Origin of the sequence: Streptomyces sp. CBMA291 (assembly GCF_014596525.1) — a bacterium.
GTDB lineage: Bacteria > Actinomycetota > Actinomycetes > Streptomycetales > Streptomycetaceae > Streptomyces.
Genome location: NZ_MSJP01000091.1, coordinates 1 through 56,141 on the forward strand (window position 1 = coordinate 1; position 56,141 = coordinate 56,141).

The following is a 56,141-nucleotide window of genomic DNA, read 5'->3' on the forward strand; positions in this document are numbered from 1 at the left end:
GGCGGGCCGGTGCGGCGCCGGGCGCGAGCCGCACCCGGCCGAGGTCGGCGCGGGCGGCGGCCACCTCCCGGAAGGCGGCGAGCGCGGCGGTCTCGCCGGGGAGTTCGGCGTCCTCCGCCGGAGGAACGGCCGGGGTGCGGGCCTCGTCGAGGGCCTCGGAGAGACGCACGGCCTGGGCCCGCTCGTGTGCACCCGCGGTGCCGACCGGCTCGCCCCGGAGCAGCCGCTCCGCGGCCTCCCGGTCGAGCCACTGATACCGCTCGTCGGCCATCACATGTCCTTCTGCGTACACGCACGTGATTGCGTCACACCGCCGGGCGTCATGACCTCCGGTGGACGGCCGCGCTGCGGAGGGACTCCGTCCAGCGGGACGACGGACCCGCCGGCGCCGTCGGGACCGGCCGACTCCCCTTCGACGCCGAGGAGTTCGGCGAGCTTCTTGAGCCCCCGGTGGGCGGCGGTGCGTACGGCGCCGGGGCGCTTGCCCAGGGTGTCGGCGGCGCTCTTGGCGTCCAGACCGACGACGACGCGCAGCACGACGGCCTCGGCCTGGTCCTGCGGCAGCTGGGCGATCAGATGCATGGTGTGGCCGGTGGCCAGCGCCTCCAAGGCCTCGCCCGCCGTGTCGGACGCGGCGGGTTTCTCGGTGAGTTCGGTCTCGTCGGCGCCGACGGCGGGGCGCCTGCCGCGCATCCGGACGTGGTCGAGGGCGCGATTGCGCGCGATCCGGGCGGCCCAGCCGCGGAAGCGGTCGGCGTCGCCGTCGAAGCGGTCGAGGTCACGGGCGATCTGGAGCCAGGACTCCGAGGCGACGTCCTCGGCGTCGGCGTCGCCGACCAGTGTGCGTATGTAGCCGAGCAGCCGTGGATGCACGGCGCGGTACACAGTACGGAAGGCGTCCTCGTCCCCGTTCTGCGCAGCGAGCACCGCGGCCGTCAGCTCCGCGTCGTCCCCCAGCACTCCCCAAACCCTGTTCGTCGGTCGCGTCGTCGGCTGCGTGAACGGCTGGTCATCGCCGCCACGCCACCTCGCGCTTCAGAACGCTACGTCGTGCCGAGGCGCCGCGTCCACGCGATCCGCGCACTTGTACAACTTGCAACCTTCAGGCCCGGCCGGACGGTGTGACAGAAACCGCGGCCCCGGCGCTGATAGGAGTACGGAGTCGCGGCGCGGCTCCGCGGACGACGACCGAGGCCTCTCCTGTGGGGGGTGGTGGCCTCGGTCGTCTTCCCTTTTCTACGCCCCTGACCTGGGGTGATACCCAGCTTCCCGCATCGTGGCACGGTCCCGCGCGACCGACGCGCCGGAGCCTTCCCCTCCCCTTCGCCCCCTCCCCCCGAAGGGGCGCGTCCCGTCACGGGAACCCATGCGAACAGGCTGGCGACGGGGTACCCGCCCCCGCGCCCGGGACGACGCGGCGGCCTCGGCGGTGTCCGGTTCCCGCCCCCACTGTCAACCGAAGGTTGACACCCCTTAGGTGTCAACCTAGGGTTGCACTCATGACGAATCCAGTCGGTCCGAACGTCCCCATCCGTCTCGACGAACTCATCGAAGCGATCAAGAAGGTCCACCCCGACGCGCTGGATCAGCTCTCCGGCGCCGTCATCGCGGCGGACCACCTCGGCGACGTCGCCGACCACCTCATCGGCCACTTCGTGGACCAGGCCCGGCGCTCCGGTGCCTCCTGGACCGACATCGGCCGGAGCATGGGCGTCACCCGGCAGGCCGCCCAGAAGCGCTTCGTGCCCAAGGGTCCGGACGCGGAGAAGACGGACCCGAACGCGGGCTTCGGACGCTTCACCCCGCGGGCCCGGAACGTGGTCATGGCCTCCCAGAACGAGGCCACCGCCGCCGGAAACGCCGAGATCACCCCCGCCCATCTGGCCCTCGGGCTGCTCGCCGAGCCCGAGGGGCTCGCGATGCACTGGATCGGTACCCGGGGCGTGACCCCGGAGCGGCTCCGCGAGACGCTCGCCGCGACCCTGCCCCCGGCCGCCGCCGAACCGCCCACGCTCGTCCCGTACGACGCGGCGGCGAAGAAGGTCCTCGAACTGACCGTCCGCGAGGCCCTGCGCCTCGGCCACCCCTTCGTCGGCACCGAGCACATCCTGCTCGCCCTCCTGGAGCACGAGGACGGCACGGGCACCCTGACCGGACTCGGCCTCGACAAGGCGACGGCCGAGCGGGAGATCGCCGAACTGCTCGCGGCCGTGACGATCGAGACGCCACCGGAGGCGTAGGGGGCCGACGGGGGCGGGGAGGGCGGTTCCCGGAGGCGGCTCCGGGGCTCGGCTCCCGGGCGGTCCCAGGACTCGGCTCCGGAACCGGTCCCGGGGCGGTCCCGGGGCGGTCCCGGGGGCGATCCCGGGGGCGGTCCGGGGGCGGTCCCGGGGGCGCGCACGCCTAGGGTCGGACGGTCCGCGGGGGGACTTTTCGGCCCAGGCGCGCGCGGCCCGAGCCGCGTTCAGGACCCGCCTCCCCCAGGCTCCCCCGCCGGCCCGCCGCTCAGGCCGTGCGGGCCCGGCGGGAGACCACCGCGCGCAGGACCCGGCCGCCTTCGGCCGAGAGTTCGCGGGCGCGGCGCAGACCGGTGGGGCCGTGGGCGGCGGATTCGAGGACCGTGCGCTGACGGCGGAGTTCCCCGGCCAGCAGCGGGCCCGCGCCCTCCGCGTCCCCGGCCCGGCAGCGCTCGGCCAGTCCCTCGGGGCCGTCACCCGCGTCGTACCGCCCGTGCAGGACGAGGGCGGTGACGGAGCAGGCGTCGGCCCAGGCGCGCAGGGCGCCGGGGGTCCACGCCTCGGGGGCGGCGGCCAGCATTCCGCGTACGGCCTCGGCGTCCGTGGTGGCGGGTCCGTCCTGCGCCGCGTCCGCCGGGGCGGCGGGTGCGTCCAGCTCGGTCCGGGCCTTGGCGACGGCCTCGGCCCAGGCCCGGCCGTCACCCCGGGCGACGGCCGCCCACACCGGGCGCAGGACGTCGGCCCGGTCGGCGGCGAACAGCGGAAGGCAGCGGTCGAGGCAGGCGAGACCGGCCGCGGCCAGGCCCCGCTCGTCGGCCGCGTCGATCAGTTCCCGCAGATTCCGGCCCGTCACCGACACCACCGACGTCATGGACGCCTCCTTGCCACCCGATCCGGACGCGGTGCGTCCCCGCCTACGCTGCCGGGGGATGTTTTTTCGTCACCGCGCGGCCGGAATCATGCCAGTGGCCTTGGCGTGCTGCATAGAGGTCAGACGGCGCACGAGCAGAATCGCGAGCCCGGCGGCCACGATGCCCGCCGCGTCACCGGCGACGAGCCAGGAGGTGGCGTCGACGAGTTCCCCGGCACCCACGGAGCGGTCGAACTGGCCGGAACCGATCCGGTTCAGTGCCAGATGACAGGCGAAGCAGACCCACCAGCCGTTGAGCAGCGTCAGCTCACGGGGGCCGTCGGGCGCGGACGGATCGGGGCGGCTCGCCCGCCAGATGTCGGCGGCGACCGCGCGCGGGATCCAGAAGTTGGCGAGCGGGACGAACCAGCCGCCGATCGCCCAGCCGGGCGTACGGCTCATCAGGTCCCCGGCCCAGACCTCGGCGTTGAGCCGCAGCCGGTGGAACCAGACGATGAAGACGACCGTGGTCGCCAGGAACAGCAGGAACTGCGCGCTCCAGGCGAGCGTGAGCGCGGTGGTGGAGTCCGACACCAGGGCGGCGGGGTCCTCCTGGATGTCGACGAGACGCGACCGGAGGTCCAGGTCGCCGATCAGGCTGAGCGTGTCGACGACGGCGGTGACGCCGAGCAGCGACACCACGGCATACGAAAGTCCGTTCGGATTGCGGAGCATGGTGGTGCGATTCCCCCCAGGGGCGTACGGCGCCCCTCCCCGAGGCGCCGAGGCGGCCACACGGCCGCCGCCGGAGGAACGTACGCGGAAACCCCCTGCCACGTCCACGACAAAAAACCAGGTCAGCCCCGGACCTTCGTCGCGAGGGCCCGGAACTGGTCCCAGCCGAGCGTCGGCTTCCCCGGGTCCCAGACCTTCTGGGAGAGGGCCGCCAGCGGCATCCGGATGCCGTCCGCCACCTGCGCCTGCGTCTGCGCGCCGGAGAGGTCGCACCAGACGGCGAAGCGGGCGCCGAGGATCCGGTCCTCGTACCGGGCGGGGACGGGGGCGGTGCCCCGGAGCACGCGCGGGGTCCACTGCTCGTAGATACGGCGGCCGGTCGGGTACGTGAAGCCGTTGGGCTGGCCGAGTACGTAGTAGAGGTACTCGTCGTTGAGGTTGACCAGCTCGCGGCCCGCGCTCAGATACGCGGCCGGGTCGCGGGCGCCGTACTCCTTGCCCGTCCAGTACTCGACCTCGATGTCCTCGGCCGCCTGGACGACCCCGCCGCCGAAGAAGCCGTCGTTCCACGCCTTGAGGGTCTTGCCGGTGGGCCGGACGGTGGCCGCCCGGTCGTTCAGCCAGCCGGTGGCCAGGTCCTTCACCCGGGCGTCGGGGCCGTACCTGGCGCGGGCGGCGCGGGCCAGACCCGGATAGGTGGCCTCGGGGTCCTTCGCCATGAGGGCGACGTACTCGTCGGCGCCCAGATGCCAGTACGCCCCGGGGAAGAGCTGGGCGTACTCGCGCAGCAGCTCGTCGACGATCCTCGCGGCGGCCGGGTTCGCGATGTCCACGGCGCCGCGCGGGGCCCGGCCGGTCACGCTGCGGAGCTGGAGTCCGGGGTGGGCGGCGATGACGGCGCCGAGGTGCCCGGGGGAGTCGATCTCGGGGACGACGGTGACGTGCCGCTCGGCGGCGAGCGCCAGGATCCGGCGGACCTCGGCCTTGGTGAGGTGCCGGGCCGAGACGATCTCGGGGTGACTGTCGGAGGCGATGCGGAAGCCCTGGTCGTCGGAGAAGTGCAGCCCGAGCTGGTTGAGCTTGAGATCGCCCATCTCGCGGACGCGGTCCTCGATCCAGCCCGCCGTGAAGGGCTTGCGGGCGATGTCGAGGTTGAGCCCGCGCTGCGGCTTCGCCGGCCGGTCGGTGACGGTCCCCTCGGGTATCGCGCCGGTGGCCTTGACCGACTGCTTGAGGGTGCGGGTGCCGTAGAAGACGCCCGCCTCGTCGGGCCCGCTGATCCGGACCCGCCCGTCGCGCACGACCAGGGTGTACGACTCGGGGGCGCCGCCCGGATCCCCCAGGGCCAGCTCCACGTCGCCGGGTCCGGCGGGGACGGCGCCCCGGTAGGCGATGCCGAGTTCCCCGGCGATCAGCTTCCCCTCGTCGGCGAGGCCCTCGGCGTTCCCCGCGAGGACGACCCCGGCGCCGGAGGCGGGCTTCCAGCCGGGCCCCCGGGCGGGCTCGTGCGCACGGACGGCGGGCACGGTGCGGGGGGCGCTGGAGAGGGGGTAGGCCCGGCTGGGCGTCGGGGTGGGGGTGGGAGTGGGAGTGGTGGGCGCTTCGGCGGGGGCGGTGGGGGTGGCCCGGGTCCCGTCGGGGCCGGTGGGGGCGGGGGCCGCGGGAGACGGCGACCCGGTCGGGGATCCGTTCGAGCAGGCCGCCACGGCGACCAGTGTCACCGCGGTCGCCAGAAGCGCGGGGCCCTTGTGGGGCCCTCGTATGGAGTACCGCATCACCGGAATCCTCCCGTACGGAGCACGAGCGGGCCAATCGGACATCGATCCGGGGCCTCGCGAACGGCGGACGCCGGGGCCGCGCGAACGGCGGACGCCGAGGTCTCGCGAACGGCTGGCACCGAGGTCTCGCGAGAGAAACACGCCGGGGCCGCGCGGAGGGGACGTTTCCGCCCTCCGGGTCGTTCGACGGGGGAACGGCCCCGGCGAGGGGGTGGCGGCTCGCGGAGCCCGCCGTGGCCTCCGACCGGAACCCCCGCGTCCATCACCGGTTCTGAAACTCGCCTTTCCGGGTGAAATTCGCGCATCCGTCGGACACCTCCCCCGCCCCGTCGATAACGTTGCGTCACATCCACCCCACACACCCCATCCGTCCCGGAGTACCGGAGTCCACGCTGACCAGCGACGCCCCTGTCCCCTGCCGGAACCCGGGCCCCGCCGGCGCGCCCGTCACCTCCGCCATACCCACGCAGCACCGGGGGCTCCCCTCGTACGGGCTGACCGGTTTCAACGGTGCCGCCCCCGCCGAGGCCAGGGCCCTGCTGCTCTCCTGCTGCCGAAGCCGCCGCTGGGCCGAACGGGTCGCGGCGCACCGTCCGTACCCGACCGTGGACGCCCTCCTCGCCGCCGCCGACGAGGCCGGGTACGACCTCTCCCGGGCCGATCTCGACGAAGCCCTGGCCGCCGAGACCCCGCTGCCGCCGCGCCCCGACGCGCCGCCCGCGGCCAGGACCGCGCTGCGGGCGGCCCACGCCGCCTACGCCAGCAGATTCGGACACGCGTTCGTTATCAGCCTGGACGGAGTGCGCCCCGGGCTGCGTCTCGACCGGGTGCTCGCCGGAATCCGGTCACGTCTCGGCAACGAAGCGGAGGAGGAGAGGGCCGTCTCGGCCGAGGAACTGCGCCGACTCGCCAGGGGTCGGCTGGCCTTCCGGCTCGCCGAACGGCCCGTATCCCGGCACCCCGCGTAGCGATTAGCCCGAAAGGCGGCGTTTTCGCCGCTCACAGTAGCCCTTCCGTGCCTGATTGATCACACCTATGGACCCCGCGCGAGCGAACCGACAAGTCGTCGCTACGATGACCGGGGCCGGTGGACCGTACCCGGCCGGGCCAGACCGACAGAAAGCCGGCCGGCCCCGATCCCCGCTCCCGGAGGGTTTTTCCGTGCCGGCTGGAACGCTGTACCGCGGCCGGGAAGGAATGTGGTCCTGGGTGGCTCATCGAGTCACCGGCGTCCTCATCTTCTTCTTCCTGTTCGTACACGTGCTGGACACCGCTCTCGTCCGCGTCTCTCCCGAGGCGTACGACGAGGTCGTCGCGACCTACAAGACGCCGATCGTCGCTCTTCTTGAGTACGGCCTCGTCGCAGCCATCCTCTTCCACGCGCTGAACGGTCTCCGTGTCATCGCCGTGGACTTCTGGTCCAAGGGCCCGCGCTACCAGAAGCAGATGCTCTGGACCGTCGTGGGCATCTGGGTCGTGCTGATGGCGGGCTCCCTGTACCCCGTCCTCGGCCACGCCGCACGTGAACTGTTCGGGAGCTGACGCCAGACATGTCCGCTGACACCACCTCCGCCGCGATCGGCCCCGTCGAGGGCGCCGCCTACGACGTGGACAACCCCGCGCCGTACATCGAGGCCCCCCGCAAGCGCACCGGCAAGACCCCGCGCGCGACCCGAGGCAACTTCGAGATGGCCGCGTGGCTCTTCATGCGCCTCTCCGGTGTCGTCCTCGTCGTGCTGGTCCTCGGCCACCTGCTGATCCAGCTCTTCCTGGACGGCGGCGTCTCCAAGATCGGCTTCGCCTTCGTGGCCGGCCGCTGGGCGTCCCCGTTCTGGCAGGTCTGGGACCTGCTGATGCTGTGGCTCGCCATGCTGCACGGCGCCAACGGCCTCCGCACCGTCATCAACGACTACGCGGAGCGGGCCAACACGCGCCTGTGGCTCAAGGGCCTGCTGTACACCGCCACGGTGTTCACCATCCTTCTGGGCACGCTGGTGATCTTCACCTTCGACCCGAACATCCGCTAGGCACGGGGCTGAGGTAACCAACGTCATGAAGATCCACAAGTACGACACCGTCATCGTCGGCGCCGGTGGCGCGGGCATGCGCGCGGCCATCGAGTCGACGAAGCGCAGCCGCACCGCCGTCCTGACGAAGCTCTACCCCACCCGCTCCCACACGGGCGCCGCGCAGGGCGGCATGGCCGCCGCGCTGGCGAACGTGGAGGAGGACAACTGGGAGTGGCACACCTTCGACACGGTCAAGGGCGGTGACTACCTGGTCGACCAGGACGCCGCCGAGATCCTGGCGAAGGAGGCCATCGACGCCGTCCTCGACCTGGAGAAGATGGGCCTGCCGTTCAACCGCACCCCGAACGGCACCATCGACCAGCGCCGCTTCGGCGGCCACTCGCGCAACCACGGCGAGGCCCCGGTCCGCCGGTCCTGCTACGCCGCGGACCGCACCGGCCACATGATCCTCCAGACGCTGTACCAGAACTGCGTCAAGGAGGGCGTGGAGTTCTTCAACGAGTTCTACGTCCTGGACCAGCTGATCACCGAGGTCGACGGGGTCAAGCACTCCGCCGGCGTCGTCGCCTACGAGCTGGCCACCGGCGAGATCCACATCTTCCAGGCCAAGGCCGTCATCTACGCCTCCGGCGGCACCGGCAAGTTCTTCAAGGTGACCTCCAACGCCCACACCCTCACCGGTGACGGCCAGGCCGCCTGCTTCCGCCGCGGTCTGCCCCTGGAGGACATGGAGTTCTTCCAGTTCCACCCGACGGGCATCTGGCGCATGGGCATCCTGCTCACGGAGGGCGCCCGCGGCGAGGGCGGCATCCTGCGCAACAAGGACGGCGAGCGCTTCATGGAGAAGTACGCGCCCGTCATGAAGGACCTGGCCTCCCGTGACGTCGTCTCCCGCTCCATCTACACGGAGATCCGCGAGGGCCGCGGCTGCGGTCCCGAGGGCGACCACGTCTACCTGGACCTGACGCACCTTCCGCCGGAGCAGCTGGACGCCAAGCTCCCGGACATCACCGAGTTCGCCCGTACGTACCTCGGCATCGAGCCGTACACGGACCCGATCCCGATCCAGCCCACCGCGCACTACGCCATGGGCGGCATCCCGACCAACGTCGAGGGTGAGGTCCTCTCGGACAACACCACCGTCGTCCCGGGTCTGTACGCGGCCGGCGAGGTCGCCTGTGTCTCCGTGCACGGCGCCAACCGTCTCGGCACCAACTCGCTGCTCGACATCAACGTCTTCGGCAAGCGCTCCGGCATCGCCGCCGCCGAGTACTCCGCCAAGAGCGACTTCGTCGAGCTGCCGGAGAACCCGGAGTCCCTCGTCGTCGCGCAGATCGAGAAGCTGCGCAACGCCACGGGCAGCGAGCGGGTCGCCGACCTGCGCCGCGAGCTCCAGGAGACGATGGACGCCAACGTGATGGTCTTCCGTACGGAGCAGACCATCAAGACGGCCGTCGACAAGATCGCCGAGCTGCGCGAGCGCTACGAGAACGTCTCGATCCAGGACAAGGGCAAGCGCTTCAACACCGACCTCCTGGAGGCCATCGAGCTGGGCAACCTGCTCGAACTGGCCGAGGTCATGGCCATCTCGGCCCTGGCGCGCAAGGAGTCCCGCGGCGGTCACTACCGCGAGGACTACCCGAACCGCGACGACGTCAACTTCATGCGCCACACGATGGCGTACCGCGAGGTCGGCGAGAACGGCTCCGAGACCGTGCGTCTCGACTACAAGCCGGTCGTCCAGACCCGCTACCAGCCGATGGAGCGTAAGTACTGATGGCTACCCCCGTACTGGACAAGGTCGAGGCGGAGTCCGCCGCCTCCCCCTACATCACGGTCACGATGCGGATCCGCCGCTTCAACCCCGAGGTGTCGGACGCTTCGGTCTGGGAGGACTTCCAGATCGAGATCGACCCCAAGGAGCGGGTGCTCGACGCCCTCCACAAGATCAAGTGGGACGTCGACGGCACGCTGACCTTCCGCCGCTCGTGCGCGCACGGCATCTGCGGCTCGGACGCGATGCGGATCAACGGCAAGAACAGGCTCGCCTGCAAGACGCTGATCAAGGACATCAACCCCGAGAAGCCGATCACGGTCGAGGCCATCAAGGGCCTGACGGTGCTCAAGGACCTCGTGGTCGACATGGAGCCGTTCTTCCAGGCGTACCGGGACGTCATGCCGTTCCTGGTCACCAAGGGGAACGAGCCGACCCGCGAGCGTCTTCAGTCCGCCGAGGACCGCGAGCGCTTCGACGACACCACCAAGTGCATCCTGTGCGCCGCGTGCACCTCGTCCTGCCCGGTCTTCTGGAACGACGGCCAGTACTTCGGTCCCGCCGCCATCGTCAACGCGCACCGCTTCATCTTCGACTCGCGTGACGAGGCGGGCGAGCAGCGCCTGGAGATCCTGAACGACAAGGACGGCGTGTGGCGCTGCCGCACCACGTTCAACTGCACGGACGCCTGCCCGCGTGGCATCGAGGTCACGAAGGCGATCCAGGAGGTCAAGCGCGCGCTGATCACGCGTCGCTTCTGACACCCCGCTCGGCCGGTCGAGCCCGCTTCTGTACGCTGCGCGTGCGGAAGCGGGCTTTTCCATGCCCGTTCTCCCTTTTCGTGAAGAACGTCGTGAAGGACGGGGACAGATGAGCGAGCCGAACCCTTACAAGCCGGAGGGGTACGAGTGGGGTCCGGGCCAGCAGCCGCCGGTTCCGGGCCAGGACTACCCTCAGGCGCCCGCGTACCAGCCGCCGGTGCCCGGCGGGATGCCGATGCCCCCGCAGCACGCGCCGATGCCCCTGACGGGCGGGGCTCCGCTGCTGAGCCTGGGTGACATCACCGTGGTCGGCGACCAGATCATCACTCCGGCAGGACCGATGCCGCTGAAGGGCGCCGTCTGGAACGCGACGGACATGTCGCGGACCGAGGAGAAGATCCCGACGGTGGCGATCGTGCTCGCGATCGTCTTCTTCCTCTTCTGCCTGCTCGGACTGCTCTTCCTGCTGATGAAGGAGAAGCAGACCACCGGCTTCATCCAGATCACCGTCACCAGCGGCGGACGCCATCACTCGACGATGATCCCGGCGCGTGGCCCGGACACCTTCCCGTGGGTGATGGGTCAGCTCAACTACGCCCGCTCGCTGAGCATCTGACGCCAGGGCGGGCCACCGCCCCCCATCCTCCCCCTCCCCACCTCTTCTCCTCCCGCACCGGACGAGGCTTCCGCCCCGCCCGGACTTGAACATGTTCAAAGAGAGGTCTACCGTCAGGACGGTCAGCTTTTGAACGCGTTCAAGGGAGGGTGGGGCATGGACCTCACTGTCATCGCGTACATCGTCTATCTGCTCATCAGCGTGGGCCTGACCATCTGGGTCGCCCGGACCCTCAGCCGTAACGGCAGGCTCTTCCTCTCCGACGTGCTGCACGGGAACGAGAAGCTCGCCGACGCGGTCAACCACCTGCTCGTGGTGGGCTTCTACCTCGTCAACTTCGGCTTCGTCGCCCTCTATCTGAACCAGGACGAGGCCGTCGGGGACGCCCGGGGCCTCTTCGAGGCGCTCTCCGTGAAGCTCGGGGTCGTCCTGCTCGTCCTCGGCGCCCTGCACCTCGGCAACGTGTACGTCCTCAACAAGATGCGCCGCCGGGGCGTCATGGAGCGCGAGCAGGTGCCGCCGGTCCGCCCGCAGAACTGGACCGCCTCGCCGAAGAACGGCCCCTGGGCCCCGCCCGCGCCCCAGGGGTGACCCGCCGTGCCGATCCCCGTCAGGCGACTGACCGTCCTGTACGACGCCGACTGCCCGCTCTGCGTCCACCTCAGGCACTGGCTGCTGCGACAGCCGCAGCTCGTCCCGCTCGACCTGGTCCCTGCGGGCTCCCACGAGGCCAGGCGCCGCTTCCCCGCCCTCGACCACGAGTCCACCCTGCGGGAGATCACCGTGGTCGGGGACCGGGGCCAGGTCTACCGGGAGACCTCCGCCTGGATCGTCTGCCTCTGGGCGCTCGCCGACCACCGGGCCAAGGCCCACTGGCTCGCCACCCCCACCGGGCAGCCCTTCGCCCGGGTGACGGTGCTCGCCGCGGCGAAGTGGCGGGAGGCCCTGAAGGGCCCAGGGGAGCCCTGCGAGGCCGGGCGCTGCGAGGCACCCGGTCCGCCCGGCTAGGCTCGACCACGTGAAGGACGAGAAGGAAGAGAAGAAGGCGGCCCCGAAGAGCGAGCAGACCCGCACGCTCATCCTGGAGACCGCGCTCCGGCTGTTCAAGGAACGCGGGTACGACAAGACGACGATGCGGGCCATCGCCCAGGAGGCCGGGGTCTCCGTGGGGAACGCGTACTACTACTTCTCGTCCAAGGAGCACCTGGTCCAGGGCTTCTACGACCGGATCGCCCAGGAACACCAGACGGCCGTCGAGCCCCTGCTCTCCGGCGACGAGAAGGACCTCACGGCCCGCATCCGGGGGGTCTACCTCGGCTGGCTCGACATCGCCGGGCCGTACCACGAGTTCGCGTCCCAGTTCTTCAAGAACGCCGCCGACCCGGACAGCCCGCTCAGCCCCTTCTCCCCGGAGTCGGAGGGGCCCCGGGAGGCGGCGATCGAGGTGCACCGGCGGGTCATCTCCGGCGCCTCCGTGAAGGTCGACCCGGAACTGCGCGAGGCCCTGCCCCAGTTGCTGTGGCTCCAGCAGATGGGGCTCGTCCTCTTCTGGGTGTACGACCGCTCCGAAGGCGCCGCCAACAGCCGGCGTCTGGTGGAGCGGCTCGCGCCGGTCACCGCCCGCGCGATCTCGCTCTCCCGCTTCCGGATCCTGCGCCCGCTGGTCAAGGAGACCCACGAGCTGCTCGCCGACTTCATGCCGACGGCGGCCGGAATGGCCGCTTCGGGCAGGCCCGCCGAGCGGGCCCGCCCGAAGCGGTCCTAGACGACGCCCTCCGGGAGCGTCAGATCCAGCTCAGCTCCCACAGGCGCCAGAGACCGGCGGTGCCGTCCGAGACGTTCTGCGAACCGGCGACCGAGTCCGTGGACAGGACGTAGTCCTTCTTCTGCCAGAGCGGGACCAGCGGGACCTCGTCGGCCACCTCGCTCTGGATCGCCTTGAAGTCGCCGGTCGCCCGCGAACGGTCGCTGTACTGCTGCGTCGAGGCGATCAGGCTGTCGATCCGGGCGTCGGAGAAGCCGTTGTGCATGCTGTTCCCGGTGCCGACGAGCGGCGCCGTGAAGTTGTCGGAGTCCGGGAAGTCGGGGAGCCAGCCGACGGTGTACGCGTCGTAGGTGCCCTTCGCGTACGCCTTCTGGAACTCGGTCCACTTGACCTCGACGGGCTTGACCTTGAAGAGGCCCGTCTCCTCCAGCTGCCGCTTGATCTCGTTGGTCTCGGCGGCGTAGGTGAGGTCCTTGCGGTAGGCGAAGGTGAACGTCACCGGGGTGTCGATCCCGGCTTCCTCCAGGATCTTCTTCGCCTTGGCCGGGTCGGGCTCCGGGTAGGTGTCGTAGAAGGCGGTGCTGTGCCCGATGAAGCCCTGCGGCACCAGCGAGTACAGCGGCTCGACCGTGCCCTTGTACGCGCCCGTGGTGATCGCCGGGCGGTCGATGAGCGACGCGACGGCCTGCCGGACGGCCTTGTCGGCCATCGGGCGGCCGGGCCGGGTGTTGAAGTTCAGATTGCGGATCTCGGCACTGCCCGCCTCGGTGACCCGGGTGCCGTCGTTGGTGTCGACGGTGGAGAGGAAGGCCGGCGGCATCTGCCGGTGGGTCACCTGGATCTCCTTCGCCTTCCAGGCGTCGGCGAGGTCCTCGGACTGGGCGTAGTACTTCACCCGCACCGGGCCGCCGACCTTGGCGATGGAGCCCTTGTAGCGCGGATTGGGCTCCAGGAGGGCGACGTCGCCGCTCTTGTACTCCTTGAGGACGTACGGCCCCGAGCCGTCGACCTCGCCGCCCGCGCGCAGCTTGTCCGCCGGGTACTTGTCCTTGTCGACGATCGAACCGGCACCCGTCGCCACCTTCAGCGGGAACGTGGCGTCCCGGGCGCTCAGGTGGAAGGTGACCAGACGCCCGTCGGCCGTGACGCTCTTCAGCGTGGGGAAGAGCGGCAGCGGACCGACGTCCGCCTTGATCCGCAGGATGCGCTCGAAGGAGTACTTGACGTCCTCGCCGGTGATCTTGCGCCCATTGGAGAACGCGAGGTCGTCGCGGAGCGTGCACTGGTACGTGGTGAGCTTCGCGTCCACGAACTTGCAGCCCTCCGCCGCGTCCGGGACCGGGGTGGTGAACCCCGGCTTGAACGTCAGCAGCGACTGGAAGAGATTGCTGTAAATGGCCCAGGAACCGGCGTCGTACGCGCCGGCCGGGTCCAGTGAAGTGACCTCGTCGGTGGTGCCGACGCTGATGGGTTCGGCGCTGCCGACGTCGGAGGGCAGGAGTTGCCAGCCCCCCACTCCGGCCGCCACCAGTACTCCACAAGTGATGAGGATCCGCAGACGGACCGTCGACCGCATTGCCGTGCTTCCTTTATTCGTCCACCCCAGCTACGACGGCCCCCCAAACGTCGCGATGGCGTCATCCCATCACACCGTTTTCACAAGCGGAAGAGAGAACTTCCGCACCACGGCCATATGTCCGGGAAATGCGAATTTAAGTCGATGAGCAGCACGTATCGGTCCCGGTGCGGGGAGTAATCCTGCCCCGATTACGCCTGTTTCGAGGCGAGTTCGACGATGGTGATGTCCGACGGCGCCCCGACCCGCACCGGCGGTCCCCAGGCTCCGGCGCCCCGCGAGACGTACAGCTGGGTGTCGCCGTAGCGGTCGAGCCCGGCCACCGTCGGATTGGCCAGCTCCGCGACGAGGCTGCCCGGCCAGAGCTGACCGCCGTGGGTGTGGCCGGAGAGCTGGAGGTCCACCCCGTGCTCCACGGCGTCGTGGATCACCACCGGCTGGTGGGCCAGGAGGACGGCGGCGCGGTCGCGGTCGCGGTCGCCGAGCGCCTTCGCGAAGTCCGGGCCGCGCCCCTCGCTCTCCCCCGCGATGTCGTCGACCCCGGCCAGGTCGAAGCCGGACGCGATCTCCACCCGCTCGTTGCGCAGCGGGTGGAGTCCCAGCTCGCGGACGTGGTCGACCCAGGCGTCGGCGCCGGAGAAGTACTCGTGGTTGCCGGTGACGAAGAAGGAGCCGTGCCGGGCGCGGAGCAGGGCCAGCGGCTCGGCGGCGGAGCCCAGGTCCGCCACGGTGCCGTCGACGAGGTCGCCGACGACGGCGATCAGGTCGGGCTGGGCGGAGTTGATGGTGTCGACGATCCGCCGGGTGTGGGCGCGGCCCAGGATCGGCCCGAGGTGGATGTCGGAGACGACGGCGATCCGGTAGCCGTGCGCGGCGCGCGGCAGCTTGGCGAGCGGGACGGTGACCCGCTTGAGCCGGGGCCCGCGCAGCACGCCGTAGGTGCCGTATCCGACGGTCCCGGCGGCGACGGCGACGGCGGTGCCGCCGACGACCCGGGAGACGAAGAGACGCCGGGAGACGTCGGAGGGGGTGGAGCCGCCGGAGCCGCCGGGGACGCCAGTGGCATCGGAGACGTCGGAGGGGGCGGTCCGGGGCGGCTCGGGGGCGGCCTCGGGGGTCGTCTCAGGGGCCTTCTCGGGGACCGCCCCAAGGGTCGCCTCAGGGGCGCGTACGGGCTCGGCGGGCGCCTCGGGCTGCCCGGGGGTCATCGCCTCCCCGGACGGTACGAGGACGGGCGCCGGGGGTGCGGTGCGGGCCGTCCGGCGGGTGAGCCAGGCGCGCAGGGCGGGGCGGACGGTCTCGCCGGCCAGGAGGGCCAGGGTCAGGTACAGGAGCAGCGCGGGCCAGAGGAAGCCGGGCCAGGCGAGGACCTGCTGGAGCGGGAACGGCGCCCCGAGCCGGGAGCCGCCCATGGCGGCGACGAAGAACAGCGGCAGCGCCACCACGGCCACCGTGCCCAGCCTGCGCGGCAGCCCGCCGGGGGCCGTGACGTCGCGGACGAGCCGCAGCCAGACGTACCGGTGGACCGCCACGAGCAGCGCGATCACCACGATCAGGACGAGCAGGAAGACGCCCACGCCCCGTAACCCCCCTTTTTCCGCACCGCCCGCGCGGCGCTAGCCGTTCTCGCGGCGCGCGGCGCGCACCCCGCGCAACCCGAGCACCCCGATGACCGTCCCCAGGACAAAGGACGTGATGGCGAGCAGCAGGTGGACCCAGAAGTAGGCGGTCGGATCGCCCGCGTCGTCAAAGGCGAGACCACTCCCGTCGTTCCATAGATTTTTGACGAAAGTGATCCAGATGAACCAGCTCCACACCCCGAACGCGAGCAGGAACCAGGAGACGCGACGGCTGAGCTTCATACCTCCAGTATCACCGGGCGCTTCCGGTGCCCGGCGGTCGGGTGGACGGGGGCGGGGGATCCGCCGCCCGGGGTACGGATCGCACGTGCGTACCTGTACGTTCACGACCGTGTCCGCATCGAAGAAGACCGCCTGGGCGGTCGCCGCCGCTCTGCTCCTGCCCCTCGTCGCCGCCGTGCCCGCGCACGCGGACCCGAAGGACGACAAGGAGAAGCAGCAGCCGAAGCCCCCCGCCGCAATGTCCTCGCTCGGCGGCGCCCTGCTCGGTCTCCCCGGGACGCAGGTGCGGCTGGGACCCGGTGCCCCCGTGCTGCCCAAGGAGCTGTCCGCGCGTTCGTGGATCGTCGCGGACGCGGAGCAGGGCACCGTCCTCGCCTCGCACAACGCGCACTGGCCGCTGGCCCCCGCGTCCACCCTGAAGATGCTGTTCGCCGACACCGTGCTGCCCCGGCTGCCCCGGACGCAGAACCATCTGGTCGACCCGTCGGAGCTGACCGGGATGGGCGCGGGCTCCAGTCTCGTCGGCATCAAGGAGAAGCAGACCTACAGCGTCCACGACCTGTGGCTCGGGGTCTTCCTGAAGTCGGGCAACGACGCCGTCCACGTACTCAGCGGCATGAACGGCGGTCTGGAGAAGACCGTCCGGGAGATGAACGAGAACGCGATCGACCTCCAGGCGCTGGACACCCATGTGGTCTCGCCGGACGGTTACGACGCCCCGGGGCAGGTCTCCTCCGCGTACGACCTGACACTCATCGCCCGCGACGGCATGCGGAAACCGGATTTCCGCGAGTACGCGGCCACGGCCCGCGCCGCCTTCCCCGGCGAGCAGAAGCCGGGCAAGAAGCGGGAGACCTTCGAGATCCAGAACACCAACCGGCTGCTCACCGGTGACTTCGGGGTCGCCCCCTATCCGGGCATCGCCGGAGTCAAGAACGGCAACACCACCCACGCGGGCGCCACCTTCACCGGGGTCGCGGAGCGGAACGGCCGGGTGCTGCTCGTCACCGTCATGAACCCCTCCTCCAAGGAGCGGCACGCGGTCTACCAGGAGGCCGCCCGGCTGCTCGACTGGGGTTTCGCCGCCGCGGGGAAGGTGACGCCGGTCGGCGAGCTGGTGCCGCCGCTCTCCGCCCGTACGCAGACCCCCTCGTCCGCCCCCTCCGCGGCCACGCCCGCCCCGGGGAAGGACACCCCCGAGGGCACCGTCCAGGCCACCGTGGCGTCGGGGCACTCCGGCGGGGTGGGCATCGCCCTCGCGGTCGCGGGCGGCGCGCTCGCCCTGCTCGCGGGCGCCGCCTTCCTCGTCAACCGCCGCTGGCCGACCGCCGCTTCGGCGGGACGGCGGCGGAGCCCGGACTCGGGGGCCGACCCGGACTCGAAGCCGGACTCGGGGCCGGACTCGAAGTCGGACTAGTACCCGGGTCCTGGTCGGTGTCCGGGTCCTGGTCGGTGCCGGGGTCCTGGTCGGGGTCCGGGGGGGCCTTCGTGGCCGTCCACGCCGCGCAGTACAGCAGCAGCTTGGCGGTGAAGTTGATCCAGAGCAGCAGGGCGACCGGCACGCCGAACGCCCCGTACATCGACTTCGCCGCGACGCCCTTCACATAGCCGCCGAGAAGCAGCTTCAGGAGTTCGAAGCCGACCGCTCCTATCAGCGCCGCCTGCACCAGGGCGAGCCGGGGCGGGTGCACCCCGGGCAGCAGCGTCAGCACGTACAGCAGGATCAGGAAGTCGGCGGCGACCGCGACCAGGACGGCCGCCGCCTGGAGGACGACGCCCCCGGCGCCGGAGCCGGAGATGCCGAGGTGCTCGGCGGTCCAGCCGACGGTGGTGGAGCCGAGCCAGGACGCGGCGAGCGAGGCGAGGGCGACGCCGCCGAGCCCGACGAGGACCAGCGCGTCCTTGCCCTTGAGCAGGAACGGGTTGCCCTCGACGTCGTCGAGCCCCCACACCGCGCGCAGGCAGTCCCGCATGGAGCCGATCCAGCTGATGCCGGTGAAGAGCAGGACCACACCCGCGACGAGTCCGACGGTGCCCGCGTTGTCGACGAGCCCGCCGATGTCCAGCTGGTCGGAGATGCCGGGCACCTGCTCGCCGACCTTGTGCTCGATCCGGTCCAGCTGATCCTGGCTGAGGAGCGCGGCGCCGACCGCCGCCGCGACGGTGATCAGCGGGAAGAGCGCCAGGAAGGAGAGGAAGGTGATCGCCGCCGCGAGCCTGCTCCAGTGGGCGTCGGCGAGCGTCTCGTACGAGCGCCACGCGTGCGTCCGCAGAAAGCGGGCGGCCCATGGCCCGACGACGGGGAGCTTGGTCAGCCAGTCCATGTCCTGTGTCCTACGCCTTGTCCGTCCGGTCCGTGCGCACCGGAAGAGACGGGCGCGTTCAAGGATCTCCCGCCGGGGCGCGAAGACCGGCCAGCGACATCCCGGGCATCGCCCCCGAGACCGGCCCGGCACCGCACGGGACGGAGTGCCCGGCGGGAGCGGGGGCGGGGTGACCGGCGGGAGCGGGGGCCGGGTGACCGGCGGGAGCGGGGGCCGGGTGACCGGAAGGAGCCGGTGCAGGGTGACCGGAAGGGCCAGGGGCCGGATGACCGGCAGAAGCCGGTGCAGGGTGACCGGAAGGGCCAGGGGCCCGGTGATCGGCAGGAGCCGGAGGCCCGGCCATCGGATTCCCCGAGTGCTTCCGCGATCCCAGACTCCCGTCCCTCACCTCCCCCCTTTCACCTCCCGCCCCCGCTCTCCCATCCCCCGTCCTTCCGTCTCCCGTCCTTCCGTCTCCCGCCCCTCCGTCTCCCGCCCCCGCTCTCCCGTCCCCCGCCCTCACCTCTCCGTCCCCCGTCGTCGGTTTCCCCTCGCTCATCCCTCTCCGTCCGTCCCTCTCGGCCTCGTCGTCCGGGGCGGTCAGGGTGACTGTGCTGTGAGGCGGGGCCGAGGGAGCGGGGACGCTTTCCTGACACTCCTTTAATCACCCATTTCGACGAACCGCCCATCAATACCGGCATAACCGACAGACCCGGCTATACGGTCACCTTCATGGCTGTCGAGACCCGGGTCCTGGACGACACGTGCGTCCCCCTCACCGGCTGGGGCCGCACCGCGCCCACCCTCGCGCGCGTGCACCGGCCCCGCGACCCCGCCGAGGCCGTCGACGCCGTGCGGTCCGGGCCGGTCCGGGGCGTCGTCGCGCGGGGGCTCGGGCGGGCCCACGGCGACGCCGCGCAGAACGCCGGCGGGACCGTCGTCTGCGAGGCGGGCGTCAGTCTGCACCGGCTGACGGCGGCGCTGCTGCCGCTCGGCTGGTTCGTCCCGGTCACCCCCGGGACCCGGTACGTCACCGTCGGCGGCGCGATCGGCGCCGACGTCCACGGCGGGAACCACCACGTCTCCGGCTCGTTCGGGCGCCAGGTGACCGCGCTCGAACTCCTCACCGCCGACGGCCGGGTCAGGACCGTGGAGCCCGGCACCCCGCTCTTCGACGCCACCACCGGCGGCATGGGCCTGACCGGGGTGATCCTCTCCGCCACCCTGCGACTCCTGCCCGTCGAGACCTCGCTGATGCACTTCGGCGCGGGCGGCCGGGTCTGCCTCGCCGGGACGCGCGGGTGCGGCCGGAGGCGCTCGCCGCGATGTACCCCCGGCTCGGCGACTTCCGGGAGCTGCTCGCCGCCCTCGATCCCCGGTCCGTCTTCACCTCCGACCTCGCCCGCCGCCTCGGTCTCCGGGCGCGGCCAGACTCCCGGGAGTTCCCGTGAAGGACGCCTTCGGCGCCCCGCAGTCCCTGCTCGTCCTCGGCGGCACCTCCGCGATCGGTCTGGCGACCGCCCGTCGGCTGATCGCCCGCCGCACCCGTACGGTCTGGCTGGCCGGCCGGCCGTCCCCCGGGCTCGCCGCGGCGGCGGCGGAGCTGCGCGGGCTCGGCGCGGAGGTGCGGACCGTGCCCTTCGACGCGCTCGACCCCGAGTCGCACGAGGAACGGCTCGGAAAGGTCTTCGCGGAGGGCGACATCGGCATGGTGCTGCTCGCCTTCGGCGTCCTCGGCGACCAGGCGCGGGACGAGTCCGATCCGGTCGCGGCGGTCCGCGTCGCCGGGACCAACTACACGGGCGCCGTCTCGGCGGGCCTGGTGTGCGCGGGCGCGCTCCAGACGCAGGGGCACGGTTCGCTGGTGGTGCTGTCCTCGGTGGCGGGCGAGCGGGCCCGCCGGGCGGACTTCCTCTACGGCTCCTCGAAGGCGGGACTCGACGCCTTCGCGCAGGGCTTGGGGGACGCGCTGCACGGCACGGGGGTGCAGGTGATGGTCGTACGGCCCGGGTTCGTGCGCTCCCCGATGACGGCGGGGCTGCCGGAGACGCGGCTCGCGACGACACCGGAGGCGGTGGCGTACGCGATCGAGCTGGGGCTGCGGCGCCGCTCGGAGACGGTGTGGGTGCCGGGCGCGCTGCGGGTGGTGATGTCGGCGGTCCGGCACCTGCCCCGCCCGCTGTTCCGACTGCTGCCGGTCTGAGCGCGGACCGGGCGCCCCGGTCCGGACGAACCCCTACGGGGACGGCCGGGCCGGGCGGGGTGCATCCCTACGGGAAGGGCCGGGCCCGGCGGGGCGAGGCTCTACGGGGACGGCCGGGCCGGACAGGGTGAGCCCCTACGGGAAAGGCCCGACAGGGTGTGCCCCCTACGGGGTCGCCCGCCCCGGGTCAGCAGCCGCTCGGGGTGGGCCGGGTGTCGGCCGGGCTGCCGGTCTGCGCGGGGACCGCCGAGATCGGGCGACCGCTGCCGAACTCGTAGTCGTACAGTTTCCGCCACACGCTGTCCGTCCCCTGCTCGTACAGCGCGAAGGAACGGCAGGTCCAGGCCGCCTCGTAACCGGCAAGTTCCTCGTACGCGCGGTCCATCGCCTCCTCGGAGATGGCGTGCGCCACGGTGACGTGCGGGTGGTACGGGAACTGGAGCTCGCGGGCGAGCGGTCCGGTCTCCTCGCGGATGCGGCTCTGGAGCCGGTTGCAGAGCGGCACGCCCTCCTCGACCTTCACGAAGACGACCGGCGAGAGTGGCCGGAAGGTGCCGGTTCCCTTGAGCCGTACGGGGAAGGGCCGGCAGTCGGCCGCGACCTCGGCGAGGTGCGCCTCGATCTCCGGCAGCCGCTCCTGGCCGACCTCGGTCGGCGGGACGAGCGTGACGTGCGTGGGGATGCCGTGGGCCGCCGGGTCTCCGAAGCCGGCGCGCCGCTCCTGGAGCAGGCTGCCGTAGGGCTCCGGGACCGCGATCGAAACGCCGAGCGTTACGGTCCCCACGTCGATCTCCTCCGTTGTCGGCCGGCCGGTGTCGGGTGGTGCAGCCGCCAGTGTGCGGCCTGCACCACCCTTTCGGCCAGGGTCATTGGTCTCCGGGCCCGCTCAGTGCTTGGCGGGCAGGAAGCCGATCCGGTCGTACGTCCGGGCCAGCGTCTCGGCGGCGACCGCGCGGGCCTTCTCCGCGCCCTTGGCCAGGATCGAGTCGAGCGTCTCCGGGTCGTCCAGGTACTCCTGGGTGCGGGTCCGGAACGGCGTGACGAAGTCCACCATGACCTCGGCCAGATCCGTCTTCAGCGCGCCGTACATCTTGCCCTCGTAGCTCTTCACGAGGTCGTCGACGCTCGTCCCGGTGAGGGTGGAGAGGATGCCGAGGAGGTTGGAGACGCCCGCCTTGTTCTCCGGGTCGAAGCGGATCACCGTGTCGGTGTCGGTGACGGCGCTCTTCACCTTCTTGGCGGTGACCTTCGGGTCGTCCAGGAGGTTGATGAGGCCCTTCGGCGTGGACGCCGACTTGCTCATCTTGATCGTCGGGTCCTGGAGGTCGTAGATCTTCGCCGTCTCCTTGAGGATGTACGCCTCGGGCATCGTGAACGTCTCGCCGAAGCGCCCGTTGAAGCGCTCCGCGAGGTCGCGGGTCAGCTCGATGTGCTGGCGCTGGTCCTCGCCGACCGGGACCTGGTGGGCCTGGTAGAGCAGGATGTCCGCGACCTGGAGGACCGGGTAGGTGAAGAGGCCCACGGTGGTGCGGTCGGCGCCGTGCCGGGCGGACTTGTCCTTGAACTGGGTCATGCGGGAGGCCTCGCCGAAGCCGGTGAGGCAGTTCATGACCCAGCCGAGCTGGGCGTGCTCGGGGACGTGGCTCTGCACGAAGAGGGTGCAGCGCTCGGGGTCGACGCCGGCGGCGAGCAGCTGGGCGACGGCGAGCCGGGTGTTGGCGCGCAGCTCGACCGGATCCTGCGGGACCGTGATCGCGTGCAGGTCGACGACCATGTAGAACGCGTCGTGGGTCTCCTGGAGCGCGACCCACTGGCGGACGGCGCCGAGGTAGTTGCCGAGGTGGAACGAACCTGCGGTCGGCTGGATTCCGGAGAGCACACGAGGACGTTGCTGCATGGCGGAGCCATCCCCCTGAGGGTGGTGGTGGGCGTCGAGCGGGCGGTCAGAGGCCATGCACAGCATTCTCTCAGGTGCGCGAACCGATCCCCGACTGGCTCCCTCGCGGGAGGCGCGGGCGGGTTTCCGGCACGGCGGGCGCGCCGGAACGCGAGGTTTCCCCGTCCGGCATCCGAGCGACGATAGAAACGGGGCCACACCCCTTCGCCGGGCCGCACCCCTTCGCCGGGGGTCCGCCCCCGAACCGCAGGACGAACGGAGATCCCGTGTCGGACACAGAAGAAGCGATCGCTTCCGCGGAGGCGCACAGCGCGCACAACTACCACCCCCTGCCGGTCGTCGTCGCCTCGGCGGACGGCGCCTGGGTGACGGATGTCGAGGGGCGCCGCTACCTGGACCTGCTCGCCGGTTACTCGGCGCTGAACTTCGGGCACGGCAACCGGCGCCTGGTCGACGCGGCCAAGGCCCAGCTGGACCGGGTGACGCTCACCTCGCGCGCCTTCCACCACGACCGGTTCGCCGAGTTCTGCGCACGGCTCGCCGAGCTGTGCGGCAAGGACATGGTGCTGCCGATGAACACAGGCGCCGAGGCCGTGGAGACGGCCGTGAAGACGGCCCGGAAGTGGGGGTACGAGGTCAAGGGCGTGCCGGACGGGCACGCGAAGATCGTGGTGGCGGCGGACAACTTCCACGGCCGGACGACGACGATCGTCAGCTTCTCCACGGACCACGAGGCACGGGACCACTTCGGCCCGTACACGCCGGGCTTCGAGATCGTGCCGTACGGGGACCTCACGGCGCTCGCGGCGGCGGTCACCGAGAACACGGTGGCGGTGCTCCTCGAACCGATCCAGGGCGAGGCGGGGGTCCTGGTGCCCCCGGCGGGCTATCTGGCGGGCGTGCGGGAGCTGACGCGCGAACGGAACGTGCTGTTCATGGCGGACGAGATCCAGTCGGGTCTCGGCCGGACGGGCCGGACGTTCGCGTGCGAGCACGAGGGCGTGGTCCCCGACGTGTACATCCTGGGGAAGGCGCTGGGCGGCGGGGTGGTGCCGGTCTCCGCGGTGGTCGCGGACCGGTCGGTGCTCGGGGTCTTCCGGCCGGGCGAGCACGGCTCGACGTTCGGCGGGAACCCGCTGGCCTGCGCGGTGGCCCTGGAGGTCATCGCGATGCTGCGGACGGGCGAGTACCAGGAGCGGGCGGCGGAGCTGGGCGAGCACCTGCACGCGGAGCTGGGCCTGCTCGTGGGCGGCGGAGTGGTGGAGGCGGTGCGCGGGCGCGGTCTGTGGGCGGGCGTGGACATCGCCCCGGACCTCGGCACGGGCCGGGAGATCTCCGAGCGGCTCCTCGAACGGGGGGTGCTCGTGAAGGACACCCACGGCTCGACGATCCGGATCGCGCCCCCGCTGGTCGTGTCGAAGGAGGACCTGGACTGGGGCCTCGACCAGCTGCGGGAGGTGCTGTCGGGCTGAGGGCCGCCCCGCGCCCCACTCGCCTCGATCGGCTGCGGGATGCGCCGCCGGGCCGAGGAGCACCCCGCGTCCCACCCCTCTCGATCGACTGCGGGAGGCGCCGTCGGGCCGAGGAGCACCCCGCGCCCCACCCCTCTCGATCGGCTGCGGGAGGCGCCGTCGGGCCGAGGAGCGTCCCGAGTCCAACTCACCTCATTGACACGCGAGTTGGTCTAGGCCAATGATGCGGCCATGCCGAGACTTCGTCCGCGTCGCGCCCTGCGCGCCTCGCTCGCCGCCCTCGTCCCGCTCGCCCTCCTCGGGGCGGTCGCGGGACCCGCGCACGCCGCCCCGGCGGCCTGGCCCGAGCCCGTTCCGGTGGTGTCGCACGTCGACACCACCGACCCGGTCGTCTTCGTCACCATCGACGACGGCTGGTTCCACGACCCGGCCGCCGCGAAGCTGCTGCTCGACCGGCGGGTGCCCGCCTCGCTGTTCCTGCTGCCCGGGGCGTACTCGTACGACTCCGGCTACTTCCGCACCCTGCTCGACCAGGGCCCGTCCAGGACCGAGAACCACACGGTCGGCCACCCGGACCTGACCACGCTCGACGCCGCCGGGCAGAAGGCGGAGATCTGCGGGGCGCGCGATCAGCATCTGGCCCGGTTCGGCGACGGGCCCCGGCTCGTGCGCCCGCCGTACGGCACCTACGACGCGAACACCCGGACGGCCGCGCGCGCCTGCGGGGCGAAGGCCGTGGTCACCTGGACGCACGACTTCACCACCTGGGGCGAGTGGACCCCGCCGACCCCGGAACTCAAGGCGGGCGACATCATCCTGCTGCACTTCACGGAGACCCTGGAGCAGGATCTGCGCCGGGCGCTGGACGCGGCCGGGGCGGCGGGCCTGAAGCCGGCGCCGCTGCGGGAGTACGTGGCGGAGTAGCGGTCCCGGGGCCGGGGCCCGTCAGAGGATCACGTGCGGGAGGAAGCGGGCGTACTCGTCGGTGACGGGCCCCGCCGACTCCCGTATGCCCAGGCCCGCCGCCTCGTCGTCGACGATCCAGGCGCCGAGCACCACCCGGTTGCCGTCGAAGTCCGGCAGCGGGGCCAGGCCCTGGTAGCAGCAGGCCTCGCCGTCCCGGACGAAGGGCTCCGTGCCCGCCTCGTGGAGGGTGACGCCCGCGCCCTCGCGGCCGAGCAGCGGCTTGGCGGCCCAGCCGATGGTGCTCGCGAGGTCGCGGGGCCCGTCGAGGTAGGCGGGGAGCAGGTTGGGGTGGCCGGGGTTCAGCTCCCAGAGGATCGCCAGGAGCGCCTTGTTGGAGAGGAGCATCTTCCAGGCGGGCTCGATCCAGCAGGTCGTGCCGGTGCCGCCGCCGTTGTCGAGGGTGTCGAGGACGTGGCCGCCGAAGCGGTCGGTGGTCAGCCACTCCCAGGGGTAGAGCTTGAAGCAGCTGCGGATGAAGCGGAGCCGGTCGTCGACGAAGCGGCCCGAGAGCCGGTCCCAGCCGATGCCCTCCATGGAGAGCGCCTCGGTGTCGAGCCCGGCCTGCTCGGCGGTCTCGCGCAGATACGCGACCGTCATCAGGTCCTCGCCGATCTCGTCGCCGTCCGAGTGGGCGAAGTGGAGGGGGCCCGGCGGGAGGAGCGGGGCCTGCCGCTTCCAGGCGTCGACGAGCCGTTCGTGCAGGGAGTTCCACTGGTCGGCGCCGGGGAACCGCTCCTCCATCCAGAACCACTGCGGGCTCGCGGCCTCCACCAGGGAGGTGGGGGTGTCGGCGTTGTACTCCAGCATCCTGGCCGGTCCCCGGCCGTCGTAGACGAGGTCGAACCGGCCGTAGAGGGAGGGGAGTTCGGCCCTGCGGTGCCAGGACTCGGCGACCAGTCCGGCGAGTCGGGGATCGGTGATGCCGAGTTCGGCGAAGCGGTGGCGGGCGACGATGTGATCGGCCGCCTCCAGGCACATCGCGTGCAGTTCCTCGACGGTCTCCTCAAGCGCCTCGACCTCGGGGAGCGTGAAGGAGTAGTACGCGCTCTCGTCCCAGTACGGGCGGAGCGCGCCGTCCGGGTGCCGGGTCAGCGGATAGACGAGCCCCTGCGCCTCCACGGTCCGCTGCCAGTCGGGGCGGGGTGCGATGGTGTGCCGTTCCACGGGCCGGGCTCCTCTCAGCCGCCGCTGGAGCCGGAGCAGCCGAAGCCGCCGGTGTCCACGGCGGTCTTGTCGAAGCTGCCGCCGCTCACGCGGTCGTCGCGGACGGATCCGCCGTAGTAGTACGTGCCCCGGGCGGAGCCGCCGCCGTCGTCCTTGCCGCCCGCGCCGCCGGTCCGGCATTCGTAGGCGGGCAGTTGTTCCCGGGAGACCGGGTCCACACACCGCTTGTCCGGTTCGGAGCCGCACGCGGTGATCGTCGCCGCGAGTATCCCCATTCCCCCGAGCACCACCGTGCTCGACCTCAGCCTGCGCATCCCCGGCCGCCTCCCCGCGTCCCCCGTGCCCGGCCTCCCCGGCCGCGCCTGCCGCCGGTACGCGCCCGCGTTCCCGCGCTCACGCCCGCCGCGACCGACCAGTCTAGGACGGTGTTTTCCGGCCGTCCCGGGGCCCCCGCCCGGGCCGCTCGCACCCCCGGCGACCTGGGAACCTAAAATGATCGATCATTTGGTCCCCGTGGTTTCCCGGTCATCTGGAGGTTTCGCCATGCGTCAGCCGATCACCATCGTCACGGGCGGCAGCCGGGGCATCGGCGCGGCCGTCTGCGAGCGCCTCGCGGCCGACGGCCACGACATCGTCCTCGGGTACCGCTCCGACGAGGCGGCCGCCGGGAAGGTCGCCGCCGCCGTCCGCGCCGCCGGGCGCGCCTGTCTGACCGTACGGGTCGACACCTCGGACGAGAGCGGTGTCGACGAGCTGTTCGACACGGCGGCGCGGCAGCTCGGCCCCGTCACCGGCCTCGTCAACAACGCGGGGATCAGCGGCCCCAACGGGCGCCTCGCCGACGCCGACGCCGAGGGCATGCGCCGGGCCCTCGAAGTCAATGTGCTCGGCTACCTGCTGTGCGCGCGCCGCGCGGTGCGGGACATGACCCGGACCGGCGGCGGCGCCCTCGTCAACATCTCCTCGGCGGCGGCGACCCTCGGCAGCCCCGGCCAGTACGTGCACTACGCGGCGGCGAAGGCGGCCGTCGACGCGCTGACCGTGGGCCTGTCCAAGGAGGTCGCCCCGGACGGCATCCGCGTCAACTGCGTGGCCCCCGGCACCGTCTGGACGGACTTCCACGAGGACCCCGGGCGACCGGCCAGGGTCGCCCTCGGCGTCCCCATGGGCCGCGCCGGGCAGCCCGCCGAGATCGCGGGCGCCGTCTCCTGGCTCCTGTCCCCCGACGCCGGGTACACGACGGGCGCGGTGCTGCGCGTCGCCGGGGGCATGTAGGCGCGGACGCGCTACGCGCGGGTGGCCTCGAAGGTCCACACCTCGTCCGTCGCGGTGGGTGCGGAACCCGCCCGGTAGCCGCCGTGGACGGCGACATCGCCGAAGCCCGCCTCGTGCAGCAGGGCGGTGAACTCGCCGAGCCCGAACCACAGCAGGGAGAAGATCTGGAGTTCGGTGCGGGTCAGGGCGCCGTCCTTCCAGGACTCGTACCGGACCCAGCTGGTGGTCCGCTGGGCCACCGGGTCCACATGGGTGCGCCAGTTCGTGAGGGTGACCAGTTCGCCGCCGTTCCACTGGTGCGGAACCGGCCCGGTGTCGGGGGCCGTGCTCAGGGCGGGCGGTTCGACGTCGACGATCAGCCGGCCGCCCGGGGCCAGGTTGCCGTGCAGGGCGGCCAGCGCGGTCCGCGCGCTGTCGCGGTCGGGAAGCAGGGCGAAGGAGCCGGTGGGGATCACGATCGCTTCGAAGGCGCCGGGGTCGCGGTGCGTGGTCATGTCGCCTTCGAAGACATCGGCCTCCAGCCCGCGCCGGGCGCAGTTGACACGGCACTGCTCCAGCATGGCGGCCGAGGTGTCGTAGCCGCGCACGGTCAATCCCTGTTCGAGCAGGGGGATCAGAATGCGGCCGGTGCCCACGGCGGGTTCGAGGACGGTGCCGGTGACGTTCCGCAGGAGGTCGGCGTAGAACTCGACGTCGCCGAACGAGGTGCCGACCGGCTTGTCGAGTTCGTAGAACAGGGTCGCCAGCGGTCCGTAGCGCCAGGCGGTGTCGTCGAAGCCGGTGTGCATGGATTCCCTCGGTGACGCTTCGGATGGATACGGGTGCTCTGTCCAGCATTTCATGGGCCTGCCGCCCCGCCTTGGCATCCCGCTCAGGGCAGCACCCGCAACAGCGCCTCCAGCGCCCCCGGCCAGGCGCTGTCCGACGGGGTGCCGTAGCCGACGACCAGGCCGTCCAGGGTGGCGGGGACGCCGGGGCGGCGGAACTGGTTGACGCCCTGGACCGCCAGACCGTGCCAGGCGGCGGCCCGCAGGGTCTCCTGTTCGGTGCCCGGGGGAAGTGCGAGGACCGCGTGGAGACCGGCGGCGATTCCGCTGACGCGGATGCCGGGCGCGTGGGCGGCGACCGCCGCCACCAGCTGGTCCCGGCGGCGCCGGTAGCGCAGCCGCATCGCCCGGACGTGCCGGTCGTACGCGCCCGAGGCAAGGAACTCGGCGAACGCCAGTTGCTCCGGGGTGCCGGTCGTCCAGTCCACCGCGCCCTTCGCCGCCACCACCTCCCCGAACAGTTCCTCCGGCAGCACCATCCACGCGAGGCGGAGCCCGGGGGCGAGCGACTTGCTGGAGGTGCCGAGGTAGACGACCCGCTCGGGGCCGAGCCCCTGGAGCGCGCCCACGGGCTGCCGGTCGTACCGGAACTCGCCGTCGTAGTCGTCCTCCAGGACGAAGCCGCCGGTGGAAGCGGCCCAGTCGACGAGGGCCGTGCGCCGGTCCGGAGGCAGGGAGCCGCCGAGCGGGAACTGATGGGCGGCCGTCATCAGAACGGCTCCCGGCCCGTCGCCCGACAGCTCCTCCACCCGGGTGCCGCGCGCGTCGAAGGGCAGGGCGGGGGTGCCGAGTCCGCCGCCGGCGAGGAGTCCGGCGTGGAGCCCGAGGCCGTACGACTCGACGGCCACGTCCCGGACGCCCCGGCTCCGCAGGACCTGCCCGAGGAGCATCAGCCCGTGCACGAACCCCGCGCAGATCACGATCCGTTCGGGCCGGGCGCGCACTCCCCGGGCGCGGGCCAGGTACTCGGCGAGGACGGTGCGCAGTTCGGCGCGTCCACGTGGATCGCCGTACCCGAAGGCCGCGTCGGGCGCGGCGGCGAGGGCCCTCCGGTACGCCTTGAGCCATTCGGCGCGCGGGAAGGAGGCGAGGTCGGGGGTGCCCGCCCGCAGGTCGTGGGCGGGCGGATTGGTCCTGCCCGGACCGAGGGTACGGGGGCGGGCGGCGGCGCCCTTCGCCTTGACGGCGCCTCTCGCTCCGGTGGCACCTCTCGCTCCGGTGGCACCTCTCGCTCCGGCGATGCCTCGCGCCCCGGTGGATCGGGGGGCGGGGCTCCGGGGTTCCGCGCGGAGGGCGACCCGGGTGCCGGAACCCTGACGTGACGTCAGCCACCCTTCGGCCACCAGTTCGGCGTAGGCGTCGGCGACGGTGTTGCGGGCGACGCCCAGATCGACGGCGAGCGACCGCGAGGAGGGCAGCCGGGTGCCCGGCGCCAGCCGCCCACTTCGGACGGCTTCCCTCAGCGCGTCCACGAGCCCGGCACGGAGCCGGGGGCCCCGGATCTCCAGATGGAGGTCGGTCCCGAAAGTGGCCCACTCGTTTGCCATGGGAGTGGACCATACTCCTGAGCCACCCGGGCCCTACGGTGAGTTCATGACCTCACAGACGGACATCATCGAGACCACGGGCGCCGCTTCCGCGAAGGAAGAGTACGCACCGGAGGAAGCCCCCCGGCTTCCCCTCGCCGAGCGCGTCCCCGAGTTCTACCGGGCCATGCTCCACCTGGAGCGGGCCACCGCCAAGGACATCGACCCCACGCTGTACCACCTGATCAAGATCCGGGCCTCGCAGATCAACCACTGCGCGTTCTGCATCGACATGCACACCAAGGACGCCCTCGCGGAGGGCGAGACCGTCGAGCGGATCGTGCAGCTCTCCGCCTGGGGCGAGTCCCGGCACTTCTACACCGAGAAGGAGCTGGCGGCCCTCGAACTCACCGAGTCCGTCACCCTCCTCACCGACGGCCCGGTCCCCGTCCCGGACGAGGTGTACGCACGCGCCGCCGCCCACTTCGACGAGACCGAGATCGCCCGCGTGATCAGCGCGATCGTCGTCATCAACGCCTGGAACCGGATCGCCATCTCCACCCGGATGACGCCCGGCCACTACACCCCCCGATCCGCTTGACCGGGCCCTCGAAGGAGGCGGCCCTGCGCGCGCTCCACCACCGGCCGGCCGGTGATCCCCTGGTGGTGCCGGGGCCGTGGGACGCGATGAGCGCCCGGGTCTTCGAGGCGGCCGGTTTCCCGGCGCTCGCGACGCCGAGCGCCGGGATCGCGACCTCCCTCGGATACGTGGACGGGCAGACCCCGGCGGCGGAGATGTTCGCCGCCGTGACCCGGATCGTCCGCGCGGTCTCCGTCCCCGTCACGGCGGACCTGGAGAGCGGCTACGGCCTCGGGGCGGCCGAACTCGTGGAGCGCGTGAGGGAGTCGGGCGCCGTCGGCCTGAACCTGGAGGACAGCGGGCCCGACGGCCTCAAGGACCCCCGGGAGCACGCCGACTGGCTCGCCGAGGTACGGGCGGCGGCGGGCCCCGGCCTCTTCCTCAACGCGCGCGTCGACGCCTATGTCCTGCGGGCGTCCGAGCCGCTGGAGCGGACGGTCCGGCGCGCCCGTCTCTACGCGGAGGCGGGCGTGGACTGCGTCTACCCGATCCTGGCCACGCCGTCCGACCTCCCGGCCCTGCGCCGCGCCCTCGGCGATCTGCCGATGAACGTCCTCGCCCTGCCGGACGGCCCCTCCTTCGCGGAGCTGGGCCGCCTCGGCGCGACAAGGATCACCTTCGGCGAGGGCCTGCTCCGCCGCACCCGGGAGGGGCTGACGGAGCTGGCCTCGACGGTGCGCGGCGGCCGGATGGGCTGACGGCGTCAGTCCGTCCCGGTGGTGAAGTACTCCAGCGCCGTGGTGAGCACCTGGCGCTGGCGGGGCCAGTCCGTCTCGGGCCCCGCCGCGAGGAGGGCGTACTGCTGCCCGTCCGGCTCGACGAAGGCGCGGTCGACCACCTTGCGGCGGCTGCCGTCGTCCCGGGTGTACACGTAGACCAGCTCGGCCGCGTCGGTGTGCGCGGCCGTGTCGTCCGTGACCCGTTCGAGCCGGACCTCCTCGTAGCCGGGCCGGTTCGCCCGGCCGTTCTCGGAGACCGCGCGCAGGGACTCGTACGGGGTCAGGTTCCCCTCGGTGACCGGGAAGATCTGGAGCAGGCTCGCGCCGTCCGGGGAGTTGTAGAAGATCCCCTGGTCGGACTCGGTGCGGTGCCAGCCCTCGGGGACGGCGACGACGAAGCCCTTGGGATCGCCGACGACCTCGAAACCGTCCGGAGTGCCGGAGTCCGTACCGGAGGGCTCTCCCGGCCCGTCGGTGCTCCGGGTGCCGTCGGTCGCCGTGTCCGTGGGACCGCCGTCGGCTCCCGTGCCCCAGCCGTCCTCCCCGTCACCGTCGTCGCCGGACGGCGTGTCCGTCTCCGCCGGGGGTTCCTCCGTGTCGGTGACGGTGGCGGCGGCGGTGGCCGGGGCGTCCCCGCCGCCCCAGATCAGCCGCCCCCCGAGGGTGCCCACGACGAGCACGGCCACGACCGCGCCCACCACGAGCCCCGTACGGCCCTTCGGCCGCACCGGCGCGCCCCCGCCGCCGGTCCCGCCGTACCGCCACTCCCCGGTCTCGGGGAAGTACTCGGGTCCGGGTCCGTATCCGGGTCCGTATCCGGGTCCGTCCCCGAGGGCGTGTCCGGGGGCCGTCAGGGGCGGCGCGGGCTCCGCCGGGCGTACGAGGTAGGGCCCCGCGCCCCCGGGAAGCGGGCCCGTGTCCTGCGGGACGGGCGGGCCGCCCCACCACTCCCAGCGCTGCGCCCGGTCGTTCCAGTGGACGCCGTCCCTCGGGCCGTATCCGTTCATCTCACCCACCGAGCAGCGCGCCGACCGCCTGGACGGCCGCCACCCCGGAGGCGAGGACGCCGGTCACCGCGCCCGCGTCCGCGAGGGCGCTCCGCAGCCGGGTCAGCCGGCCGGTGCCCGCGCGGCCGGTGCCCTCGATCTCGTCCTCGGCGTCGGCGAGTTCGGCGGCCAGGGCGGTCGTCTGCGCGTTGGCCACGACGCCTTCGAGGTCGGCGCGGAGCCTGCGGACGGCTTCGAGAAGCTCCTCCTGCGCCGGGTCGCGGCCGGGCGGGACGGCGCCGGTGGTCTGGGTGACCTTGTTGTGATCGCCGATGGTGACGTTGCCGCCGGTGTTGGTGATCCGGATGCCCCCGTAGGAGTGCCCGGCGCCGGGCCCGGTCTTCTTCTCAGCCACGGTCTCCTCCGGTGTTCGTGGTGGTGAACGACTTCTGTGTGACGTTGTTGTTGTTGCCCACCGTCATGTTGCCCCGGTCGTTCTGGATGAAGAGGCCGCCTTCGGCGACCTGGACGATCTGCTGCTCGAACTCGGTGGTCCGGTACCCCGCCTCCCGCAGCGCCGACAGCACGCCGCTCGCGACCCGGTCCTGCACGCTCTTCAGATGACGGCTGACGTCCATGTCCTGGAAGAGCGAGGCCGTGCCGTCGGAGCCCAGCTCGCGGACCGAGACCCGGGGACCTTCGGGCAGCGCGCGGGCGTGGCCGCCGGTGAGCAGCCGCCAGGCGTTCCCGAGCGCCCGCCCGATCGTGATCAGCGACTGCCCGGCGGAGCGCGGGGTCTGCTCGAGCGCCCAGACCGCCCGGCCGAAGAAGTGGTTGTGCCGGAAGCGGTGGGCGACCCGGTCCGCTTGCCGGTAGAGCGGCTTCACCGGGCGCAGGACGTGCGGCGCGACCTCCAGCATCAGCATCCCGCCCTGGGTGTGGACGCGGACGAAGACCGTGGTGACGACCTCCCCGTCCCAGCCCCCGACCCGGATCCGCAGGAAGTACCGGCGGGCCTCGCCGCCTTCCTCGATCGAGTCCGAGCGGTGCCGCTCGAAGCTCTCGGGGCCGTACGGGGCGGCGGTGCGGGCCGGGAGCCCGTCCACCGGCAGGAAGACGACCTCGTCGAGCTCCAGCTCGCGCAGCCGGTCCCGGACCGCGTCCCTGTCCTGCGGCGTACCGCGCGGCGAGGGCTCCCGCAGTGCTTCGAGAAGCGGGACGACGTGCCGCAGGATGGTGCTGTTGTCGAGCGGTTCGGGCTCGCCGTCGAGGTCTTCGCGGGGCCGCAGCTCGACCGAGAGCGACCAGGGCTCGTACGGCTCGCCCGCCCCGCAGAACGGGTCGGCCTCGTCGTACAGGACGAGGGCGGAGCCCTGCTCGATGCGGACGAGGTCGCGCAGCCGCCGGAAGCGGACGCCCTCGGCCTGTTCGGCCGGGTCGGAGCGCCGGTCGGGGAAGCGGCCCCGAGACAGCTCCTCGGTGAGCGCGCGGGCGAACTGCCCCTGCTGGATGGCGACCGCCCAGGCGATGAGGAACGGCACCGCGAGGGTGATCAGCCCCTGCAACGCGCTTGCGGCGGCGGCCCCGGTGCCGAGGAGCCCGCCGACCACGTCGAGTTCGCCGGAGTCGCTCACGAACATCTCCCCCGCATTCTGCTGGGTGCCGAGGAGAAGGAAGAGGAACACCAGCACGCTCAGGACCAGCATCAGCCGCCCGTACCAGCGCAGCACGAAGGCGGGGACGGACCGGTAGAGCGGGGCGACGGCGGCCGGGCCGCGCACCCAGCGGGCCAGTGCCAGGAGCAGGAACGGGTAGAACAGCAGGATGACCAGGCCCGCGGTGAGAGGGATCGCCACGAGCCAGAGGGCGAGGATGCCGATGGACCAGCCAAGCTCGATGCGGCGGGCGCGCAGCGCGTGGGCGAGGACACGGGTGGCGTCGAAGCCGGACGAGGGGGCGGCGAAGCGCTCCTCGTGCACGTACAGCTCGTCGATGACCGCGTCCCGGTAGCCGGGGTCGAGGTAGGTGCCCGCGCAGAGCAGCCGGGTGGCTTCGCTGGTGGCCGGGTCACGGCCCGGGACGGCGGGCGGGGCGCCGGGCGGCGCGGGTGGTGGCGCTCCGGACGGGAGGCCGGGCGGACTGTCGGATGGTATGGGTGGGATCGATTGCGCCAAGACTCCCCCGATGAGATGCAACTACCCTTCGTCCCCGCCGACTTGGCGGCGGGCAGGGGCGTCAGCATAGGGGAGACCGGACGTCCGTGTCCGGGGGAAAAGACGCCACCCCCGGGCCGTACGGTCGGTCGTACGGCCCGGGGGTGGCGGAATGTGGCTCCTCGCGGGAGCCGGGATCAGATGAGGCCCAGCTCGCGGACCGCGTCGCGCTCCTCGGACAGCTCCTTGACCGAGGCGTCGATGCGGGTGCGGGAGAAGTCGTTGATCTCCAGGCCCTGGACGATCTCGTACTTGCCGTCGGCGCAGGTGACGGGGAAGGAGGAGATGAGGCCCTCCGGGACGCCGTACGAGCCGTCCGACGGGATGCCCATGGAGGTCCAGTTGCCCTCGGCGGTGCCGTTGACCCAGGTGTGGACGTGGTCGATGGCGGCGTTCGCGGCGGAGGCGGCGGAGGAGGCGCCACGGGCCTCGATGATCGCGGCGCCGCGCTTGGCGACGGTCGGGATGAAGGTGTCGGCCAGCCACGCCTCGTCGTTCACGACCTCGGCGGCGTTCTTGCCGGCGATCTCCGCGTGGAAGATGTCCGGGTACTGGGTCGCGGAGTGGTTGCCCCAGATGGTGAGGCGCTTGATCTCCTCGACCGAGACGCCGGTCTTCTGGGCCAGCTGCGTCAGCGCGCGGTTGTGGTCCAGACGGGTCATCGCGGTGAAGCGCTCGGCCGGGACGTCCGGGGCGGCGGACTGGGCGATGAGGGCGTTGGTGTTGGCCGGGTTGCCGACGACGAGGACCTTGATGTCGTCCGCGGCGTGGTCGTTGATGGCCTTGCCCTGCGGCTTGAAGATGCCGCCGTTGGCGGCGAGCAGGTCGCCGCGCTCCATGCCGGCGGTGCGCGGGCGGGCGCCCACGAGCAGCGCGACGTTGGCGCCCTCGAAGCCCTTGTTCGGGTCGTCGAAGATGTCGATGCCCTTGAGCAGCGGGAACGCGCAGTCGTCCAGCTCCATGGCGGTGCCCTCGGCGGCCTTCACGCCCTGCGGGATCTCAAGGAGGCGGAGCTTGACCGGCACGTCCGCGCCGAGCAGGTGGCCGGAGGCGATGCGGAAGAGCAGCGCGTAGCCGATCTGGCCGGCCGCGCCGGTCACGGTGACATTCACGGGAGTGCGGGTCATGGCGATCTCCGTAAGACAGCTGGCGGTGGGGGTCCCTGCCCCTGGTGCGGGATAGCTCTCTTGATCGATCAGTGTCTCGACATGAAGAGATATCCAGCGATCAGGCTATCCGACCCGGACCGCGCTGAACCCCCACCCCCTTGTGGTCCGGCTCACTGCCGCCCGTCCGCAGCACCCGCCGGAGGGGGTCCCCGGGGCGGGAACGGGGCTTTTCCCGACTTTCCCGAAGCCCGGAACCCTCCTCCGTGTGTCGGTACGGCTCCGGGGCCGGGGCACGTGTCGGTACGTCTCCGGGGCCGGGGGGCCATGGTGCTACGGCTTCCGGGCCGGGGTGCGGTGTCGCTCCGGCTTCCGGGCCGGGGGTTCGGTCCCGCTACGCCTCTTCGGGGCCGGGGGTGCGGTGTCGCTACGGCTTCCGGGCCGGGGTGCAGCCCTGGTCGCCGTCCGTGAGCGTGGCGCAGGCGCGGGCGGAGGACTCGGAGGCGGCGGCGACCATCGGGGTGTACGCGCCCGCCGTCTTCACCGCGCTCACCGACTTGGCCGGGTTCGACGGGTTCGAGGAGTCGGACGGGTTCGCCGTACCGGTGGTCCGCGCGACGGTGGCGCGCCGTCGGGTGTCCCCGGACGCGACGCTCACCGCGTCCCCGGGGCGCGCGCCGCTGATCCGGGCCCACGCGGCTCCGCAGGTGCGGCTGTAGCGGACCTCGATCCTGGCCTTGCCGACCTCGGCCCGCGCGACGGTGACGGCGAGGCCGCCGCCGCACCCCATGGCCTCCGGGTCCCGCCCGGTGCAGTCGGCGCCCGCGCACTTCACTCCCGCCGGGAGGGCGGCGACGGTCGTGGGAGCGGGCGGCACGGTGCTCGGGACCGGGGTGGCCGCCCGCCGGTCCGGCCCGCCGGACCCGCCGAGGTCGACGAGGAGCAGCGCGGAGGCGACGACGAGCAACGCGCCGAGGATCCCGGCCCCGTAGAGCAGTACGACCCGGCGGCGGGAGAGCGGGGCGGCCGGGCGGGGACGCGGCGGGCTCGCGGCGGGGCCGATCGAGTCCACCCGGCGGATTCCGAGCGTGCGGTCGGGGTCGGGCGCGGGGGCGGGGTGGCGGCCGGGGGTGTCGTGGCGGCCATCAGGGAGGCCATCGGGGAGGACGGGGCGGCCGGGGGCGGAGTGGTGAGCCGGGTCCTCGCGGTGAGCCGGGTCCTCGTGGTGAGCCGGGTCCTCGCGATGGGCCTCGCGCCGGGCCGAGCCCTCGCGGTCGTCCTCACGGTGACCCTCGCGGCGGCCTCCCCCCACACGGATGGCCGCAGGGGTGCCCGTATCCGCTCCCGTACGGGCTCCTCGGCGGGTCCGGCCCCCGAAGCCGTGCCGTTCGATGTCGCCGCCGGACTCCCCCTCGTCGGCCTCGGGCACCTCCGGCCCGAGCCCTGCGGGCCGTTCCGGCGTCCGGCGGGTGGTCCAGGCTCGGGTGGCGCGTTCCCGCTGGGTCACGAGGGCGGCCGGGTCGGTTCCGGTCGCTTCGGCGAGGGCCACGACGGCGCTGCGGGGCACGGGCAGACGCGCGTTCAGATAGGCGTCCCACGCGGACCGTTCCTGTCCGGTGCGCTCGGCAAGGGCCACGATCCCGAGGCCGCTGCGGTCGACGAGGCGCCGGAGCCGTTCCGTGAACGCCCGTATGTCCGGGTCGAGTTCGCCGGGCAGCACCTTCCAGGCGGGCATGTGCGGTCCCCTCCCCCGGCCCCGTGCCCCCCTCGGGCCCCCGGCCTTCCCGAAGGATGGCAGGTCCGGGGGCGGCGCGCTCCCCCGATGCGGTGCCCGGATGGCGGAATGGTCACTTCCGTGCCACAGCGCTCCGACGGACCTTGATCATCCGTTGGCACGTACATGACCCTTGAATACAGCGGCGCCCGCCCTCCCACGGGGGAGAGGGCGGGCGCCGTGTACACCGGTTCCGGGTTACGTCACGGTGAGATGGAGGACGTCCTCAAGGAACGGGATCTTCAGCCAGGGCTCCGGCTGCACCATGAGCGCGAGCATCACGATCAGGCCGCCCATCACCCCGTACGTGATCATGTCCGTGAAGCGGGACCGGACGGCGAGCATGCCCACGGACGGCACCACCCGGCGCATCACGGCACCCACCAGGAGCGCGGCGCCGATCAGCAGGGTGCCGACCCGGAAGGCCTGTTCGAACGGGTCCACCCCCACCACGAGCAGCCCGAGCCCGGCGAGCACGAGCACGGTGAGCAGCGGCCACTGACGGGCGGGCGCCGGGGCGTCGCCGGAGGCCGCCCGGCCGCCGCCCTCGGGCCGCGAGGTGCTGGTGGTGAAGAGGAAACGACGCTTCCGCGCGGCGGGGGCCGGGACGGAAGCGGCGGAATCCACGGCGGAGGCGGCGGGGGCCGGTGCCATCGCCTTGGAGGCGGCCGGGGCCGCGCCCTTCGACGCCTTCCCGCCCCCTTCGACCGGCCTGTCCGACGTATCAGACCCGTCAGACCCGTCAGACCCGTCAGACCTGTCCGGACCCTCCGGCCCGTCCGGGTTCCCCGATGCCCCCGGGGCCCCCGAGGTCACGTCAGAGCGCCGCGGCCGCGCGCTCGGCGGCCTCGACGACGTTGACGAGGAGCTGCGCGCGGGTCATCGGGCCGACGCCGCCGGGGTTCGGGGAGATCCAGCCGGCCACCTCGGCGACGCCCGGGTGCACATCGCCGAGGATCTTGCCCTCGGCGTTGCGGGAGACGCCGACGTCCAGGACGGCGGCGCCCGGCTTCACGTCCTCCGGCTTGATCAGGTGCGGCACACCGGCGGCGGCGACGATGATGTCGGCGTTGCGCAGGTGGGCGGCGAGGTCCCGGGTGCCGGTGTGGCACTGGGTCACGGTCGCGTTCTCGGAGCGGCGGGTGAGCAGGAGCGGCATCGGGCGGCCGATGGTGACACCGCGTCCGACGACCACGACCTCGGCGCCGTTGATCTCCACGCCGTGGCGGCGGAGCAGGGTGATGATGCCGTTCGGGGTGCAGGGCAGCGGGGCGGGCTCGTTGAGGACGAGACGGCCGAGGTTGGTGGGGTGCAGACCGTCCGCGTCCTTGGCGGGGTCCATCAGCTCCAGGATGCGGTTCTCGTCGATGCCCTTGGGGAGCGGGAGCTGGACGATGTAGCCGGTGCAGGAGGGGTCCTCGTTGAGCTCCCGGACGACCGCCTCGATCTCTTCCTGGGTGGCCTCGGCGGGCAGGGTGCGCTGGATCGAGGCGAGGCCGACCTCCGCGCAGTCCCGGTGCTTTCCGGCCACGTACTTCTGGCTGGCGGGGTCCTCGCCGACGAGGATGGTGCCGAGTCCGGGCGTGATGCCCTGCTCCTTGAGGGCCGCCACACGGACGGTCAGATCGGACTTGATCGCGGTTGCGGTGGCCTTGCCATCGAGAATCTGGGCGCTCATGGAGACATCCTCCCGGATGACCCCCGCCTTGTTCCAATTCGCCCGCGCGGGACGGCTCCCCGGGCGGTGCGAAGGGTTGCAGTCGCACAACTCCGGGAGGTAACGACTGGACAAAAAGTCGACGTAACGACGACGATGATCCGCGAAGTGCCGCGGAAAGCGCAGGGGGAGAATCCGCTCATTCGTCATGAATTCCTCCACGCGGACCCGCGTCGTCCCCGCACAGAGAAATTCATGGAGGAATCCCGCGATGAGCTTCGGCGACTCGAACAACCCCTACGGCCAGCCCCAGGGACAGGGCCAGGGTCAGCAGCCCGGTTACGGCTACCCCCAGCAGCAGCCCCAGGGCGTGCCGCCGCAGCAGGGCTACGGCTACCCGGCCGCCCCTCCGGTCTCCCCGTACGGCGGCGGCGGTTACCCCGGCGCTCCCATGACCATGCCCGGCGGGGTGAAGGCCGCGCGCGTGATGCTGTGGGTCCTGACCGCCCTCAACCTGATCATCGGTCTCGCGGTGATCGCCGTGTCCTTCACCCTCGACAGCGATCTGGCGGAATCGGGCGCGTCCTCCGAGGACATCGCGCTGTTCTCGGACATCGGCAAGGGTGTTCTGATCGTCGTGGGCGTCCTCTGGATCCTCTTCGCCGTGATCAGCGCGGTGCTCGCCCTCAAGTTCAAGTCCGGCGGCAACGGCGTCCGGATCTGCGCCATCATCTACGGCTCGTTCGGCGCGCTGTTCAGTGTCTTCACGCTGCCGCTCGGCATCGTGACCCTGGCCCTCGCGGTCCTCGTCATCGTCTTCGTGGCGAAGTCGGACGGCTCCGCCTGGTTCAACCGGAACAAGCAGCAGTACTGATCGCGGCTGGTCCCGTACGAGGGGGAGGGGCCCGGTTCCACGTGAAACCGGGCCCCTCCCCCATGTCTCGCGTCACATCCGCTTGAGGACCGCGAACCCTTCCGAGCGGTGCACGATCTCGTAGCGCGCGGTCGGATGCAGTTGCGAAGCCAGCTGGACCGGGTCGGAGACCTGCTGCGACCAGCCCCGCAGGTCGTAGGCGAGGTAGTCGGGGTCGGCGTCCTGCGAGGAGCCCGACCAGTAGACGCGGTGGTCGGCCGTGAGATGGGCCAGGAGCGACACATCGGCCTCCACGCTCGCCCCGTCGGGCACGGCGGCGACGGCCTCCCGCGCCTGCCCGACACGGGCGTCCGTGCGGTACGTCTCCGGCTTCGTCAGGGCCCGGAGCGGCAGGTTCGCGGCGAGGGTGAGCGCGACCGCCGTGGCGACCGGGACGGCGACCCTCCCGTACGAGGCGAGCCAGCCGCGCGGGGAGGTGCGCACCGAGCGGGCGCCGTCCACCAGGGCCAGGAAGACGATCGGCATCAGGACCGCGCTGTAGTGCCAGAGCATGCCCCAGTGGTTGGGGTCCTGGGAGAGGAAGCGCCAGCCGAGGGTGGGCAGGACGAGCAGCACCAGCGGGGAGCGCAGGGCGAGGAAGCCGGTGATCGCCAGCAGGTAGAAGAGCATCTCCCAGCGGTCGCCCGAGGCGAGTGCGTCCGTGACGACCTGCCCGAACGAGGTGTCCGTGCCCTGTCCGGTCTTCTCGATCTTGGCCCAGTAGTCGTACTGTCCGGCCCGGCTCGCCGCCGGGATCAGGACGAGGACGGTGAGGGCGAAGGCCGACGCGCCGAAGCCCGCGAGGGCCGCGCCGAGCTGCTTCTGCCCCTTCAGGAAGAGGACCGCGCCGACCATGGCGACGGTCAGCCCCATGTCCTCCTTGACCAGGACGAGCGGGGCGGACCAGGCGACGGCCGCAGTCCAGCGGCCGAGGAGCAGGGCCCGGCAGGTCAGGGCGAGCAGCGGGACGGCGAAGGCGATCTCGTGGAAGTCGGACTTGACCGCCTCCTGAAGCCCCCAGGACAGCCCGTACGCGAGGGTGAGCGCGAGGCCGGCGGCCCGGCTGCCCAGGATCTGCTGGGCGGTGCGGCCGACGACGGCGGCCGAGGCGGCGAACAGCGCGGCCTGCCCGAAGAGCAGGGAGACCGGCGAGGGCCAGATCCAGTACAGCGGCGCGAGGAGCGCGGTGACGGGGCTGAAGTGGTCGCCCAGTATCTGGAAGCCGGGGCCCTTGATGTCGACGACGGGCGAGCGGAACTCCGCGTACGCCCTGACCGACTGCCCGAAGATCCCGAGGTCCCAGGACGGGGTGCGGAAGTGCGCGTACTGGAGCCAGGAGTAGAGGAAGTACAGGCCGCACAGGACGCCCGCGAGGATCAGATAGGGGCGGAGCGGAGCGGGCGGGAGACCGGCGGACGGCTCGGGGTCCGATGCTCCGGGAACGCCGTCGACGGCCTCCTCGGAGGACTTGTTCTGTACGTCCAACACCACGCCCCCACTACCAGTGGCCGACAAAAGAGCAACTCATTAGACCAGAGACCACCCGATCGGTGGACTTCTCACCACAGGGCCGATCGCGTGGTCGTGCGAAGACGGGCACCGGATACGCACGTCCGCTCCCCCGGCGGGAACGCAAAAGGGGCGGCCCGTCGGTACCCCAGGGGTACCGACGGGCCGCCCGCCGCTGTCACACCTCACCGGTCCCGCACGAGTCGCCGGCCTGGTACGGCCACCGGCCGCGTACGGCTGCCGGTCCCGCGTGGCTGCCGGTCTCGGGTGGCTCAGTGGAAGAAGTGGCGCGTGCCGGTGAAGTACATCGTCACGCCCGCCTTCTTCGCCGCCTCGACGACCTGCTCGTCACGGACCGAGCCGCCCGGCTGGACGACCGCCTTCACACCGGCCGCAGTGAGGATCTCCAGACCGTCCGGGAAGGGGAAGAAGGCGTCCGACGCGGCGTACGAGCCGCGCGCCCGCTCCTCGCCCGCCCGCTCGACCGCGAGCTTCGCGGAGTCGACGCGGTTGACCTGGCCCATGCCGACGCCGACCGAGGCGCCGTCCTTGGCGAGCAGGATCGCGTTGGACTTGACCGCGCGGCACGCCTTCCAGGCGAAGGACAGCTCGGCCAGCTCCTCGGCGGAGAGGGCGTCACCGGTCGCGAGCGTCCAGTTCGCCGGGTCGTCGCCCTCGGCCTGGAGCCGGTCGGTGACCTGGAGCAGCGCGCCGCCGTCGATCGGCTTGACCTCGACCGGGTTGGCCGGGGCGCCCTCGGCCCTGAGGACGCGCAGGTTCTTCTTCTTCGCCAGGACCTCGACGGCCCCGTCCTCGTACCCGGGGGCGACGATGACCTCGGTGAAGATCTCGGAGACCTGCTCGGCCATCGCCACGGAGACCGGGCGGTTGACGGCGATGACGCCGCCGAAGGCCGAGAGCGGGTCACAGGCGTGGGCCTTGCGGTGCGCCTCGGCGACGTCGGCGCCGATCCCGATGCCGCACGGGTTGGCGTGCTTGATGATCGCGACGCAGGGCTCGGCGTGGTCGTACGCGGCCCGGCGCGCGGCGTCGGTGTCCGTGTAGTTGTTGTACGACATCTCCTTGCCGTGCAGCTGCTCGGCCTCGGCGAGACCGCCCGTGCCGTCGACGTACAGCGCCGCGCCCTGGTGCGGGTTCTCGCCGTAGCGGAGCACGTTCTGCCGCTCGTACGTGGCGCCCAGGAAGCCCGGGAAGCCGCTGTCGTCGGTGGCTGCATAGTCGTCGGCGAACCAGGAGGCCACGGCCACGTCGTACGCGGCGGTGTGCCGGAAGGCCTCGCCCGCGAGCCGCTTGCGCGCGGTCAGGTCGAAACCGCCCGCCTGGACGGCCGCGAGGACGTCCGCGTACCGCTCGGGGCTGGTGACGATCGCCACGGACGGGTGGTTCTTCGCGGCGGCGCGGACCATGGACGGGCCGCCGATGTCGATCTGCTCGACGCACTCGTCCGGAGTGGCACCGGAGGCGACCGTCTCGCGGAACGGGTAGAGGTTCACGACGACCAGGTCGAAGGGCTCCACGCCCAGCTCGGCGAGCTGCTCGCGGTGCGACTCCAGACGCAGGTCGGCGAGGATGCCGGCGTGCACGCGCGGGTGGAGGGTCTTGACCCGGCCGTCCAGGCACTCGGGGAAGCCGGTCAGCTCCTCGACCTTGGTGACCGGCACCCCGGCGGCGGCGATCTTCCCGGCGGTGGAGCCGGTGGAGACCAGTTCGACACCGGCCTCGTGCAGACCCCGGGCCAGCTCTTCGAGTCCCGTCTTGTCGTAGACGCTGACCAGCGCGCGGCGGATGGGCTTAACGGTGTCCGTGTTCACCGACATGAACCTTTCGTCCCTCAATGCGGTAGCCGTGCCGGGCGAGACGCCCCACGACGTCGACGAGCAGCGAGCGCTCGACTTCCTTGATGCGCTCGTGCAGAGCGGCTTCATCGTCCGTCTCCCGCACCTCGACCACGCCCTGGGCGATGATCGGGCCGGTGTCGACACCGTCGTCGACGAAGTGGACGGTGCACCCGGTGACCTTCGCGCCGTACGCGAGGGCGTCACGCACCCCGTGGGCACCGGGAAAACTGGGGAGCAGAGCCGGGTGGGTGTTGACGACCCGTCCGCCGAAGCGGGCGAGGAACTCCTTGCCGACGATCTTCATGAATCCGGCCGAGACCACGAGGTCCGGCTCGTACGCGGCGGTGGCCTCGGCCAGCGCGCGGTCCCACTCCTCGCGGGTCGCGTGGTCCCTGACCCGGCAGACGAAGGTCGGCAGCCCGGCGCGCTCGGCGCGCTCCAGACCGGCGATGCCCTCGCGGTCCGCGCCGACGGCGACGATCTCCGCGCCGTACCCCTCGGGGTCGGCGGCGATGCCGTCGAGGAGGGCCTGCAAATTGGTACCGGAACCGGAGACCAGGACGACGAGGCGGGCGGCAGCCACTGGGTCACTCTTTCCGTGGTGTTTGTGCGGTCGTACGAACGAATCGTGCCGCTCGATACGGGGAACCCTACGAATGGCTCGACCGTCAGCAACGATACCGGCACACCGGACGGCCCCCACGGGACGGGGGCGGAGCAGGACGGTAGCGTCAGGGGCCGAAGCCGGTCGCGCCCCCGACACCCACCGGCCGGGAGACCGGCCGGAGACCAGGTGAACGGCGGCCGCACCGCCCACACGGCGGCCGGCGGGGCAGTGCCGGGTTCCACCGACGAGATACACCGACGAGACGTACCGACGAGACGTACCGATGAATTCACACCGCCGGATTCACACGCGGACATAGACGCAGACGTAGACACGGACCTAGACGCGGACCTAGACGTAGACGCCGACCCAGGCGTAGACGCAGACGAGACAGCAGCGAGACCACGGGTGCGGATGTGGTCGCGACGACAGAGGGAAGACGTTCAGCAGATGCCGGAGCGCCCGTCCACGGACGACAACAACCCGTTCGCGCCGCCGCCCGAGGGCAGGCCGGACCAGCCGTGGCAGCCGCGGCAGCCGGAGGACCGAGGCGACGAGCCGTCCGGCGCGCCGGACTCGTCCGACGGCCGCTGGAGCCCTCGCCAGCCCGGCCCCTCGAACGACGGCTTCGGCCGCGGACCCGAACGCCAGGGCCCCGGCCGGCCCGGTCCCGAGGGCCCCGGCAAGGGCGGTCCCGGGCGCCAGGGGCTCCGCTGGGACCCCACGGACCCGGCACAGCGGCGGGCGCGGTACGCGATCCTCTCGGGCATGTGGGCCTTCTTCTTCGCGATCTTCAACCTGCCGGAGCTGGCCCTGCTGCTCGGCGCGCTCGGCGTCTACTGGGCGATCAGCTCCCTGCGCGCCAAGCCGAAGGAGCCCGCGACGGCGGAAGTGTCGCCGACGTCACAGTCGCCGCAGCCGCCGTCCCCCGCCCCGGGGCAGGGTCAGGGCCAGGGCCAGGTCCCCGTGGTCGCTCAGGGCGTCTCCCGGGCGGCCCAGCTCCGCTCGATGCGGACGGCGGCGGTCAGCGGTCTGGTGGCGGCGAGCGTGGCCCTGATGATCGTCGCGGTGGGCTTCACGATGAAGCTCGTGTACAGCGACTTCTACGAGTGCCGTGACGACGCCCTCACCCACGCGGGCCAGCTGGCCTGCAACGACCTTCTCCCGAAGCCCCTGCGCGCGGGCTTCGGCGTCCGGGAGTAGCCCCGCTCAGAAGGACCGCCGCCGGTCGGAGCCCCCCGGCTCCCCGGGGAGCCGGGGCGAGGAATCCCAGTCGCCGGACAGATAGTCGTACGGCTCGAAGACGACATCCTCGGCCGGTTCATCGGGGCCGGGGCCTTCCTCGGCCGGTTCGTCGAGGCGATGGGCGCCCTCGGACGGTCCCTCGGGGGCGGCCGCGTGGCTTGGCGGGGGCCCGGAAGCCGGTTCGGGACCGGAAACCGGTTCGGGACCAGGGATCGGGTCGGGGCCGTTGGTCGGGTCGGGTGCGGGGGACGGCTGGGGTACGCGGCCCGACCGGGTCGCTTCACGCGGCTCGGGCTCGCCGGGCACGGGACCGGCGTCAAGCCCGTAGCCGGGTGTCACCCCGTGACCGGGCCCCTCAGTGCCGTCTGGCTCCCCCGTGCCGGACGGGTCCGGCGCCCCTTCGGCCCCTTCGTTCTCCGCTCCGTCGGGTTCCGGCACCGTCCCGGAGCCGAGGGCGGGCCTCCGGCCGAGCACCGATCTCAGCGCCCGCAGCGGACTGAGCGGGAACGCCCGTCTCCGGCCGGGCGCGGGCTCCGGCTCGGTCGGAGTGGACGCGGGCTCCGGCTCGGTCAGGGCGGACGCGGGCTCCTCCCGCTCGGTCGCGGTGGACGCGGGCTCCCGCCCGGTCGGGAGGGGCACTGACTCCCGCCCGGTCAGGGTGGACGCGTCGACCGGGCCAGGCTCGTCCGCGAGTCCACCCGCCGTACCGGCCCCCTCGCCGGTCCGGGCCCCCGGGACGACCCCCGTCGCCGTACCGGCTTCGATCTGAGTGTCGACGGCCGCGACCACGCCCGTACCCGTGGCCGTTCCCGGCCCCGGGACCGCCACGGGGCCGCCCGTCGGGCCGAGGGCCGGAGCAGGGCCGAGGCCCGGCCCCGCCGCCGTACCGGCCGCACTCCGCGCCGCCGGACCGAAACCGGGGCCCGCTCCCCCACCGGCGCCCGGCCCGGTCGGCGAGCCGACGGGCGTACCGGGACCGGGCCCCGGGCCCGTACCGAGCCCCGCCCGTACACCGGAATCCGAGCCCGTACCGGGCCCCGGAACCGCGCCGCCCCCCGCGTCCCGCTCCCGCCACCGTCGAAGTCCCGGGACCAGCCCCGCCCACGGCCGCGTCACCGTCCATCCCCGAGGCGGCCTCGGCGGGCGGGGGGTCCGGCGGGTCCAGGCGCGGGCGACCAGGGCCGCCGGGACGCCCACGCAGACGCCCCACAGGAACGCCGCCGAGCCCGCCAGCCACCACACCGGGCCGAAGTCCGCGAGCCGGCCACCGCCGAGCGGGCCGCCCGCCGCGCAGGCGAGGACCCCGAAGACCACCCCGCATCCCCCGGCCGCGCCCATCGCGATCAGGGCCGTGTCCCGGGCCGCCCAGGTCCGCGCGGCGAGCCCCACGTACCGGCCCAGGAGAAGCGCGGCGGCCAGCGGGACGGCCACCGCCGCCCAGTGCGGCCAGGAGCCCCGCACCTCGGTGGGCACCGCGGCGAGCAGCGGGAACGGCGGCACGGCCGGATCCCCGACGAGGCCGAGCGGAGTGGCGAGCGCGCCCGCGCCGAGGGCGATCCCCGGCCCGAGCCCGTACGCGGCGCCCCAGACGGCCGTGTTCGGAAGCAGCGCCAGGATGAGCAGCAGGAGGGTCACCCGCCCCGACCACTCCCCCGCGAGCCCGGCGTACGCCGTCTGCGCGCGGCCCACGTGCCAGAGCAGTGAGACCAGGGCGACGAGCGCGCCACCGCCGAGGAGCGCCCCGAGGCCGAGGACCGCCGCGCGCAGGGCGACGGCCGCCTCGGGCCGGCCGGGCAGCGGGCGGCCGAGCGCGGTCCAGACCCCGGCGCCCGCCGCGCCCACCACGACGGCGGGCAGCCAGAGCACGGCGGTGAGCCGGACGGCGGGCAGCGGGCCGCTCTGTGTGTAGCCCACGACCACGGCCGCGACCAGCAGATATCCCCCGGAGACCGCTCCGGCCGCGCCGCCGGGCGAGAAGGCGGGCCGGTCGGCCTTGCGCCGGGCGAGGGTGTCGCGGGCGGCGCGGTGGACGAGCCAGACGGGCAGCGCGGTCAGGAGCATCGGCGTGACGCCGAGGGGCGCGGGCAGTCCGCTCAGGGTGTCCATACGGACCAGGTCGACGCCGTGGGCGAGCAGCCAGAGCCCGGCGATCAGATGCAGGGCCCCGGCGGGACCGCCGTCGGGATACGGGGAGCTGATCCAGGCGGCGACCACCAGGACGGCGAGGGCGCCGAGGCCGAGTCCGGCGGCGACCCCGCCCCGGGCACAGGCGGTGGCGAGCGCGGCGGACCGACCGCCTTGGGCCGACGAATGCTCGGTCACATGGGTCACGGGGTCATGCTGCCAACGACACGCGCTTTTGCCGCGTAACAGGCAAACCTCCGTTGTGTCGCTCAAGATACGTTTATGTACTTTTTCGCCCACAGCAGCTCTGCGGGAGGTCGACGCCGATGAGCCGGAGCAGCGGTGATTCCTCGTCCGACGTCAGCTTGCCGACCCCCAAGGAGCGGCGCAGGTTGCGTGAAGCCCTCGCTCTGAGCGAGGAGCAGGTAGCCGAGGCCATGGGCATCACGAAGGCCACGGTCAGGGCGTGGGAGACGGGGCGTACGGCGCCCCGGGGCCGCAAGCGCGAGGCGTACACGGCGCTGCTGCTCGGCGCGCCCGCCCCCGAGGAGCGGACCGACCACCCGCCGGAGCCCACGCCGGGCCACCTGATCGCATCCTCTGCACCGTCCGCATCGTCCGAGGTGCCTGAGGTGTCGCCTGAGGTGCCTGACGTGTCTGACGTGTCTGAGGTGTCTGAGGTGCCTGAGCCTCAAGCGCAGGCCCAAGCTCAGCCCCTGCCCCTGCCCCAGGCACAAGCCCAGGCCCAGGCAGCGACGCCCCCTCGGCCCCAGGCGCAGACCCGGGCCCAGCCCCAGACGCAGACGAAATCACCCGCTCGGACGCAAGCCGTCGAATCCGCTGGCGTACGCCCCCGGGCCGCCGCCAAGCGGGCCGCCCGGCCGCCGAAGGCCCCCGCGCCCGCGCCCGCCATCGCGCCGGGTCCCGCCCGCAAGGGTGCCCCGAAGCAGCAGGAGCGGCGGAAACCGGTGGCGGCGGCGCCCGAGGAGGAGCCGCTGCCCGCCTCCGCCGGGCCCGTACTGACACCCGAGGGGGCTTTCGACGCGCTCTACGCGCACGCCGCCACCGGGCTCGTCCACCAGACCCATCTGCTGACCGGGCGTCGGCGGCTCTCCCGCGAGGCCGTCGAGCGGGCCTTCCAGCACGCCTGGCAGCACTGGCCCGAGGTCGCCGTCGACGCGGACCCGGTGGGCTGGGTGCGGGCGGCGGCCCACGAGTACGCCCTCTCCCCCTGGCACCGGCTGCGCCGCGTCCACAAGCACCCCGACGCGCCGCCCGCGGAGGCGGACCGGCGGGCGCTGCTCGACGCGCTCCTCGAACTGCCGCCGCCGTACCGCCGCACCGTCCTGCTGTACGAGGGGCTCGGCCTGGACCTGCCGGAGACGGCCGCCGAGACCGAGGCCAGCACGCCCGCCGCCGCCAACCGGCTGCTGCACGCCCGTACCGTCCTCGGGCAGCGGGTGCCCGAACTCGCCGACCCCGGGGAGTTGCACCGGCGGCTGAGCGAACTGGTCGCCGAGGCGCCCGAGACGTCCCTCCCGACGGCCCGCTCGGTGCGGGCGGGCGGCGAGCGCCGGGCCCGGACCTGGACGCGGACGGTCCTGGGGATGACGGCGGTCCTCATCGGCGTCACGGGCTTCACCGCGGCGACCGCCCCGGCCCGCTACATCCCGGTGAACGCCCCCGGCGAGACCGTCAACGGCGTGCCCGTGCGCGGCGGCCCGCCGAAGCTGGGCCCGGAGGACGTGGAACTCCGCGACAAGCTGCGCTCCGAGCCGAACCCGGGCCCCGAGCGCCTGGTCCCGAGCGCCGAATAGGCCCTCGGGCATGCGAGAGGGCCCCGCCCTCGCCCGGGGTGACCGGGCGGGGGCGGGGCCCTCTCGTGCGGCTACTGGCGGCCGCCGGCGGTGAGGCCGGTTCAGCCCGCGAGGATCGCGCGCGCCAGCTTGGCCGTCTCGGTCGGCGTCTTGCCGACCTGGACGCCCGCGGCCTCAAGGGCCTCCTTCTTCGCCTGGGCGGTGCCGGAGGAGCCGGAGACGATGGCGCCGGCGTGGCCCATGGTCTTGCCCTCGGGCGCGGTGAAGCCCGCGACGTAGCCGACGACCGGCTTGGTGACGTTGGCCTTGATGAAGTCGGCCGCGCGCTCCTCGGCGTCGCCGCCGATCTCGCCGATCATCACGATCAGGTCGGTCTCCGGGTCGGCCTCGAAGGCCGCCAGGGCGTCGATGTGCGTGGTGCCGATGACCGGGTCGCCACCGATGCCGACGGCGGACGAGAAGCCGATGTCACGCAGCTCGTACATCATCTGGTACGTCAGCGTGCCGGACTTCGAGACCAGGCCGATGCGGCCCGGCTTCGTGATGTCGCCCGGGATGATGCCGGCGTTGGACTGGCCCGGAGTGATGAGACCGGGGCAGTTCGGGCCGATGATGCGGGTCTTGTTGCCCTTCTCCACGGCGTACGCGTAGAACGCGGCGGAGTCATGGACCGCGATGCCCTCGGTGATGACGACGGCGAGGGCGATCTCCGCGTCGATCGCCTCGACGACGGCGGCCTTGGCGAAGGCCGGCGGCACGAAGAGGACCGAGACGTTGGCGCCGGTCTCCTTCATCGCCTCGGCGACGGTGCCGAAGACCGGGATCTCGGTGCCGTCGAAGTCGACGGACGTGCCGGCCTTGCGCGGGTTCACGCCACCGACGATGTTGGTGCCGTCACCCAGCATGAGCTTGGTGTGCTTCATGCCCGTGGCACCGGTCATGCCCTGGACGATGACCTTGCTGTCCTTGTTGAGGAAGATAGCCATGGCTGTGGTTTCCCCTGTCCCTTACTTCGCAGCCGCGAGCTCGGCGGCCTTGTCGGCCGCGCCGTCCATGGTGTCCACGCGCTGCACGAGCGGGTGGTTGGCGTCCGACAGGATCTTGCGACCCAGCTCCGCGTTGTTGCCGTCGAGGCGCACGACCAGCGGCTTGCTGACCTCTTCGCCCTTGGCGGCGAGCAGCTCCAGAGCCTGGACGATGCCGTTGGCGACCTCGTCACAGGCGGTGATGCCACCGAAGACGTTGACGAACACGGACTTGACGTCCGGGTCGCCCAGAATGATCTCCAGGCCGTTCGCCATGACCTCGGCGGAGGCGCCGCCGCCGATGTCGAGGAAGTTGGCCGGCTTCACACCGGCGTGGTTCTCACCGGCGTACGCGACGACGTCCAGGGTCGACATGACCAGACCGGCGCCGTTGCCGATGATGCCGACCTCGCCGTCGAGCTTGACGTAGTTGAGGCCCTTGGCCTTGGCGGCGGCCTCCAGCGGGTTGGCCGCGGCCTTGTCCTCAAGCGCCTCGTGCTCCGGCTGGCGGAAGTCGGCGTTCTCGTCGAGGGAGACCTTGCCGTCGAGGGCCAGGATGTCACCGGAGGCGACCTTGGCCAGCGGGTTGACCTCGACGAGGAGCGCGTCCTCGGCGACGAAGGTGGCCCACAGGGTCACGAGGACCTCGGCGACCTTCTCGGCCACCTCGGCCGGGAACTTCGCCAGGGCCACGATCTCGCGGGCCTTCTCGATGTCGACGCCCTTGTTGGAGTCGACCGGCACCTTCGCGAGCTTCTCGGGGGTCGTCGCGGCGACCTCCTCGATGTCCATGCCACCGGCGACGGACGCCATGGCGAGGAAGGTGCGGTTGGTGCGGTCGAGGAGGTACGAGACGTAGTACTCCTCGACGATCTCCGGAGCGGTCTCCGCGATCATCACCTTGTGGACCGTGTGGCCCTTGATGTCCATCCCGAGGATGTCCGTCGCACGGGCGACGGCCTCGTCGGGGGTGGCGGCCAGCTTGACGCCGCCCGCCTTGCCGCGGCCGCCGACCTTCACCTGAGCCTTGACGACGGACTTGCCGCCAAGACGCTCAGTGGCCTCGCGCGCCGCCTCAGGCGTGTCGATGACTTCACCGGCCAGCACCGGTACACCGTGCTTGGCGAAGAGGTCCCTCGCCTGGTACTCGAACAGGTCCACGCGCGTCCGTCCCTTTTCTGATGATCGCGGTTCGTTGTCTGCGTGGGCGTGCCGCGACGGGCAACGTGACTGCTCTGTCACAAGGGAGGCGTTCACGGTGTCCGTGGACGCGGCATGTCCGTCTCGCAGCGTATCTCCGTGGGCCACGGGTCCCTAAATCGCAGATCGCAACCGGGCGGTGATACGGGTCACAGACCGTATCCCCGGAGGGGCCCTCCGTAGGGGGCGGGGCGAGCGGCCGGGCACCCCGCACGTCAGGCGCGGCACGGCTTCCCGACCCCTCGCGACCCGCCGGAGCAGCAACTCGGGCGGGCCTTGAGGGGGGTGTGATATGGGACTCAGTCCCCTCCTGCGCACCCGAGCGGGTGGTCCCCGGACGACGGAATCCGTACGAGGGGCCGGTGCGGGAGGGGCGGATCGGCCGCGGTGCGGTCAGTCGGCGGGTATCGGCAGCGGGCGTTTCTCCAGGGCGGCGGCCATCACCTCGGGGAAGAGGTCGGGGGTGCAGGCGAAGGCCGGGACGCCGAGCGCCGCGAGGGCCGCCGCGTGCTCGCGGTCGTACGCCGGAGTGCCCTCGTCGGAGAGCGCGAGCAGCGCGACGAACCGCACCCCCGAGTCCCGCATCGCCGCCACCCGCTTCAGCATCTCGTCGCGGATGCCTCCCTCGTACAGGTCGCTGACGAGGACGAGGACCGTGTCGGCGGGGCGGGTGATCTTCGACTGGCAGTGGGCGAGGGCGCGGTTGATGTCGGTGCCGCCGCCGAGGCGGGTGCCGAAGAGGACGTCGACGGGGTCGTCGAGCCGGTCGGTCAGGTCGACGACGGTGGTGTCGAAGACGACGAGCCGGGTGTCCAGGGACCGCATCGACGCCAGGACCGCGCCGAAGACGGAGGCGTAGACGACGGACGCGGCCATCGAGCCCGACTGGTCGACGCAGAGGACGACCTCCTTGCGGAGCGCCCGGGAGGCGCGTCCATGGCCGATGAGCCGCTCGGGGACGACCGTGCGGTGCTCGGGCAGGTAGTTCCCGAGGTTCGCGCGGATCGTGCGGTCCCAGTCGATGTCCCGGTGGCGGGGCCGGCTGATCCGGGCGGACCGGTCGAGGGCGCCGCCGAGGGTCGCGCGGGTCCTTCCGGCGAGGCGTTTCTCCAGTTCGTCGACGACCTCGCGGACGACGGCGCGGGCGGTCTCCCTGGTCGTCTCGGGCATGGCCTGGTGGAGGGAGAGGATGGTGCCGACGAGATGCACGTCCGCCTCGACCGCCTCCAGCATCTCCGGCTCCATGAGGAGGGTGGCGAGCCCGAGTCGGTCGATCGCGTCGCGCTGCATGACCTGGACGACGGAGCCGGGGAAGTACGTACGGATGTCACCGAGCCAGCGGGCGACGGAGGGCGCGGAGGCGCCGAGCCCCGCCGCACGCTCCCTGCCCTGTCCGGTGCGCCCGTAGAGCGCGTCGAGGGCCCCGTCCATCCCGATGTCGCCGCCTTCGAGCCGCCACCCGGTCCCCTCGGCCTCCCCGCCGCCCAGGACGAGCCGCCACCGCCGCGCCCGCTCGTCGGCGGCGGAGGCCGGGGAGGCCGGGGAGGGGGCGGAAAAGGTCGGTGTGGGGGTCGCGAAGGCGGGGGCGGGCCCGGTGGCAGGGCCGGGGCCCGGGGTGGGGGGCCGGTGGCCGGGGGCGGCGGTCTTGGTCATGGCGTGGCCTCCCGGGCGAGGACGAGGTGGAGGAGGGGCAGGACGGCGTCGGCGCGGGGACGGTCGAGGTCCGGGCCGAAGCCGGGGACACCGGGGGCGGAGGGCGCGGGCCGGTCGCCGGGGCCCCGGGCGACCAGCTCGCCGAGGGTGCGGCGGACGCCCGGCTCGTATCCGGAGAACGTCCGGCGCAGCAGCGGCAGGACGTCGGTGAACGCCTCGGCGGGCACCCCGGTGAGCCAGCTGTCGACCAGGCCGAGGAGCCGCTCGTCGTGGACGAGGAGCAGTCCCCCGCCGGAGGCCCCGCCGACGAAGCCGTCGATCCAGGCGGCGGCGTCGGCGGGCGGGGTGGCGGGCGAGAGGGCCCGGCTCATCAGCGGGGCCGCCTCGTCGTCGGCGATCCGGCCCTCGTCGAGGAGGAGCCGGGCGGCCCTGCCGCGCAGGGCGCCGGGTACGCGGTCGCGGTCCGCGAGGCGGCGCAGCACGCCCGCCCAGCGGTCGGCCGTGCCCGCCGCGCCGGGCAGCAGGCCGAGGGCCTGGTGGACCTCGTCGATCCGCTCGCGCATGGTCGCGGCGGCGTCGGCGTCGAGTCCGGTGCAGGCGGGTGGCAGGCCGACGCAGATCCGCTCGGCGAGGCCGGTGGCGACCTCGGCGAGGGCGGCCGTGTCGGTGCCGCGCACATCGCCGTAGCGCAGGGCGCGGGCGAGGGCCGGGAGGGCGCGGGCGAGGTGGGCGACGTCGGTGTCGAGGGCGGCGCGGTCGGCGAGCGTCCGCATCACGACGGGCAGGGCCTCGGTGAGCCCGGCGAGCAGGCAGCGCTCGGCGAGGGCGGTGGTGTCGGCGAGGCCGGTGGCCGCCTCCGCCAGGGCGTGGGCCCTGGCGGTGGCGGCGGCTTCGACGGTGGTGCCCCAGACTCCGGCTTCGGCGACCTGGACGTGCAGCTCGGGTTCCCAGCGCAGCCGCCAGGTCTCCCGGAAGGTGCCGGTGCCCGCGCGTCCCGCGTCCGGGGTGCCCCAGGCGACGCCGAGGAGCCGCAGCCGGTGCAGCAGTCGGCTGCGCTCGCCGTCGGTCTCCTTGCGCAGGTCGAGGTCGAGTGCGCGTTCCTCTGCCTCCGGCCGGAGGCGCAGGGTGCGCTGGCGGCGGGTCAGGTCGCGCTGGAGGGGGACGGCGGGGGCGCCGTCCGGCACCGCGCCGAGGACGTCTCCGACGACGAGCCGGTCCCGTACGAGGTCGAGTGGCACGTCGGAGCCCTCGCAGAGGACCGAGCGGACGGCGTCGGTGGTCTCGTCGAGGCCGGGGAGCGGCCGTCCGCGCAGGGCGGCGAGGGCCTCGGCGAGCCGGACGGCCTCGATGACGTGGGCGGAGGAGACGGGGAGGTCCTCGTCCCTGAGGAGCCGGGCGACTTTGGTCATCCAGCGCTCGACGGGCCGGTCGGGCGCGCTGAAGAGGTGCGCGTACCAGCCGGGGGCCTGGACTCCCGCGCCGTATCCGGAGCGGCGGGCGAGTCTGCGGTGGGTCCAGGGGACCCAGGTCAGCTCGGTCTTCACCTTGGGCAGGCCCTTGAGCAGGGCCCGGTCGGCGGTGAGGGTGGTCCGCCGGGTGAGGGCGGGGACGTGCCAGGCGCCGCAGACGACGGCGACGGCGTCCCCGAACTCCTTGCGGGCGGCCTTGAGCCGGAGCCGCATGTAGGCCTCGCGGACGAGGTCGCGGGGGTGGCCGCCGTGTCCGTATGCCTCGCGGAGCGCGCCCATGGCTTCGGCGAGCGCTTCGAACGGGGCGGTGGGGCCGGTGTCGCCGCGCAGTTCGACGGCGTCCTCCCACCAGCGCTCGGCGTCCTCGTATCCGGCGGCCCTGGCGAGTTCGGCGACGGGGTCGACGCGCGGACCGCTGCCGGAGACCATGTCCTCGCTGTCGTCCCAGGTGGGGTCGGCGGCGGCGAGGGTGTGGGTGGCGGGCAGGTCGATGAAGCGGACGGCGGCGCCCCGGTCGAGGGCCCAGCGGATGGCGACCCACTCGGGCGAGAACTCGGCCATGGGCCAGAACGCGGCCCGCCCGGGGTCGTCCACGGCGTGGGCGAGGAGGGCGACCGGGGGACGCATGCCGGGGTCGGCGGCGAGGGCCACGAGGGCGTCGGCCTCGGCGGGCCCTTCGACGAGCACGGCTGCCGGGTTCCGCGCCTCCAGGGCGGCCCGTACGCCGCGTGCCGATCCGGGGCCGTGGTGCCGTACGCCGAGCACGAGGGGCCCGGCGGCGGGGCCCGCTGTCCGGCCGGTGCCCGGCGTCCGGGCGGCGTCCGGCGTCCGGGCGGCGTCCGGCGTCCGGGCGGCGTCCGCCGTGGGGGTGGCGTCCGCCGTGGGGGTGGGCGTCATGCGCTCACCTCGCGGCAGGCGCGGTAGAAGTCCTTCCAGCCGTCTCTCTCCCTGGCCACCGTCTCCAGGTACTCCTGCCAGACGACCCGGTCGGCCGCCGGGTCGCGGACGACCGCGCCGAGCAGTCCCGCCGCGATGTCGGCGGGGCGCAGGACGCCGTCGCCGAAGTGGGCGGCGAGGGCGAGTCCGCCGGTCACGACGGAGATGGCCTCGGCCGTGGAGAGCGTGCCCGAGGGGGACTTGAGGCGGGTGCGGCCGTCGGTGGTGACGCCGTCGCGCAGCTCGCGGAAGACGGTGACGACCCGTCGGATCTCGTCGGTTCCGGCCGGGGCGGCGGGCAGGCCGAGGGAGCGGCCGAGCTGTGCGACCCGGCGGGCGACGATGTCGACCTCGGCTTCGGGGGTGGCGGGCAGCGGCAGGACCACGGTGTTGAAGCGGCGGCGCAGCGCGCTGGAGAGTTCGTTGACGCCCCGGTCGCGGTCGTTGGCGGTGGCGATGAGGTTGAAGCCGGGGACGGCCTGGACCTCTTCGCCGAGTTCGGGGACGGGAAGGGTCTTCTCGGACAGGACGGTGATGAGGGTGTCCTGTACGTCGGCGGGGACGCGGGTGAGTTCCTCCACGCGGGCGATGGAGCCCCGGGCCATGGCGCGCATGACGGGGCTGGGCACGAGGGCGTCCCCGCTGGGCCCGTGGGCGAGGAGCCGGGCGTAGTTCCAGCCGTACCGGATGGCTTCCTCCGGGGTCCCGGCGGTGCCCTGGACGAGGAGGGTGGAGTCGCCGCTGACGGCGGCGGCGAGGTGTTCGGAGACCCAGGTCTTGGCGGTGCCGGGCACACCGAGGAGCAACAGGGCCCGGTCGGTGGCGAGGGTGGTGACGGCGACTTCGACGATGCGGCGCGGGCCCACGTACTTGGGCGTGATCACCGTCCCGTCGGGGAGGGTGCCGCCGAGGAGATAGGTGGCGACGGCCCACGGTGAGAGGCGCCAGCGGGCGGGGCGGGGCCGGTCGTCGGCGGCGGCGAGTGCGGCGAGTTCGTCGGCGAAGGCGTGCTCGGCGTGCGGTCGCAGGGCCTCGGGCGCGGTCTGCGGCCGTCCCGGTCCGGTGTCCGTCT

Annotated in this window: 51 protein-coding genes and 2 pseudogenes (1 of these 53 running past the window's edge); 22 read left to right on the forward strand and 31 right to left on the reverse strand. The window is 72.8% G+C overall.

The window, feature by feature from the left end:
• Window positions 1-271: pseudogene (locus tag BU197_RS21730) on the reverse strand (extensin); the annotation flags it as partial.
• Complete coding sequence (locus tag BU197_RS21735; protein WP_188269986.1) at window positions 271-960, reverse strand: RNA polymerase sigma factor; 690 nt, start codon at window positions 958-960, stop codon at window positions 271-273. The pseudogene BU197_RS21730 and the gene BU197_RS21735, both read right to left, overlap by 1 nt.
• Window positions 961-1,499: 539 nt before the next feature.
• Here BU197_RS21735 and BU197_RS21740 point away from each other — a divergent pair.
• On the forward strand, window positions 1,500-2,240 hold the full coding sequence (locus BU197_RS21740; protein ID WP_188269987.1) for a Clp protease N-terminal domain-containing protein: 741 nt from the start codon (window positions 1,500-1,502) through the stop codon (window positions 2,238-2,240).
• A gap of 265 nt (window positions 2,241-2,505) precedes the next feature.
• Here BU197_RS21740 and BU197_RS21745 read toward each other — a convergent pair whose 3' ends face one another.
• The 3 genes from BU197_RS21745 to BU197_RS21755 all read right to left on the reverse strand — a co-directional run bounded on the left by BU197_RS21745 (window position 2,506) and on the right by BU197_RS21755 (window position 5,597).
• Window positions 2,506-3,099, reverse strand: a complete 594-nt coding sequence (locus BU197_RS21745; RefSeq protein ID WP_188270028.1) for a hypothetical protein — start codon at window positions 3,097-3,099, stop codon at window positions 2,506-2,508.
• 78 nt (window positions 3,100-3,177) lie between these two features.
• Entirely contained in the window at window positions 3,178-3,822 is a 645-nt protein-coding gene (locus BU197_RS21750) for a DUF4328 domain-containing protein (protein WP_188269988.1), read from the reverse strand.
• A 122-nt stretch (window positions 3,823-3,944) separates the two neighbouring features.
• The gene (locus BU197_RS21755) at window positions 3,945-5,597 is read right to left on the reverse strand and encodes a beta-N-acetylhexosaminidase (RefSeq protein WP_188269989.1); all 1,653 of its coding nucleotides are present in this window, start codon (window positions 5,595-5,597) and stop codon (window positions 3,945-3,947) included.
• A gap of 395 nt (window positions 5,598-5,992) precedes the next feature.
• On the opposite strand from BU197_RS21755, the gene BU197_RS21760 reads away from it, so the two are divergent.
• From BU197_RS21760 to BU197_RS21800, 9 genes are all read left to right on the forward strand, one after another.
• Complete coding sequence (locus BU197_RS21760; protein ID WP_188270029.1) at window positions 5,993-6,568, forward strand: 2-oxo-4-hydroxy-4-carboxy-5-ureidoimidazoline decarboxylase; 576 nt, start codon at window positions 5,993-5,995, stop codon at window positions 6,566-6,568.
• A gap of 193 nt (window positions 6,569-6,761) precedes the next feature.
• On the forward strand, window positions 6,762-7,142 hold the full coding sequence (gene sdhC / locus BU197_RS21765; protein ID WP_015035721.1) for a succinate dehydrogenase, cytochrome b556 subunit: 381 nt from the start codon (window positions 6,762-6,764) through the stop codon (window positions 7,140-7,142).
• Window positions 7,143-7,150: 8 nt separating this feature from the next.
• On the forward strand, window positions 7,151-7,627 hold the full coding sequence (locus BU197_RS21770; RefSeq protein WP_188269990.1) for a succinate dehydrogenase hydrophobic membrane anchor subunit: 477 nt from the start codon (window positions 7,151-7,153) through the stop codon (window positions 7,625-7,627).
• 25 nt (window positions 7,628-7,652) lie between these two features.
• Window positions 7,653-9,407, forward strand: a complete 1,755-nt coding sequence (gene sdhA / locus BU197_RS21775; RefSeq protein WP_188269991.1) for a succinate dehydrogenase flavoprotein subunit — start codon at window positions 7,653-7,655, stop codon at window positions 9,405-9,407.
• On the forward strand, window positions 9,407-10,165 hold the full coding sequence (locus tag BU197_RS21780) for a succinate dehydrogenase iron-sulfur subunit (protein ID WP_030318427.1): 759 nt from the start codon (window positions 9,407-9,409) through the stop codon (window positions 10,163-10,165). The genes sdhA and BU197_RS21780 overlap by 1 nt, the downstream gene beginning before the upstream one ends.
• A gap of 109 nt (window positions 10,166-10,274) precedes the next feature.
• Window positions 10,275-10,781: a hypothetical protein gene (locus BU197_RS21785; RefSeq protein ID WP_188269992.1), complete on the forward strand. Its 507-nt coding sequence runs from the start codon at window positions 10,275-10,277 to the stop codon at window positions 10,779-10,781.
• A 156-nt stretch (window positions 10,782-10,937) separates the two neighbouring features.
• Window positions 10,938-11,372, forward strand: a complete 435-nt coding sequence (locus tag BU197_RS21790; RefSeq protein WP_188269993.1) for a hypothetical protein — start codon at window positions 10,938-10,940, stop codon at window positions 11,370-11,372.
• A gap of 6 nt (window positions 11,373-11,378) precedes the next feature.
• Window positions 11,379-11,789 (forward strand): thiol-disulfide oxidoreductase DCC family protein, encoded by a 411-nt coding sequence (locus BU197_RS21795; protein ID WP_188269994.1) that lies wholly within the window; start codon window positions 11,379-11,381, stop codon window positions 11,787-11,789.
• A 10-nt stretch (window positions 11,790-11,799) separates the two neighbouring features.
• Complete coding sequence (locus BU197_RS21800; RefSeq protein WP_188269995.1) at window positions 11,800-12,546, forward strand: TetR/AcrR family transcriptional regulator; 747 nt, start codon at window positions 11,800-11,802, stop codon at window positions 12,544-12,546.
• A 19-nt stretch (window positions 12,547-12,565) separates the two neighbouring features.
• Here BU197_RS21800 and BU197_RS21805 read toward each other — a convergent pair whose 3' ends face one another.
• The 3 genes from BU197_RS21805 to BU197_RS21815 all read right to left on the reverse strand — a co-directional run bounded on the left by BU197_RS21805 (window position 12,566) and on the right by BU197_RS21815 (window position 15,984).
• Window positions 12,566-14,122, reverse strand: a complete 1,557-nt coding sequence (locus BU197_RS21805; protein WP_188269996.1) for an ABC transporter substrate-binding protein — start codon at window positions 14,120-14,122, stop codon at window positions 12,566-12,568.
• A gap of 191 nt (window positions 14,123-14,313) precedes the next feature.
• On the reverse strand, window positions 14,314-15,699 hold the full coding sequence (locus BU197_RS21810) for a metallophosphoesterase (RefSeq protein WP_188269997.1): 1,386 nt from the start codon (window positions 15,697-15,699) through the stop codon (window positions 14,314-14,316).
• Between the two features lie 39 nt (window positions 15,700-15,738).
• Entirely contained in the window at window positions 15,739-15,984 is a 246-nt protein-coding gene (locus BU197_RS21815; protein ID WP_188269998.1) for an SCO4848 family membrane protein, read from the reverse strand.
• A gap of 109 nt (window positions 15,985-16,093) precedes the next feature.
• Here BU197_RS21815 and BU197_RS21820 point away from each other — a divergent pair, with 109 nt between their 5' ends.
• Window positions 16,094-17,401, forward strand: a complete 1,308-nt coding sequence (locus BU197_RS21820; RefSeq protein WP_317452290.1) for a D-alanyl-D-alanine carboxypeptidase — start codon at window positions 16,094-16,096, stop codon at window positions 17,399-17,401.
• Here BU197_RS21820 and BU197_RS21825 read toward each other — a convergent pair.
• Window positions 17,292-18,308 carry a YihY/virulence factor BrkB family protein gene (locus BU197_RS21825; protein ID WP_188270000.1) on the reverse strand — a complete coding sequence of 339 codons (1,017 nt, stop codon included), beginning with the start codon at window positions 18,306-18,308 and terminating at the stop codon, window positions 17,292-17,294. The two genes, BU197_RS21820 and BU197_RS21825, sit on opposite strands and share 110 nt — an antisense overlap.
• Before the next feature lie 711 nt (window positions 18,309-19,019).
• Here BU197_RS21825 and BU197_RS21830 point away from each other — a divergent pair.
• From BU197_RS21830 to BU197_RS21840, 3 genes and pseudogenes are all read left to right on the forward strand, one after another.
• A pseudogene (locus BU197_RS21830) lies at window positions 19,020-19,544 on the forward strand (FAD-binding oxidoreductase); the annotation flags it as partial.
• 44 nt (window positions 19,545-19,588) lie between these two features.
• Entirely contained in the window at window positions 19,589-19,738 is a 150-nt protein-coding gene (locus BU197_RS21835) for a hypothetical protein (protein ID WP_188270001.1), read from the forward strand.
• A complete protein-coding gene (locus tag BU197_RS21840; RefSeq protein WP_188270002.1) occupies window positions 19,735-20,490 on the forward strand; it encodes a decaprenylphospho-beta-D-erythro-pentofuranosid-2-ulose 2-reductase in 756 nt (251 codons plus the stop codon). The genes BU197_RS21835 and BU197_RS21840 overlap by 4 nt, the downstream gene beginning before the upstream one ends.
• A gap of 187 nt (window positions 20,491-20,677) precedes the next feature.
• On the opposite strand, the gene BU197_RS21845 is transcribed toward BU197_RS21840, so the two are convergent.
• Window positions 20,678-21,274, reverse strand: coding sequence for a 2'-5' RNA ligase family protein (locus tag BU197_RS21845; protein WP_188270003.1), 597 nt, complete (start codon window positions 21,272-21,274; stop codon window positions 20,678-20,680).
• Window positions 21,275-21,376: 102 nt separating this feature from the next.
• The gene (gene trpS / locus BU197_RS21850; protein WP_188270030.1) at window positions 21,377-22,387 is read right to left on the reverse strand and encodes a tryptophan--tRNA ligase; all 1,011 of its coding nucleotides are present in this window, start codon (window positions 22,385-22,387) and stop codon (window positions 21,377-21,379) included.
• Between the two features lie 266 nt (window positions 22,388-22,653).
• On the opposite strand from trpS, the gene rocD reads away from it, so the two are divergent.
• Window positions 22,654-23,859 (forward strand): ornithine--oxo-acid transaminase, encoded by a 1,206-nt coding sequence (gene rocD, locus BU197_RS21855; RefSeq protein ID WP_188270004.1) that lies wholly within the window; start codon window positions 22,654-22,656, stop codon window positions 23,857-23,859.
• A gap of 231 nt (window positions 23,860-24,090) precedes the next feature.
• A complete protein-coding gene (locus BU197_RS21860) occupies window positions 24,091-24,783 on the forward strand; it encodes a polysaccharide deacetylase family protein (protein WP_188270005.1) in 693 nt (230 codons plus the stop codon).
• Window positions 24,784-24,804: 21 nt separating this feature from the next.
• On the opposite strand, the gene BU197_RS21865 is transcribed toward BU197_RS21860, so the two are convergent.
• Window positions 24,805-25,989: a glutathionylspermidine synthase family protein gene (locus BU197_RS21865; protein ID WP_188270006.1), complete on the reverse strand. Its 1,185-nt coding sequence runs from the start codon at window positions 25,987-25,989 to the stop codon at window positions 24,805-24,807.
• Between the two features lie 14 nt (window positions 25,990-26,003).
• Complete coding sequence (locus BU197_RS21870) at window positions 26,004-26,303, reverse strand: hypothetical protein (protein WP_188270007.1); 300 nt, start codon at window positions 26,301-26,303, stop codon at window positions 26,004-26,006.
• Window positions 26,304-26,532: 229 nt separating this feature from the next.
• Here BU197_RS21870 and BU197_RS21875 point away from each other — a divergent pair, with 229 nt between their 5' ends.
• Window positions 26,533-27,264, forward strand: coding sequence for an SDR family NAD(P)-dependent oxidoreductase (locus tag BU197_RS21875; RefSeq protein ID WP_188270008.1), 732 nt, complete (start codon window positions 26,533-26,535; stop codon window positions 27,262-27,264).
• 11 nt (window positions 27,265-27,275) lie between these two features.
• On the opposite strand, the gene BU197_RS21880 is transcribed toward BU197_RS21875, so the two are convergent.
• Both BU197_RS21880 and BU197_RS21885 read right to left on the reverse strand, forming a co-directional pair.
• On the reverse strand, window positions 27,276-28,052 hold the full coding sequence (locus tag BU197_RS21880) for a class I SAM-dependent methyltransferase (RefSeq protein ID WP_188270009.1): 777 nt from the start codon (window positions 28,050-28,052) through the stop codon (window positions 27,276-27,278).
• Window positions 28,053-28,135: 83 nt separating this feature from the next.
• A complete protein-coding gene (locus BU197_RS21885; RefSeq protein ID WP_188270010.1) occupies window positions 28,136-29,638 on the reverse strand; it encodes a PLP-dependent aminotransferase family protein in 1,503 nt (500 codons plus the stop codon).
• A 46-nt stretch (window positions 29,639-29,684) separates the two neighbouring features.
• On the opposite strand from BU197_RS21885, the gene BU197_RS21890 reads away from it, so the two are divergent.
• Together BU197_RS21890 and BU197_RS21895 are read left to right on the forward strand one after the other, a co-directional pair.
• Window positions 29,685-30,218: a carboxymuconolactone decarboxylase family protein gene (locus BU197_RS21890; RefSeq protein WP_188270011.1), complete on the forward strand. Its 534-nt coding sequence runs from the start codon at window positions 29,685-29,687 to the stop codon at window positions 30,216-30,218.
• Complete coding sequence (locus tag BU197_RS21895; protein WP_188270012.1) at window positions 30,215-30,955, forward strand: isocitrate lyase/phosphoenolpyruvate mutase family protein; 741 nt, start codon at window positions 30,215-30,217, stop codon at window positions 30,953-30,955. The genes BU197_RS21890 and BU197_RS21895 overlap by 4 nt, the downstream gene beginning before the upstream one ends.
• Window positions 30,956-30,960: 5 nt before the next feature.
• Here the strand turns inward: BU197_RS21895 and BU197_RS21900 are convergent, their stop codons facing one another.
• The 7 genes from BU197_RS21900 to BU197_RS21930 form a co-directional block, all read right to left on the reverse strand.
• Complete coding sequence (locus tag BU197_RS21900; protein ID WP_188270013.1) at window positions 30,961-31,983, reverse strand: hypothetical protein; 1,023 nt, start codon at window positions 31,981-31,983, stop codon at window positions 30,961-30,963.
• A gap of 1 nt (window position 31,984) precedes the next feature.
• On the reverse strand, window positions 31,985-32,377 hold the full coding sequence (locus BU197_RS21905) for a hypothetical protein (RefSeq protein WP_188270014.1): 393 nt from the start codon (window positions 32,375-32,377) through the stop codon (window positions 31,985-31,987).
• Complete coding sequence (locus BU197_RS21910) at window positions 32,370-34,136, reverse strand: hypothetical protein (RefSeq protein ID WP_223183799.1); 1,767 nt, start codon at window positions 34,134-34,136, stop codon at window positions 32,370-32,372. Before BU197_RS21910 ends, BU197_RS21905 begins: the two co-directional genes overlap by 8 nt.
• A 176-nt stretch (window positions 34,137-34,312) precedes the next feature.
• Complete coding sequence (locus BU197_RS21915; protein WP_188270015.1) at window positions 34,313-35,302, reverse strand: malate dehydrogenase; 990 nt, start codon at window positions 35,300-35,302, stop codon at window positions 34,313-34,315.
• Window positions 35,303-35,708: 406 nt separating this feature from the next.
• Complete coding sequence (locus BU197_RS21920) at window positions 35,709-37,016, reverse strand: XRE family transcriptional regulator (protein ID WP_188270016.1); 1,308 nt, start codon at window positions 37,014-37,016, stop codon at window positions 35,709-35,711.
• Window positions 37,017-37,253: 237 nt separating this feature from the next.
• On the reverse strand, window positions 37,254-37,709 hold the full coding sequence (locus BU197_RS21925; RefSeq protein ID WP_188270017.1) for a DUF3017 domain-containing protein: 456 nt from the start codon (window positions 37,707-37,709) through the stop codon (window positions 37,254-37,256).
• A 163-nt stretch (window positions 37,710-37,872) separates the two neighbouring features.
• Window positions 37,873-38,733 carry a bifunctional methylenetetrahydrofolate dehydrogenase/methenyltetrahydrofolate cyclohydrolase gene (locus BU197_RS21930; protein WP_188270018.1) on the reverse strand — a complete coding sequence of 287 codons (861 nt, stop codon included), beginning with the start codon at window positions 38,731-38,733 and terminating at the stop codon, window positions 37,873-37,875.
• A 250-nt stretch (window positions 38,734-38,983) separates the two neighbouring features.
• On the opposite strand from BU197_RS21930, the gene BU197_RS21935 reads away from it, so the two are divergent.
• Window positions 38,984-39,586: a hypothetical protein gene (locus BU197_RS21935; protein ID WP_188270019.1), complete on the forward strand. Its 603-nt coding sequence runs from the start codon at window positions 38,984-38,986 to the stop codon at window positions 39,584-39,586.
• A gap of 72 nt (window positions 39,587-39,658) precedes the next feature.
• Here BU197_RS21935 and BU197_RS21940 read toward each other — a convergent pair whose 3' ends face one another.
• From BU197_RS21940 to purN, 3 genes are all read right to left on the reverse strand, one after another.
• Window positions 39,659-41,113: a DUF2079 domain-containing protein gene (locus tag BU197_RS21940; RefSeq protein WP_188270032.1), complete on the reverse strand. Its 1,455-nt coding sequence runs from the start codon at window positions 41,111-41,113 to the stop codon at window positions 39,659-39,661.
• 293 nt (window positions 41,114-41,406) lie between these two features.
• Window positions 41,407-42,972: a bifunctional phosphoribosylaminoimidazolecarboxamide formyltransferase/IMP cyclohydrolase gene (purH, locus tag BU197_RS21945; protein ID WP_188270020.1), complete on the reverse strand. Its 1,566-nt coding sequence runs from the start codon at window positions 42,970-42,972 to the stop codon at window positions 41,407-41,409.
• A complete protein-coding gene (gene purN / locus BU197_RS21950; protein ID WP_188270021.1) occupies window positions 42,947-43,576 on the reverse strand; it encodes a phosphoribosylglycinamide formyltransferase in 630 nt (209 codons plus the stop codon). The genes purH and purN overlap by 26 nt, the downstream gene beginning before the upstream one ends.
• Window positions 43,577-44,050: 474 nt before the next feature.
• Here purN and BU197_RS21955 point away from each other — a divergent pair, with 474 nt between their 5' ends.
• The gene (locus tag BU197_RS21955) at window positions 44,051-44,803 is read left to right on the forward strand and encodes a hypothetical protein (RefSeq protein WP_223183800.1); all 753 of its coding nucleotides are present in this window, start codon (window positions 44,051-44,053) and stop codon (window positions 44,801-44,803) included.
• A gap of 6 nt (window positions 44,804-44,809) precedes the next feature.
• Here BU197_RS21955 and BU197_RS30660 read toward each other — a convergent pair whose 3' ends face one another.
• Window positions 44,810-47,176: a DUF6350 family protein gene (locus BU197_RS30660; protein WP_317453402.1), complete on the reverse strand. Its 2,367-nt coding sequence runs from the start codon at window positions 47,174-47,176 to the stop codon at window positions 44,810-44,812.
• 185 nt (window positions 47,177-47,361) lie between these two features.
• Between BU197_RS30660 and BU197_RS21965 the strand changes: the two genes are divergently transcribed.
• Window positions 47,362-48,786: a sigma factor-like helix-turn-helix DNA-binding protein gene (locus BU197_RS21965; RefSeq protein WP_411158516.1), complete on the forward strand. Its 1,425-nt coding sequence runs from the start codon at window positions 47,362-47,364 to the stop codon at window positions 48,784-48,786.
• Between the two features lie 101 nt (window positions 48,787-48,887).
• Here BU197_RS21965 and sucD read toward each other — a convergent pair whose 3' ends face one another.
• From sucD to BU197_RS21990, 5 genes are all read right to left on the reverse strand, one after another.
• Entirely contained in the window at window positions 48,888-49,772 is an 885-nt protein-coding gene (sucD, locus tag BU197_RS21970; RefSeq protein WP_188270024.1) for a succinate--CoA ligase subunit alpha, read from the reverse strand.
• Between the two features lie 21 nt (window positions 49,773-49,793).
• Window positions 49,794-50,972, reverse strand: coding sequence for an ADP-forming succinate--CoA ligase subunit beta (sucC, locus tag BU197_RS21975; protein WP_188270025.1), 1,179 nt, complete (start codon window positions 50,970-50,972; stop codon window positions 49,794-49,796).
• Between the two features lie 432 nt (window positions 50,973-51,404).
• Window positions 51,405-52,664, reverse strand: coding sequence for a VWA domain-containing protein (locus BU197_RS21980; RefSeq protein WP_188270026.1), 1,260 nt, complete (start codon window positions 52,662-52,664; stop codon window positions 51,405-51,407).
• The gene (locus BU197_RS21985) at window positions 52,661-55,030 is read right to left on the reverse strand and encodes a DUF5682 family protein (RefSeq protein WP_223183638.1); all 2,370 of its coding nucleotides are present in this window, start codon (window positions 55,028-55,030) and stop codon (window positions 52,661-52,663) included. Before BU197_RS21985 ends, BU197_RS21980 begins: the two co-directional genes overlap by 4 nt.
• Window positions 55,027-56,141 carry the 3' portion of an ATP-binding protein gene (locus tag BU197_RS21990; RefSeq protein ID WP_223183639.1) on the reverse strand. 43 nt of this gene lie beyond the right edge of the window, so 1,115 of the gene's 1,158 nt are visible here — the last part of the coding sequence; the start codon falls outside the window, past its right edge — the gene reads right to left on this strand; its stop codon occupies window positions 55,027-55,029. The genes BU197_RS21985 and BU197_RS21990 overlap by 4 nt, the downstream gene beginning before the upstream one ends.

What these genes read in the sequence shown, in the direction of transcription:
- BU197_RS21740 (WP_188269987.1), top strand. Translation starts at nt 1,500, where the DNA reads ATGACGAATCCAGTCGGTCCGAACGTCCCCATCCGTCTCGACGAACTC.
- BU197_RS21750 (WP_188269988.1), bottom strand. Translation starts at nt 3,822, where the DNA reads ATGCTCCGCAATCCGAACGGACTTTCGTATGCCGTGGTGTCGCTGCTC.
- BU197_RS21755 (WP_188269989.1), bottom strand. Translation starts at nt 5,597, where the DNA reads ATGCGGTACTCCATACGAGGGCCCCACAAGGGCCCCGCGCTTCTGGCG.
- BU197_RS21770 (WP_188269990.1), top strand. Translation starts at nt 7,151, where the DNA reads ATGTCCGCTGACACCACCTCCGCCGCGATCGGCCCCGTCGAGGGCGCC.
- sdhA (WP_188269991.1), top strand. Translation starts at nt 7,653, where the DNA reads ATGAAGATCCACAAGTACGACACCGTCATCGTCGGCGCCGGTGGCGCG.
- BU197_RS21780 (WP_030318427.1), top strand. Translation starts at nt 9,407, where the DNA reads ATGGCTACCCCCGTACTGGACAAGGTCGAGGCGGAGTCCGCCGCCTCC.
- BU197_RS21785 (WP_188269992.1), top strand. Translation starts at nt 10,275, where the DNA reads ATGAGCGAGCCGAACCCTTACAAGCCGGAGGGGTACGAGTGGGGTCCG.
- BU197_RS21790 (WP_188269993.1), top strand. Translation starts at nt 10,938, where the DNA reads ATGGACCTCACTGTCATCGCGTACATCGTCTATCTGCTCATCAGCGTG.
- BU197_RS21805 (WP_188269996.1), bottom strand. Translation starts at nt 14,122, where the DNA reads ATGCGGTCGACGGTCCGTCTGCGGATCCTCATCACTTGTGGAGTACTG.
- BU197_RS21815 (WP_188269998.1), bottom strand. Translation starts at nt 15,984, where the DNA reads ATGAAGCTCAGCCGTCGCGTCTCCTGGTTCCTGCTCGCGTTCGGGGTG.
- BU197_RS21825 (WP_188270000.1), bottom strand. Translation starts at nt 18,308, where the DNA reads ATGGACTGGCTGACCAAGCTCCCCGTCGTCGGGCCATGGGCCGCCCGC.
- trpS (WP_188270030.1), bottom strand. Translation starts at nt 22,387, where the DNA reads ATGCAGCAACGTCCTCGTGTGCTCTCCGGAATCCAGCCGACCGCAGGT.
- BU197_RS21860 (WP_188270005.1), top strand. Translation starts at nt 24,091, where the DNA reads ATGCCGAGACTTCGTCCGCGTCGCGCCCTGCGCGCCTCGCTCGCCGCC.
- BU197_RS21870 (WP_188270007.1), bottom strand. Translation starts at nt 26,303, where the DNA reads ATGCGCAGGCTGAGGTCGAGCACGGTGGTGCTCGGGGGAATGGGGATA.
- BU197_RS21875 (WP_188270008.1), top strand. Translation starts at nt 26,533, where the DNA reads ATGCGTCAGCCGATCACCATCGTCACGGGCGGCAGCCGGGGCATCGGC.
- BU197_RS21880 (WP_188270009.1), bottom strand. Translation starts at nt 28,052, where the DNA reads ATGCACACCGGCTTCGACGACACCGCCTGGCGCTACGGACCGCTGGCG.
- BU197_RS21885 (WP_188270010.1), bottom strand. Translation starts at nt 29,638, where the DNA reads ATGGCAAACGAGTGGGCCACTTTCGGGACCGACCTCCATCTGGAGATC.
- BU197_RS21890 (WP_188270011.1), top strand. Translation starts at nt 29,685, where the DNA reads ATGACCTCACAGACGGACATCATCGAGACCACGGGCGCCGCTTCCGCG.
- BU197_RS21900 (WP_188270013.1), bottom strand. Translation starts at nt 31,983, where the DNA reads ATGAACGGATACGGCCCGAGGGACGGCGTCCACTGGAACGACCGGGCG.
- BU197_RS21915 (WP_188270015.1), bottom strand. Translation starts at nt 35,302, where the DNA reads ATGACCCGCACTCCCGTGAATGTCACCGTGACCGGCGCGGCCGGCCAG.
- BU197_RS21920 (WP_188270016.1), bottom strand. Translation starts at nt 37,016, where the DNA reads ATGCCCGCCTGGAAGGTGCTGCCCGGCGAACTCGACCCGGACATACGG.
- BU197_RS21925 (WP_188270017.1), bottom strand. Translation starts at nt 37,709, where the DNA reads ATGGCACCGGCCCCCGCCGCCTCCGCCGTGGATTCCGCCGCTTCCGTC.
- BU197_RS21930 (WP_188270018.1), bottom strand. Translation starts at nt 38,733, where the DNA reads ATGAGCGCCCAGATTCTCGATGGCAAGGCCACCGCAACCGCGATCAAG.
- BU197_RS21935 (WP_188270019.1), top strand. Translation starts at nt 38,984, where the DNA reads ATGAGCTTCGGCGACTCGAACAACCCCTACGGCCAGCCCCAGGGACAG.
- purH (WP_188270020.1), bottom strand. Translation starts at nt 42,972, where the DNA reads ATGTCGGTGAACACGGACACCGTTAAGCCCATCCGCCGCGCGCTGGTC.
- BU197_RS21955 (WP_223183800.1), top strand. Translation starts at nt 44,051, where the DNA reads ATGCCGGAGCGCCCGTCCACGGACGACAACAACCCGTTCGCGCCGCCG.
- sucD (WP_188270024.1), bottom strand. Translation starts at nt 49,772, where the DNA reads ATGGCTATCTTCCTCAACAAGGACAGCAAGGTCATCGTCCAGGGCATG.
- BU197_RS21980 (WP_188270026.1), bottom strand. Translation starts at nt 52,664, where the DNA reads ATGACCAAGACCGCCGCCCCCGGCCACCGGCCCCCCACCCCGGGCCCC.
- BU197_RS21985 (WP_223183638.1), bottom strand. Translation starts at nt 55,030, where the DNA reads ATGACGCCCACCCCCACGGCGGACGCCACCCCCACGGCGGACGCCGCC.